Raw genomic sequence first — 54108 nt, 5'->3', positions numbered from 1 at the left:
GGATGGTCTCCTCGACTCCACTGCCCGCGAAGACGTCGAGGTCCGCAGCGGTGACCGTGCCCTCGGCCGGCCAGATCATGCCGTCCATGGACCAGTCGAACTCGAGGAGGTCCTCGCTCGTGGGAATCGCGTCGGCGTCATCGCCGCCGGCGTCGTCTCCGTCGGGGTCGGGCGTCTCGGTCGGATCGGGGGTCGCCGTCTCGGTCGGGACGACGGCTGTGTAGTCCTCGGGGATCGCGAAGTCGAAGGAGAGCGGCTCGAGGAGGGAATCGGCGCCCGCTGCCGCCTGGACGGCACCGTCGGCGTCGGCGAACTGCAGGGCGAACGTCTCGTTCGAGATCGATGAGAGCCGGTCGAGCCACGCGAGGGCGCTCGCCGGGGCCGCGGCGCCGAGGGCGCGGATCGAGGCGATGATCAGAGGGTCGACCGCGAGAGCGACGTCCCGTCCGGCCGCGCCGTCGAGCTGACGCGAGAGGACCCCGCCGGCGGCCGTATAGGTGGCGAGGGAGTCGGCGCTGATCAGTCCGTTCTGTCCCGTGGGCGCTGTGATCGGCATCGCGATCGACAGTTCGATCGTGTTCGTCGGTTCCGCCGCAGCCGCGATGTACGTGTCGTGGGCGGCGATCGACGTTCCGGCGGTCGCGAATGTCGCCGTGATCGGGACGGCGCCGTAGTCGGCCGGCATGGCGAGCCGGTCGTGCGGCACGGTGATGGTCTCGGAGGTGTAGCTCGTGTCGGCCGCGACCGAAGGGACCGTGACGTCGACGAGATCGGTCGGCGTCGGCAGCGGGTCGGTCCCGTCGAGGTGGGCGTGGAGCGTCGCACTCGAACCGATCGTGGACGATCCGGCTGCGATCCGCACCCGGCCGGAGGCGAGGTCGGCTCCTGTCGTATTGTCCACCGTGATCGTCAGGCGGAGCGGCTCGTCGTCGTCGACCGCCGCGGACTCCGTGTCGATCTGGATAGAGAGCGTCGGCGCCGTCGCCTCGTCGCCCGTCGCCGAACGAACAACGCCCCCTGTCGTACCCGCGACATCGACCGCGAACGCCGGTGCGGCGGAGAGGGGCAACGCCAGGACGAGAGCCGTCACGGGGAGGGAGCGCAAGAGGCTCTTCAGAAGGCGTGAGTTCATGGGTTGATGCAGCGCCGTTCTCTCCGGCCTGATCCTGAGATTCTACGGGCTGGTCCGAGTCACACCTGGGAGGAACGCGGGTGGAGGCGGACCCGGGGTCGTCAGGAGGCGGATCCGCGGGGTTCGTCGTCGAGCTGGAAGCGGCCGAGCATCGTCCAGGCGGTGCGGGTGAGAGCCGGGTAGGCGATGCCGATGGAACGGATGATGTCGGCGTCGATGCGTTCGAGCGCACGCCTGTGCTCGTCGGCATCCGAGCGGGTCGAGCGGGCCGCGAGCCGAGCCAGGACGTACTCGGCGGTGAGGCCGCGATCGTCGAGGGCGTCGTCGCGGAGGGAGAGGACGACGAGTTCGTCGACGGTGGGCATGTCGGGGAGGAAGTCCCACGGATCCTCGCCCTGTCGGCTGCGGTGTTCGATGAGGACGTCAAGCTCGTCGCGCGCGAACTCGCGCAAGCGCGCGAGATCCTGCTCGACCATCGTGTCCCTTCCGTCCCACGGCGTCGTCCGTCTCGCCGTTCGAGCGATCAACGATACTCCGGAGAGGCTGGAAGATGGCCGTCTCAGCGCACGCTGTGCAGCGCTCGCTCGGGTGCCGCCGTCTCCGGCAGCGGCTGCCGCAGACGGCGCCGACGTCGCCCGATGTGGGCGACGCCGACGATGACGGATCCCACCAGGACGGCAGCGACCGAACCGGCGGAGTTCGCCAGGAGGTCGTCGACGTCGCAGCGACGACCGAGCGATGGCACGACGTCCTGCACCCACTCGATCGCGGCCGAGAGGACGGGCCCCGCGAGGAGGACCACCACGGGGCGCCGCGTCGCGACGACGGCGAAGAGCATCGGGACGAAGAAGAGGGCGACGTTCGGGACGTCGTCGAGAGGGGCGTCCGGTCGTGTGGCGCAGCCGTCGCCCGGAAGACCGCGCACCGGGCTCAAGGTCAGGCCGGCGATCACGACGACGCCACCGACGGCGAGCACGGTCGCGAGAGTCCTCTCCGTCCGGGCGCCCCCGGCGAGGACGGCCGCGAGGAGGACGGAGGCGACGGACGCGAGGACGAGCAGCTGGCGGACGCCCTCGCCGTCGGCGGCTGACACGATCGAGATCATGGGGTCTCCTTTCAGGCGACTCGGTCCATCCTGCGATCGATGCCCGGAGGCGTCTTCATCCGTGCGATTGAATGAGGGGGTGAAAACCGCCCTCATCGACCTGTTGCGATCCGACCTCCAGACGGGCGGCTACACGACGGACGCCGTGGCCGAGCGACTCGGACTCGAGGCCGAGGAGGCGCTCGGACGCGAGCACACCGTGCCCGCCGCGCGTGTGCTCGACGATCGGAGGCGGCACGGGAGGCGCGACTCCCTCGACGTGCTCGTCGACCTCTTCCTCCTCGCCCGCGGGGTCGACCGGGGCGATGTGGATGCGGCGTTCCCGTCGCTCGGGCCGGAGGGCGCGCGCGAGCTCGGCCTGCTCACGGCCACCCACGTGTCCGAGGTCGAGGTGTGGACCGCCACTCTCGACGTGCACCCCTACGCCTTCTCCGACGACCACGGCGACGGACACTGGTGGATCCTCTCCGACCTCGGAGAGCGCGCGCTCGGCGGAGCGCTGCCCGAGGACCACGTGCTGGGCGTCGGAGGCGCGTCCCTCACGCTCGCCGGGATCACGGTCCCGACCCGGGTCGGGACGGTCCTCGACCTCGGGACGGGCTGCGGCATCCAGGCGCTCCACGCATCACGGTCCGCCGACCGTGTGATCGCGACGGACATCTCGCAGCGCGCCGTGGATCTCGCGCGCGCCAACGCGCGGCTCAACGGGATCGACACGATCGAGGTACGGCTCGGGAACCTCTTCGAACCCGTCGCCGGTGAGCGGTTCGACCGCATCGTCACGAACCCGCCGTTCGTCATCACACCGCGCACGGACGGCGTTCCGCTGTACGACTACCGGGACGGCGGAATGGTGGGCGATGCCCTCGTGGAGGCGGTCGTGCGCGGGTGCGCCGAGCACCTGCTGCCGGGCGGGACCGCTCAGATGCTCGGCAACTGGGAGTACACGCGCGCCTCCGACGGGCTCTCGCGCATCGGCGGCTGGGTCGACGGCCTCGGTCTCGACGCCTGGGTCGTAGAGCGCGAGCACCTCGACCCCGCGTTCTACGCCGAGACGTGGATCCGCGACGGCGGCACGCGCCCGGGGATGGCGGAGTTCGACGCGCTCTCGGGCGCGTGGCTCGACGACTTCGAGGACCGCGGCGTCACCGGGGTGGGCTTCGGCTTCGTGACCCTGCATCGGCCGGCAGCCGACCGCGACCCGGTCGTGCGCCTCGAACGGGCGACCGGGACCCTCGAGACCGCCGGCCTCGGTTCCCACATCGCCCGCTGCGTCGCGACCGTCGACTGGGCGGCCGGGCTGAGCGACGACGAGCTCGCATCGCACGCGCTCGTCGTCGCACCCGACGTGACGGTGGAGCATCATCTCCTTCCGGGCCACGACGAGCCCACCGCGATCCTGCTCCGACAGGGCCAGGGCTTCCGCCGCGCGATCTCCGCCGGCACGGGACTCGCTGCGCTGGTGGGGGCGAGCGACGGGACCCTCGGCGTGGGCGCGATCCTCGCCGCGATCGCTCACCTGCTCGAGGTCGACGCCGATGCGCTCGCCGCGGAGACGATCCCCGACGTGCGCCGCCTCCTCGCGGACGGCATCCTTCTCCCGGCCTGATCCCGTCCCGGCTCGCCGCCATCGGGACCGGCCATGGTCCAGTCCGCCTAGGTTGGACGTGGTGCCCACGGAAGGAACCACACATGAGCATGGAAAGCGCGGCGTGGAGCTCGCTGTACAAGATCTCCTCCGCCAGGGATGGCAAACACGGCATCTCCCGTGAGTCCGTGCGGCGGATCTTCTCGTTCGCGGTGCCCTACCGGTCCAAGCTGCTGATCTTCATCACCCTCTCGGTCGTCGGGGCCTTCCTCGCCGTCGCGACGCCGGTCCTCGCCGGACAGGTGGTCGACGTCATCGTCGCGCGGGGCGAGGTCTCCACGATCGTGTGGCTCGCCGTCGTCATCGCGCTCGTCGCTGTGGCGGACGCCGCCGTGTCGCTCGTGACGCGCTGGTACTCGGCGCGGATCGGCGAAGGCGTGATCCTGGACCTGCGCACCGCCGTCTTCAACCACGTGCAGAGGATGCCGATCGCGTTCTTCACCCGCACGCGGACCGGTGCCCTCGTGAGCCGACTCAACAACGATGTGATCGGAGCCCAGCAGGCCTTCAGCGGCACGCTCTCCGGCGTCGTCACGAACCTCGTGGCCCTGATCCTCACCCTGATCGTCATGCTCAGCACGTCCTGGCTCGTGACGGTTCTCGCCGTGATCATGCTCCCCCTCTTCCTGGTGCCCGCGCGCCGCATGGGCCGCCGCCTCGCCGCGTTGCGCCGGGAGGCCGCCGACCACAACTCCGCCATGAGCACGCAGATGACCGAGCGCTTCTCGGCCCCCGGCGCCACCCTCGTCAAGCTGTTCGGTCGGCCCGACGAGGAGGCCGAGGAGTTCCGCGTGCGTGCCGCTCGCGTGCGAGACATCGGGGTGCGGACCGCGATGCTGCAGTTCGTCTTCTTCACCGCGCTGATGCTCGTCTCCGCCCTCGCCCTCGCACTCGTCTACGGGCTCGGGGGATTCCTCGCGCTCGCCGGCCAGCTGGACACCGGCGAGGTCGTCACCCTGGCGCTGCTCCTCACGCGCCTCTACGCGCCGCTGACGAGCCTCGCGAACGCACGCGTGGAGATCATGAGCGCAGTGGTCAGCTTCGAGCGCGTCTTCGAAGTGCTGGATCTCGAGCCGCTCATCCAGGAGAAGCCCGACGCCGCCGTCGTCCCCGCGGGGCCGGCTGCCGTGGAGTTCGACGACGTCCGCTTCGCCTACCCGTCGGCCGACAAGGTGTCCCTCGCCTCCCTCGAGGAGGTCGCGACGCTCGACACCCGCGGCGGCGAGGAGGTGCTGCACGGCGTGTCCTTCCGGATCGAGCCGGGGCAGACCGTCGCCCTCGTGGGTACGTCCGGTGCCGGCAAGTCGACGATCGCGCAGCTGCTCTCACGCCTGTACGACGTGGACAGCGGCTCCGTGCGCCTCGCGGGAACGGACGTCCGTGACGTCACGTTCGCGTCCATGCGGCACACACTCGGGATGGTCACGCAGGACGGCCACCTGTTCCACGAGACGATCCTCTCGAATCTGCGCCTCGCCCGGCCGGAGGCGACCGAGGACGAGGTCTGGGACGCCGTCCGGCGTGCGCGGCTCGAGCCGCTCATCCGTTCCCTGCCCGATCAGCTCGACACCATGGTCGGGGAACGCGGCTACCGGCTGTCGGGCGGCGAGCGCCAGCGCATGACCATCGCGCGGCTGCTGCTCGCCCAGCCGCGCGTCGTCATCCTCGATGAGGCGACGGCTGCGCTGGACTCGACGTCGGAGGCGGCCGTGCAGGCCGCGCTCAGCGAGGCGCTCGAGGGGCGGACGGCGATGGTGATCGCACACCGCCTCTCCACGATCCGCAGTGCCGACATGATCCTCGTCATCGAGGACGGCTCCATCGTGGAGCGCGGCACGCACGACGAACTGCTCGCCGCGGGAGGACGGTACGAGGAACTCCATCGCACCCAGTTCGCCGTGCAGAAGGCCGTCGCCGCCGACGAGGAAGCCCTGAGCGGAACCTAGCCGCGAACGCGAGGATGACTCGCGATGGGTGCCGCTGATGCGCTCACCCGGGGTGAAACATGAGAGTTGTCCAGAAGTTCAACGGGATTTCTCCCCACCGACCGGGGCCGCGGGGGTAACGTGATCCCCCGAACGGCATCCCCGACAGAACGGAATCCCTGTGGACTCCCGCGTGGCCGAGTACCCTCGGCCGGATCATTTCATCCTCCACATCAGTGACACGCACCTGCTCGCCGGCTCGCGCGGGCTCTACGACTCGGTCGACAGCACCGAGCACCTCCGCAACCTCTTCGCGGAGTTCGAGGCGTCCGGTGGACGCCCCGAGGCCATCGTCTTCACCGGTGATCTCGCCGACAAGGGCGAGCCCGAGGCGTACGAGGCCCTGCGAGCCATCGTCGAGCCCGTGGCCGAGCGCCTCGGCTGCGAGATCATCTGGGTGATGGGCAACCACGACGACCGGGCGGCCTTCCGCTCGAAGCTCTTCGGCGAGGTGCCGACGATGCGTCCCGTCGACCGCGTGTACGACGTGAACGGTCTGCGCATCATCACGCTCGACTCGAGCGTCCCCGGCTTCCACCACGGCGAGGTATCGCCGGAGCAGCTCGACTGGCTCGCCGAGGAGCTGTCCGAGGCCGCGCCCCACGGCACGATTCTCGCGATGCACCACCCGCCCGTGCCGAGCGTGCTCGACCTCGCCGTCAGCGTGGAGCTGCGCGACCAGTCCGGACTCGCCGAGGTGCTCGAGGGCACCGACGTGCGTTCGATCATCGCCGGGCACCTGCACTACTCGTCCACGGCGACCTTCGCGGGGATCCCCGTGTCCGTCGCCTCGGCCACGTGCTACACGCAGGACCTCAACGTGCCGATCGGTGGAACGCGCCCGCGCGACGGCGCCCGTGCCTTCAACCTCGTGCACGTGTACGAGAACACGGTGCTCCACTCCGTGGTGCCGCTCGGCTCGTTCGTGACGCTCGACGACGTCGCCCCCGAGGAGAGCGCCCGCCGCCTCGCGGCCGCTCAGATCAGCATCCGCGACGCCGCACGCGCTGCCGTGGTCCCCATCGAGGAGCCCCTCACGATCCCCGTGCGCGAGCCGGCTCGCGCCGGCGTCGCCTGACCTGCTGAGGCCGTCGGTTCGAGCGTCGCGCGACCCGTGTGAGGGACGCGAGGCGCTCGAACTGTCCACTTCGGCGGAGTCGCGATAACGTCGAGCGGTGTGCCCCGGGTGGTCCGTCGGCATCGACAGACGCAAGGGAGCACCGATGGCCGCGAACGGCACCGACGCACGACCGATCTCCGGCGAGCAGTTCACGATCGAGGCGGACGGGTACGTCGCCCGCATCGCGAGCGTCGGCGCCACCCTGCGGGTGCTCACCGTCGACGGCCGAGACCTCGTCGTGCCGTTCGACGCCGACGAGGTCCGTCCGGCCTTCCGCGGCGCGACTCTCGCTCCGTGGCCCAACCGTGTGACGGACGGGCGCTACAGCTTCGGCGACGAGGACCTCCTCCTGTCGCTCACCGAGCCCGAGCGAGGACACGCGCTCCACGGCCTCGCCGCCTGGCTCGACTTCTCGCCCGTGAGCGTCGACGCGTCGAGCGTCGAGCTGAGCGCGACCATCGAGGCCGAGTCCGGCTACCCGTTCCGCGTGCGGATCGATGTGACCTACCGGGTGAGCGCCGACGGGCTCGAGACGATCGTGACAGCGACGAACGTCGGACCGACCCGTGCCCCCGTGGGTCTCGGTCCGCACCCCTACCTCGTCGCCGGCCCCGGGCTCGTGGACGATTGGGACCTGGAGCTGCCCGCGTCCCGCGTGCTCACGGTCGAGGGAGAGCGGATGATCCCCGGTCCCGTCGTGGGCGTCGAGGAGATCCCGGGATTCGACTTCCGGGCGACCCGCCGCATCGGCGACACCGCGATCGACCACGCATTCGCCGACCTCACCCGTTCGGCGGCGGACGGCGATGCCGTGGTGCGCGTGACGACCGACGACGGCTCCGGCGTGGGGATGCGCTGGGGAACCGCATGCCCGTGGGTGCAGGTGCACACGGCCGATAAGCCGGGTCTGCCGGTGCACCGCATCGGTCTCGCCGTCGAGCCGATGACCTGTCCGCCTGACGCATTCAACTCGGGCGTCGACCTCGACGTCGTCGAGCCGGGCGAGGCGCTCACGGCGTCGTGGCACATCTTCGGGATCGACGCGCGCTGACCGGGCCGTGAGTCTGCACTCCCCGACCTGACGCGGCGGCTAGGGTTCGGGATCATGACCCACCTTCCCGAGGATCTCGACTTTCCGGTCGTCGACGGACACAACGACCTCCCGTGGGAGTGCCGCGTGCGGCGAGGGTCGAGCATCGAGGGGGTCGACGGCGTCGAGTCGACCCTGCACACCGATCTGCCGAAGCTCCGCGCGGGGGGCGTCGTCGGCCAGTTCTGGTCCGTGTACGTCCACATCGACGAGCCCGACCCCGTGCTCACGACCCTGCAGCAGATCGACCTCGTCCACCGGCTGGTCGCGCGGTACCCGGACGACCTCGCGATCGCCCGGACGGCGAACGACGTGCGGGACGCCATCCGGACCGGTCGGATCGGCTCGCTTCTCGGAGCCGAAGGCGGACACTCGATCGGGAACGACCTCGCGATCCTGCGGACGTTCGCACGTCTCGGGGTGCGGTACATGACGCTCACGCACAACGCCGACACCCCGTGGGCGGACTCCGCGGTGGGCCTCCACACCCACGGCGGGCTCAACGACCGCGGCCGCGAGGTCGTCGCGGAGATGGAGCGCATCGGCATGCTCGTCGACCTCTCCCACGTGAGTGCCGAGACGATGTCGGACGTGCTCGACGTCGCGACCGCTCCGGTGATCTTCAGTCATTCGTCCGTCGCGGCCCTCAACGACCACCCGCGGAACGTCCCGGACGACATCCTGGGACGCGTCGGTGGCAACGGCGGTGTCGTGATGATCACGTTCGTCCCGATGTTCATCTCCGCCGAGTACGCGCAGTGGCACGACGCGGGCGAGGTGGGACCGGCACCTGAGGTGACGGTCGCCCACATCGCCGATCACGTGGAGCATGCGCGCGACGTGGCCGGGATCGATCACATCGGTCTCGGCGGCGACTACGACGGGACGCCGAGCTTCCCCGGCGACGTCAGCGATGTGTCGCAGTACCCCGTCCTCGCTCGGGAGCTGCGGAACCGCGGATGGTCGGCCCAGGATCTCCGGGCGCTCGCCGGCGCCAACATCCTCCGTGTGCTCGAGGAGACCGACGCCCGCTTCGCCGTGAACTGAGGACCCCCGCCGCCCGGAGCGGATCACCGCCGCCTGGTGGGCCGGGATTCTGATCGACCACGAAAAAGGTCGTGTGCCGGACATGTCGGTAGTGAAGTCACCAGACGATGGAGGAATCATGACCCGCGACGTGTTCGACGACCTGCTCGACCGCTCTGCCCCCGCATCACGCCCGCCTGCGGCGGACGACCTGGACGCCATGATCGCCGAGGCGCGCCAGCCGGCTCCGCACGGCTTCCGCCCGCGCATCCTCGTCGCGTCCGGCCTCGCGGCCGTCATCGCCTTCGGCGGTGTGGGGGTCGCCGCTGCGACCGACGGATTCTCGTGGGCGCCATGGGCGCAGGACCCCATCGGTGCTGTGCACTTCACGATGACGAACGGGCTCGATTGCGAGCTGCGCTGGTCCGAGTACACCGGCGGCGACGATCCGGAGTTCGTCAGTGAGGTGAACAGTGTGTTGGAGGACTGGTACCGGTCCACCGATGTGGTGGCGGAGGTCGAGCCGTCCGTTCCCGGGAAGCTCGACGCCCTCGGTCCGATCGAACTGCAGCCGGGCGAGACCCTCGACACGCTGCCGCCCGGTGAAGCCGAGAACCGGGCGTGGGCACTCGAATGGTCGGCCTGGGACCTCGCGATCAGCGATGCGGAGTGGCGGGAGCTGGAGAGGCACGGCATCCGACCGGGCGACGCGCGTCTCGCGGGAACCGAACGCAACGGGCAGATCCAGTGCTTCGATGAGAACCGTGACCCGTTCGTGCCCGGGGCCGGATCGTGAAACGATCGCACGCTCGGATCACGGCAGCGCTGAGGGAGTCGGCGGCGGACATCCTCTCCTACCTGCAGCGACGTGTCGGTCCGGATGAGGCTCCCGATCTCCTCGGAGAGACGATGGTCGTCGCGTGGCGGCGGGTCGACGACCTCCCGGAGGATCCGGAACAGGCCCGGATGTGGCTCTTCGGTGTCGCTCGTACGACGCTCCTCAATCACGCTCGCGGAGAACGGCGCCGCTGGGCGCTGGCCGACCGGATCAGGGGGGCCTCGGCGACGGTCGTCGTCGCCCCGCCCGCGGACGATGGTGCCGAGGTGCGCGATGCGATCGCCCGTCTCGACGCGGAGCTCGGCGAACTCGTCAGGCTCGTCCACTGGGAGCGGATGACGATCACGCAGGCGGCCGGACTCCTCGGTGTCTCGGACTCGACCGCGCGCACGCGCTACGCGCGGGCGAAGGAGCAGCTCCGTGCGGCGCTGCGGGTCTCGGCCGGATGAGGCGCTACGAGCGTCGCCGGTGTCCGGGCGGTGGTCGCGACTTCGTCCGCGCCCGGTGACGAGCGCTCAGCCGCCGGAACGCAGCCCGGCCGACACGGGCAGGTAGCGGGCGATCGCGTCGAGTTGCGCCTCGAGTGCGCGGTCGTGGCGGTCGGTGGCGTGGAAGACGTCGTCCGCGATGTGCTCGGCGACCCACGCGATCTCCACGTTCGCCTGCACGGTGAGGAGAGCGAGGTTCGAGAGCACGGGCTCGAGAGCGGTGACGGCCCGGGACCCGCCGGAGAGACCGCCGTAGCTCACCAGGCCGACGGGCTTGTGGGCCCACTCGGCGTTCAGGTAGTCGAGTGCGTTCTTGAGCGGCGCCGTGAAGCTGTGGTTGTACTCGGGCGTCACGAAGACGAACGCGTCGGCCGACGCGACGCGCGAGCTCCACGCGTGGGTGTGGTCGTGCTCGTACGCGCGCAGCTTCGGGTGGTGCGGCTCGTCGAGGAACGGGAGGGCGAGGTCGCGGAGGTCGACGACGTCGAGCGCGAACCGATCGTCGGCGCCGGCGCGATCCGCGACCCAGGCGCCGACGGCCCGTCCGGCGGCGATCGGGCGGGTGGTTGCGATCACGACGAGGAGGGTCGGTCGGTCTCCGGTCATCGTCCGGCTCCGTTCATCGCGGGGGCCACACGATGGGCGGGGAGCGATTCCCAGCGTGCCCAGTCGGCGCTGATCTCGCCGGCCGTGCGCAGAAGCTTCGGCAGGTGTTCGTCCACGAGGGTCTCCATGCTCGTCTCGAAGGCGTGGGCGTTGATGTTGACGGCGGCGACCACATCGCCTGCGCTGTTGCGGATCGGGGCGGCGATGGAGCGGATCGCGGGTGCCAGCTGCTGGTCCGTCGCGGCCCAGCCGCGGGCGCGGACGTCGCGGAGCGTCTCCTCGAGCTCCGCGCGGTCGGGGCGCCAGGTGGCCGCGACCTCGGAGCGCGACGCTGTCGCGAGCACCGCGTCGAGGTCCGCCGGCGGGACGGCCGCGAGGAGGACCTTGCCGAGCGAGGTGGCAGCGGCAGGGAAGCGGGTGCCGATGGAGACGGAGAGGGCGACGAGCTTCGGCACGGCCACCCGGGCGACATACACGATGTCGCTTCCGTCGAGCTGGGCGACCGAGCAGGACTCGTTCGTCTCGGAGACGAGGTCGACGAGGTGGGGACGCGTCAGCTCCCAGATGCTGCTGCTCGAGACGTAGGCGAGGCCGAGATCGAGCACGCGAGGCGTGAGGGAGAACACGCCGTCGTCGGCGCGCACATAGCCGAGGTCGGCGAGCGTCAGGAGGATCCGCCGAGCCGTCGGGCGGGCGAGCCCCGCCGCCGTCGCCACCTCGCTGAGGGAGAGCGCTCGTGGTGCCGATCCGAACGCGGTGATCACGTCGATCCCCCGCGCGATGGCCTCGATGAACTCGGGATTGCGGTCCGGCATCGGATCTCCCTTCGAATCGGTCAGGTGTCCGTTCGCCGACTGTACACCGACTGTGCCCTCGATGTCGGTCTGGATTTCCCTCTTGACGAAGCCGTCCGATGAGCGTTCACTGGTGCCACGTCCGAAAACGGACAGTTGTCCGCACGATGGAGTGAGCCGATGACGACACCATCAGATCCGCCGAACGGCCCGACGTCCGCCGGTCCCCTGAGCGGTCTGCTCGTCGCCGACTTCTCCCGTGTGCTCGCCGGCCCGTATGCCACCCAGCTGCTGGCCGACATGGGCGCGACTGTCGTGAAGGTCGAGGCGCCCACCGGTGACGAGACGCGCGGGTGGGCGCCGCCCGAGCGTGACGGGGTGTCGACCTACTACCTCGGCATCAACCGCAACAAGCGCGACATCGTGCTCGACTTCCGCGACGCCGACGACCGGCGGAACGCCCAGGAGCTCGCCCGACGCGCCGACATCGTGATCGAGAACTTCAAGCCGGGAGGGCTCGCGAAGTTCGGGCTCGACTACGACTCCGTCGCGGAGACCAACCCGGCCGTCGTCTACGCGTCGATCAGCGGCTTCGGTTCGGCGGGAGGAGCGAGCCTTCCCGGCTACGACCTCATCGTGCAGGCGGCGTCCGGCCTCATGAGCCTCACGGGCGACCCCGACGGTCCGGCATACCGGAGCGGGGTGTCGGTCTTCGACATCATGACCGGGATGCAGGCCACTGTCGGCATCCTCGCGGCGCTGCGGCACCGGTCGGAGACGGGCGACGGTCAGCACGTCGAGGTCAACCTGCTCTCGACGGCCCTCTCGGCCATGGCCAACCACAGCTCGACCTTCGTCGCCGGCGGGGTCGTCCCCTTCCGCATGGGCAACGCCCACCCGAGCCTCTTCCCGTACGAACCCCTCCCGGCGAGCGACGGCGAGATCGTGATCGTGGCGGCGAACACACCCCAGTTCCGCGCCCTCGCCTCGGCCCTCGGGCGACCGGATCTCGCGGACGACGAGCGCTTCGCCTCCACGGAGGACCGCAACCGCAACCGCGCCGCGCTCCGCCCGCTCCTCGTGGAGGCTCTCGCCGCGCGCACCGTGCAGGAGTGGTTCGAGGTGCTGACCGACGCCGGTGTCGCCTGCGGGCCGATCAACACGATCGACGGAGGGGTGGCGCTCGCCGCATCGCTCGGTCTCGACCCCGTGGTCTCCGTGGGAACGGGCGACGAGGCGATCCCCATGATCCGCAACCCGATCACCTTCTCGCGCACCCCCGTGCAGTACACGAGCCCGCCGCCCACGCTCGGGCAGCACCAGGACGAGATCCGCGAATGGCTGGAGACACGATGACGCAGTTCCCCACCGGGATCGGCACGAGCGACGCCGACCACATCTCCCTCCTGGGACACGACCTCGCGGGTGAGCTGCTCGGCTCGCTCACGTTCGGCGAGCTCGCCTACTGGCTCGCCACGAAGCGTCGACCGACGCCGTCTCAGCTCCGCGTGTTCGACGCCGTGCTCGTCTCGCTCGCCGACCACGGCTTCACGCCGACGGCCATCGCCGCGCGACTCACCCTCTACAGCGCGCCGGACTCGCTGCAGGGCGCGATCGCGGCCGGTCTGCTCGGCGGCGGCTCGCGCTTCCTCGGCGTCACCGAGGACACCGGGACGTTCCTCCACGCCTCCGTCGCCGACCTCGGCGACACCGCCGGCTGGGACGACGCCGCGTGGGACGAGCTCGCCACGAGCACGCTCACCGCGGCGCGCGGCGCCGGGAAGCGGATCCCCGGCCTCGGGCATCCCGTGCACAAGGTCACCGACCCGCGCACCGCCGTGATGTTCGCCATCGCCGACGAGGAGGGCCTCAAGGGTCCGCACCTGCGGCTCTTCGAGGCCATCGGTCGCGTGCATCCGGAGATCATCGGGCGCACCCTCCCCCTCAACGGCGCGGGAGTCGCGGGTGCGGCGCTCGCCGACGCCGGGCTGCCGCTCGCGCTCCTCCGCGGCTTCGCTCTCCTCGCGCGCACGGCCGGCCTGATCGGCCACCTCGCCGAGGAGCTCGAGGACCCGATCGGTCCCGACGTCTACGCGACCGTCGACCGCAATGCCGTCTACACCTCGAACGCCCTCGAACAGAAGGAGTGAGCATGGCCACCCTGAGCGCCGTCCTCGCCACGACCCACCACCCGTTCTACCTCAAGGCCACGACGGCACCTCCCGAGGAACGGATGCCCCAGGCGGACGAGTGGAAGAGGAAGGTGGAGGCATACCGCGAGACCCTCACGGCCGCCGAACCCGACATCCTCGTGATGGTCGGCGCCGACCACTTCCACCAGTTCTTCTCGGACAACTACCCGACCTTCCTCATCGGGAAGCAGCCGAAATACGACGCGACCTTCTACAACGAGGAGCGCGAGTTCGGCCTGCCGACGTTCCTCCTCGACGGTCACGAGGAACTCTCAGGCTTCATGCTGAAGGGGCTCATCGATCGCGGCTTCGACTTCTCCGTGAGCCACGAGCTGAAGATCGACCACTCGATCATCTGTCCCATCATCACGACGCGGCCACAGGCCGACCTGCCCATCGTGCCGATCTACACGAACATCTTCGCTCCGCCGCTCCCGAGTCCGAAGCGGTTCTGGGACCTCGGTCGCGCGATTCGCGAGATCATCGACGAGTTCCCGTCGGACAAGCGCATCGCCGCGGTGGGCAGCGGGCACCTCTCCCTCGAGCTCGGCGGTCCGCGTCAGTTCGGCGAGACGGGGCCGGACCCCGAGTTCGACCGCCAGGCGATCGAATGGCTGCGCACGGGCGACATCGACGCGATCCTCGCGAACGTCACCCACGAGAGCATGGCCGGATCGGGCAACGCGACCCACGGCTTCATGGACCTCATCCTCATGATGGGCATCGCCGGTGCCGAGCCGGCCGCCTACGTCGACAACCTCGACCTCTTCCACACGATGGAGGCCTACGTCACCTGGTATCCGAACGGAGACCCGCGATGAGCATCTACTACGTGAACAAGTTCCTCTACCAGGTGGATCGCGACCCCGAGCTGCTCGCCGCGTACAAGGCGGAGCCCGCCGCGCTGCTCGACCGGTGGGAGCGCGACTACGGCCAGTGGCTCAACCGCGTCGAGCGCACCACGTGGCTCGAGTTCACGGAGCGGGAGCGCGCGGCGATCGTCGAGCACGACTACGTGACACTCTTCGAGCTCGGCGCGCACTTCTTCCTGACCCTCACGATCTTCATCGCGATCTACGACGAGGACTACGCGGCGCGCACGGGACCGCTCTCGTTCCAGCGCGAGTACGCCCAGAAGCTCTCGCACTGGATGGGCAAGGACTACCCGACCGTCGCCCTCTGAGGCGAATCCGCCACTTCCCTTCGACAGGCACTCCCCTTCGACAGGCTCAGGGACCGGAGATCCGGTTCTCGAGGCTGGAACATCCCACGACATCCCCACGGCAAAGGAGCCGAACCCATGAGCGACACCAGCACACCCCGTCCCCGTGCGGGTCAACCGATCGTCTTCCGGAACGGCACGGTCCTCACGATGGACGATCGCCACACGGTCCACCAGAGGGGCGACATCCTCGTCATCGACGACCGCATCGAGGCCGTCGGGCCGCAGCTCGAGGTGCCGGAGGGCACGTTCGAGATCGACGCGGCCGGTGGCATCGTGATGCCCGGCATGATCGACACCCACCGCCACATGTGGCAGACCGCGATGCGGGGTTACGGTGCCGACTGGACGCTCACGCAGTACTTCGTCTGGTACTACCTCGAGCACGGCTCGCACTTCCGGCCGCAGGACGTGTGGGCCGGCAACGCCCTCTCCGCACTGGACGCCCTCGACGCCGGTGTGACGACCACGGTCGACTGGTCGCACGGTCTCCGCACCGTCGACCACGCCGAGGCCGCGCTCGAGGCCCTCGAGTCGTCGGCCGGTCGCTTCGTGCTCGCGTACGGCAACATCTTCGCCGGACCGTGGGAGTGGACGCACGCCGCCGATGTGCGACGGTTCCTCGAACGCCGGAACACGTCGTCCGACATGCTCGGGTTCCAGCTCGCGTTCGACGTGACCGGGGATCCCGCGTTCCCCGAGCGGGCGGCCTTCGAGGCCGCCGACGAGCTCGGGCTCGCCGTCACGACGCACGCCGGGGTGTGGGGCGCCACGAACGACTCCGGCATCAAGCTCATGTACGAGAACGGATTCATGCACGAGGACACCGTGTACGTGCACGCCGCCACCCTGAACGACGAGTCGTACCAGATGATCGCGGCCACGGGCGGTTCCGTGTCCATCTCGACGGAGAGCGAGCAGAGCTGCGGCCAGGGCTACCCGCCCGCGTGGGTGCTCCGATCGCACGCGATCCCCGTGTCGATGTCCGTCGACACGAGCGTGTGGTTCAGCAGCGATCTCTTCGCCGCCATGCGGGCGACCCTGGGTGCCGACCGCTCGCTCGAGCACATGAAGGCGCATGAGATCGGCGAGACGGTGACGCACGCCCACCTGCGCGCCGAGCACGTCGTCGACTGGGCCACCAGAGGTGGGGCGAAGGCCCTCGGGAAGGACCACCTCGTGGGCAGCCTCGAGCCGGGGAAGAAGGCCGACATCGTCCTGCTCAAGAACGACGCGTCGCCCACGATGTTCCCGATCGTGAACCCCTACGGTCACGTGTCGCTGCAGGCCAACCGCGGCGACGTGCACACGGTGCTCGTGAACGGCGCGCTCGCGAAGTTCGAGCACGCGCTCGTGGGCGACGGCATCGCGAAGGCGCGCTCCGCGGTGGAGGACACCGTCTCCTACCTGCAGTCGACGCTCGGCGACGAGGTGTGGAGGCAGGGCATGAACCCGGAGATCCCGGAGACGAAGATCCTCGACAACCCATACCAGTACACGGACTTCCGCACCGCGGCGACCCACGCCGCCGTCCCCGACGTCTGATCAGTCGCCTCGCCCTGCCCCTCCCGGTCCCGCCCGACGAAATGGAGGGGCGGCCGGGCGGGTAGCGTCGTGGGTATGACCTCCGGATCCCCCACTCGCGTGGCCGCCTACGACTGCGGCACCAACTCCCTGCGACTGCTCATCGCCGACGTGATCGACGGTCGGCTCGTCGACGTGGTCCGGGACCTCGACGTCGTGCGGCTCGGACAGGGAGTGGACCGGACGGGACGTTTCGACGACGAGGCGCTCGAGCGCACGTTCGCCTCGGCCGAGCGGTTCGCCGCCCTGTGCCGCGAGCACGGGGTTCCCGGCGACCGGGTGCGATTCGCGGCGACCTCTGCAACGCGCGACGCCTCCAACCGTGAGGAGTTCATCCGCCGGATCACGGAGATCGTGGGCGTGGCCCCCGAGGTCATCACGGGCGACGAGGAGGCCGCGCTGTCGTTCCGCGGTGCTGCCAGCACCGCGCCGGAGCGCGACGGCCTCACCCTCGTCGTCGACCTCGGCGGCGGCTCGACCGAGCTCGTCCTCGGCGGAGACGAGCTCGAGTCCGCGTTCTCGATGGACATCGGGTCGGTGCGGATGACGGAGCGGCACGTGCACTCCGACCCGCCCACTCTCGACGAGGTCGAGGCGGTGCGAAGCGACGTGCGGGCGGCGCTCGCCGAGGCGCTGAAGACGGTCGACGTGTCGCGGACCGCCACGATCGTGGGCGTCGCCGGAACGATCACGACGGTCACCGCCCGCGCGCTGGGCCTCGAGCGCTACGACTCCGACGCGATCGACGGGTCCGAGCTGAGCCTCGAGGCCGTGCTCACGGCGTGCGACGAGCTCTCGGTGATGCCGCGGGCCGAGCGGGCGTCACTCGCCTACATCCACCCGGGACGCGTCGACGTGATCCCCGCCGGCGCGATGATCTGGGCTGAGGTGCTCCGACGCGTCCGCACCGAGGGCGCGGCGGTGGGAGCGGGCATCGGCTCCGTCACGACGAGCGAGCACGACATCCTCGACGGCCTCGCGCTGTCGCTGGCCTGATCGGTCCCTCCCCGCAAACGGATCCCGCGGTGGCGCCGCCGCCGCGCCCTCCCAGCGCTCGACGCTAGGCGGAGGTCGACGCCGAGTCCGAGACGGACGCCTCGTACTCCTTCTCCCACGGGGCGACGACCGGGAAGTAGCGCTCGAGGAACTCCGTCACGGCCTTGGTGCGCTTCTCCACCGAGATCTCCGGCTTGCTGCCGTCGTTGAGGCAGAACATGTCCTGATCGCGGCGCTTCAAGAGCTTCTTCATCTGGCGCAGCGCGCTCTTGAGCGTCGTCTCCACGTAGAGCACGTTCGCGTTCGTCTGCACGACCGCGTACCCGCGCATGAGCGCGTAGTAGTGGTAGAGCGAGTTCGTCACCGAGATGTCGGTCGCCGACCGGAACTGGCTGTGCGAGGTGCGCTGGAAGTCCTCGGGGAAGTCCGCCTCGAGCTCCTGCATCACGCTCTTGCGCAAGGGTGCGGCGCAGTGCTCGAGGTGACGCGTGGTGACCTTGCCGAAGCGCTCGCGCAACAGCCGGCGGTTCACGCGGGCCGCGTTCTCGAAGCCGCTGCGCGCGGGGTTCGAGTCGCCGAGACCGATGCGCGTCTTCGCCTCCACGAACTTCGTGATGCCGCCGGGGGAGAAGAAGAGGTTCGGCTGCACGGGGCGACCGAAGAACATGTCGTCGTTCGAGTACAGGAAGTGCTCGGCGATGCCCGGGATCTTGTGGAGCTGGCTCTCCACAGCGTGCGAGTTGTGCGTGGGCAGGGCGTCCATGTCGTCGAAGAACGCCTCGCTCGGCATGATCGTGACGCGCGAGTGGTCGTCGAGCCACTCGGGCTTCGGCGAGTCGGTGGCGATGTAGATGTTCCGCACCCACGGAGCGAACATGTACACGCTGCGGAGCGCGTACTTCAGCTCGTCGATCTGGCGGAAGCGCGCCTCCGAGTCGTCGCCGTCGCCGACGACGTAGCTCTTCATGCGCTTCGCGCGCTGACGCTGGAACTCGACGGAGGAGCCGTCGACCCACGAGAAGACGAGGTCGATGTCGAAGGTCACGTCGCTCGCGAGCTCCGCGAACATGCTCTCGAGGGTCGGCCACGACTGCCCGTAGACGATGACCTCCTCCTCGACGGCCTCGGACCGCGGAAGGGTGCGGCGCATGAGCGCGTTCTCGGTGGGGGCGGTGATGACGTCGTCGCCGAAGCGCCACAGCTCGAGCTGGAAGGCGGTGTCCGGTCCGTAGCGGAGGCGCCCGATGGGCTCGATGCGGGGACGGTACACGCGGAAGATCGCGTGGGACGAGTCGGCGGTGAGCTCGCCGTCGGCGATGAGGACCGGGCGTCCGTCGGACTCCAGGGCGTCGTCGTGCTGCGCAGCGGGAACGTAGGGGGCCGAGTAGAAGGGCTCCTCGGCGAACGCCTCGGCGAGGGCGCGCTCGATCGCCTTCCGCCGCTTGATGTCGACCGCGAGCACCGGGCGGTCGTTGTCGCCGCGCACGAGGAGGAAGTCGATCCCGGCGGCGTCGAGCACGGCGCGCACGGCGATGAGGTCCTCCACCATCGACTCGTGCGGAGTGAGGTGACCCGCGACGAGGGCGTACTCGCCCTTCCGCCGCACGATGCCCTCGCGTTCGAAGCGAGGGCGGCGACTACCGGTGGACACGAGGACGAGATCGGGCGTCTCGACGAGCTGCGGTCCCGGCGCGTCGGCGTCGTCGCCGCGTACCGCGTGGAAGCTCGTCGTCGGGGTACCGTTCTCGTCGGTCGTGTCTCTCGTCATCCGTGTCGCTTTCTGGTGCTGGGGATCCGGCGTCAGTGTAGGGACGCCGTGAGTCGATCGCGTTTCGCCCGGGTCGCGGGCGGGGCGGTGTGGACGGGTGCGCCGTGCGGTGCGGTCACGGGTCGCCGACGGCGACGTGCACAGTCCTCTCTTGTCAGTATGCGCCCAGTCGGCCGGATGGGCCTATTCAGCCCCGATCCGAGCCGCCGGACGCCGCCCGTGTACGTGGTCCACCTGCTCCACAACGGGGGGCGCGACCTCTCCCCTACTGGGGTCAGAGCAGCACTCCCCGGGTCCACCGGCGCGCACCTAGGCTCTAATCGGCCGGAACGGCCGACGCCCTGAGGAGCCCCGATGACCGAGACGAGCACCGCGCCGGAGCGCGCCGTGCCCGGCCTCGAGGCCCTCCGGCGGATGGAGCGCCGACGGCCGGGCCAGGAGAGCATCGCCCGGACCGCCGCCGTGCGGGCCGGGTCCTCGTCTCCCTCCGTCGTGCATCGGATGCTGGGGGGTTCGCCCGTCGGGTCCGCGGAACGGGCGGCCTTCGACGCCGCACGGGGCGAACGCATCGTCGGCCGCGAACTCGACGCGCTGCCGAACCGGTGGATCGTGCTGCACTCCCTCCCCTCGCCCGGGACGAGCGGGGATCTCGATCACGTGATCGTCGGGCCGGGAGGGGTGTTCGCGGTGACGACCCGATTCGTCGCGGGTGCCGATGTGATCGTGGGCGACGACGACCTGGTCACGAGCGGAAGACGCATGCCGTTCGCCCGATCGGCCGTCTCGGCGGCGCGGCGCGTGGCGCAGCTCGCCGGGCGTTCCCTCCCGCCGGGTGTGGCCGTGCGGGGCGTCGTCGTCGTCGCGGGGGCGCGCACGGTCCGTCGCGGATCACGGCACCGCGTGGTCGACGTCCGCGAGGCCGCCGCCGTGAGGGAATGGCTCGAATCGCACCCGCCCGTGCTCGACGACGATGCGGTCGAGGGGGTGGCCGTGCAGATCGCGCAATCGTACGAGGCCACGGCCGGCGCTCTTCCACGCGGCGTCACGGCCTCCACCGTGACGAGCGCCGCGATCTTCGCCCGTCTCGAGCGGGAGAGCGCCGTGGCGCGGCGGATCCGCGTTCTCTGGCGCGCCGTCGGAGTGGCGGTGCTCACCGGAGCCCTGTGGGTGTCCTTCACGCAATTGCCCGCGTGGCTCGCCCTGCACCTCGGTTGAGGCGGGGCGATCGACTCGGGCGTCTGTCAGGCCGACTCGGCTATCGTTTCCTGGATGGTCGCGCCACAGGGGCGGGACGGAGGAGGACGCAGAGCGGATGACCGATTCACCGGCCTCCGCGTCGCCGTACGAAGTCCTCGGCGTGAGTCCCTCCGCGAGCCCCGACGAACTGCGGAAGGCGTATCGCCGCCGTTTGCGTGAAACGCACCCGGACACGGGCGGCGACGCTCTCGAGTTCACCGCGGTGCAGCGGGCGTGGGAGCGGGTCGGCGAGGCGTCAGCGCGCGCCGCCTACGACCGCGGCGAGAGCAGCCACACCGAGTCGACGGCGGAGGGCGCCGGATGGTCGGCGCCGTCGCACCGCACGCGCGCGGACAACTCCCGGCCCCGCGCGCGGTCGTACGGACACCCAGGCGGTGCGGCGCGCGAGGCGTACCTGCGGCTCATCCGCGAGTGGGCGGGTCGCGGGGCCGAGCCGGAGGACCCGTACGATCCCGCGCTCGTCCGTCGCGCCCCGATCGAGATCCGGAGGGCCCTCGCCGAGGCGATCGCGGAGGAGGCCACCGCTCGACAGGTCTCGGCGCTCGGGATGGCGTTCACCGTCTGGCACGACGTGGCCGTAGGTGGCGGAGAGCGCAAGATCGATCACGTGGTGCTCGGACCCACCGGTCTCTACGCGATCTGCTCAGAGGACTTCGGTGTGCCCGTGCGCGTGTCTCGTGGTGAGCTCGTACCGGTGGGTGCCGCGACGTCTGAGCAGCCCGTGCGTTCCCTGGTTCGCGCGTCGCGCGAGCTCGGTCGGTCCGCGCGGGTCAAGGTCACCGGGGTGGTCGTGGTCGTGCCGGACGAAGCGTTCGACGAGGGACTCGCGGAGATCGACCGCATGCGGAAGCCGGCGGCCTTCGTCGTGACCCGTTCGCGGCTCCCGCAGCTGCTGCGCACCGGGCCGTCCGGCGTGGAGCCGATCGGCGGCAACGAGCTCTTCGACGTCCGGACCCGACTTCAGGCGGTCGTCCGCTTCGAGGTCTGACGCCGCGACGCTCGTCACGCCGGGCGGTCCGCCACCTCTCCCTCACCACGCGGGCGCAGCCGCGGATCGGGCAGGCGACCGGCCAGGATCTCGCGCTGGTAGACGCGCACGACGGCGAGGGGGACGTCGAGCTGGTGTGCGATACCGAGCGGTGAGAGGCCGGATCGTTCGGCCGCGGCGTACTCGCGCTCGTCGATCAGCATGCTGGCGCACTCCCGTTCGGCCCGACGCTCGGCCGACGGATCGGAGCCGCGGTCGCGGTACTTCGCGTGCACGTACTCGTGGTGCAGGGTCTCCCGTTCGAGTGGCCCCGTGAGTCCCGAGCGGATGAGGATGCGTCGCTCGTCGTCGAGATAGGCGCCGAGCCGACCGGGCGGCAGGTCGGCGCGGTACTCGACCCGGACGCCGAGCCGGCCGATCAGGTCGTGGATGTCGACGTCTCGCGAATCCGGTGATGCATACACCGGCCGGGTCGTGTCGGGCGCGGCACTCGTGTGCCCGCTGGTCGTGTGTTCGCCGCACTCGTGCCCGCGCATGTTCCCCCGTCCGGTGTCCCGGACGTGCGCCCGGGCTCAGTCGTGCTGGTGCTCGGTCTCCTGCTGCGCTTCGAAACCCGGACGATCGAGCGCGGCGAGTGGGAGGCCGTCCGCATCAGTATCGACGTGACCCCTGACATCGGTCAGTGCTCGCCCGGACGCGCGCACGGCCCGTTCGGCCCGGCCGAGAACCGCGCCCGGCGTGGTGCCGAGGGCGGCGGCGAGCTCCGCGACGTCGTTGAGGTTGAGGGGCAGCTCGCCCCGCAACCTCTTGTAGTAGTAGTTCCGCGAGATCGTCAGCTTCTCCAGGAGGGCGGCGTGCGTGAGACCCCGCTTCGTGCGGAGCGCGTCGAACTCACGCGCGACCTCGTACGCGAACGCGGCGGCGACGCCGATTTCCACTCTCCCCATGGATTCAGAGTACCGGTGCGGACCCCTCGTCCACAGGAATCCGCCCGAGACCTGGGGATGCGTATCTTTATGGGTACTCTAGTGGTATGGCGCAGACGGGGAGCACGTGGTCGGAGGCGGTCGCGGCGACGATCCGTGCGGAGCTGGCGAGGCGGCGGATCCGCGCAGCCGCTCTCATGGAGGTGCTCGGGCTCGGGCGCACCGCCACGTACGACCGGGTCAACGGGATCGTGCCCTTCGACACCCGCGAGATTCTCCTGGTGGCCGCCTTCCTCGACATGACCGCTGAAGAGCTCGTCCGCGAGGCCGACCGCTCGACCCGCTGACCCCCGCGCCCGCGCACGCCCCCGCATGAGGGAGAGCGTTCGCGCCGATGCGCGGCGCTTCACCGCCACGCGTCGGCGCAAACGCTCTACGTGGCGGGGTGGAGGGCGGCGGGGTGGCCGCTACGCTGGGTCCGGTGACCGAGGGACGAGCAGACGTGCACGACGACGCGGCCGGGGACGACGCGGCCGAGAAGGACGAGGTCGCGCTCACGATCGCGGCTCTCGGCGCCGCCGTGAAGGTGGAGCGCCAGCGGCAGGGGCTCACGGTGCAGAGTCTGAGCGCCAAGTCGGGCGTGAGCTTCGGCCTCATCAGCCAGCTCGAGCGCGGACTCGGGAACCCGTCGCTCCAGTCCCTCCACCGGCTGGCGTCGGCACTCGGGGTGCCGCTCCCGAAGCTCCTGAGTGGCGCGGACGGCGATTCGATGGTGGTGCGCGCCGACGAGCGGGCGCTCCTCCCGGTGCCGACGGATCAGCCGGAGCATCAGCGCGTGCGCCGCGAACTTCTCACTCCGCGACTCAGCAGCAACCTGCAGCTCATCCGGTCGACGCTGCCCGCCGGCTTCACGAACGAGGGCCAGCCGTTCCGTCACCTGGGCACGGAGAGTGTGACCGTGGAGCGGGGCGTGCTCGTGGTGGTGCACGGAGAACGCCGAGTGACGCTCACGGAGGGCGATACGATCACGTACGGGTGCTCCACTCCCCACTGGTGGGCGAACGGCCACCCCGCCGAGACGGTCGTGCTCGGCGCGGTCAGCCCCTTCGAGGGGTGACGGCCGGGGCCCCGTCGTGGGCCGCCCGCAGGTCGAGGAGGCGGGCCAGCTCGGAGAGCGGGTCGACGGAGTCGTCCGCTCGCAGGTCCACGACCAGATCGGCGGGAAGACCGGCGTCGCGATCGATCGCGGCGATCGCGACGGCGGCGCTCTGGCGGCCGCGTCTGTCGCCTCCTGCGCGTTCTGCGGCGATGAGTCCGGACAGGATGCGCTCGGCGAAGACGATCTCGGGCGCAGCGCCGTCGCCCCGGGGTGCAGCGGCGCGGAATCCGTCGGAGAGCGCCTCGACGACGTCCTCGCCCGTGAGGACGTTGCCGATCGCGACGTGGTCGTCGCCCCGACGCTCCCCCGCCCATGCGCCGCACTCGGCGCCCGTCCGGCTCGCGATGCGGCCCTCGATGTCGATGACAGCCACCTGGCGGAGCGCGTGGCCGTCGTCCCACTCGGGGACGGCGTCGATCGCCTCGTCGACGCTCGCCCCGTCGCGGATCGCGTCGAGCACGCGGCGGCGCAGCGCCCGGTTCGTCCACGCCTGGCTCGCGACGGCTCCCACGGCCGGGTCGATGGCGAGCACGGAGTTGCCGACGGCGAGGGACAGGCTCGCCGTGCCCGCTCCGAGCAGCCCGGACGAGCGGTCGATGGCCAGCAGTGTGAAGGTCACTCGAGCTCCGTTCCCCCGGCTCGCGGCCGATATCGTGCAGGACGATCCGCGCGAGGCCGCCGTGTGACGATTGTGTTTCGCCTGCCGGATCGGCTTGTCGCGTCGCCTCATACTGCCACATACTGATGCAATCATCATCAAAGTGATCGAACCGGAGCTGATATGAGAAGACGCACAGCCCTCGTCGGAGCCTCGCTCGCCGGGGTCCTCGCCGTGACCGGATGCTCGACGGGACAGTCCGTCGACGTCGGCGCCGACGGGTCCGACGAGATCCTCACCGCCGCCATCGCGGGAGAGCCCGACCAGCTCGACCCCCACAAGACCACCTCCTACTTCTCCTTCGAGGTGCTCGAGAACATCTACGACACCCTCGTCGAGCCCGACGAGAACCTCGAGATGCAGCCGGCGCTCGCCGAATCGTGGGAACTCTCGGACGACCAGCTCACATGGACGTTCACCCTCCGCGAGGGCGTCACGTTCCACGACGGCTCCGACTTCACCGCCGATGACGTCGTCTACTCGTACGACCGCATCATCGACGAGGAGCTCTCCAACGCCTGGAAGTTCTCGGCCGTCGAATCGGTCGAGGCCGTCGACGACTACACCGTCGACATCACGGTGACGCAGCCCACCCCGAACCTCCTGTCGAGCATCGGCGGGTTCAAGGGCATGGCGATCGTCGAGAAGGAGAACGTCGAGAGCGGCGACATCACGACCGACCCGATCGGCACCGGTCCCTTCTCCATGGAGGAGTACACGAGCGGCGACCACATCACGCTCGCGGCCAACCCCGACTACTGGGGCGGGGCACCCGAGATCGGCGGCATCGAGTTCCAGTTCATCTCCGAGGGCTCGACGGCGATCGCCGCGCTGAAGAGCGGAGAGGTCGACTGGACCGACTCCATCCCCACCCAGCAGGTCGAGTCGCTGAGCGGCGACGAGGCGGTGACCATGGGTCAGAGCCCGAGCAACGACTACTGGTACCTCGCCCTCAATGAGGACCGCGAGCCGTGGAACGACGTGCGCGTGCGTCAGGCGATCGCCTACGCGATCGACCGCGACGCGATCGTGCAGGCCACGAGCTACGGGACCGCCACGGCCAACCAGCTCGCGATCCCCGAGGAGAGCGTCTGGTACACCGAGTACGACACGTACTCGACGGACCTCGACGAGGCGCAGGCGCTCCTCGACGAGGCCGGCTTCGAGGGCGGCACGCTCGACCTCCTCGTGACGAGCGACTACCCGGAGACGGTCACGGCCGCGCAGATCATCGCCGACAACCTGGAGCCGCTCGGCATCACCGTCGAGATCCGCACGCCGGACTTCGCGACGTGGCTCGACGAGCAGAACACCGGCAACTTCGACATGCTCATGATGGGCTGGCTCGGGAACATCGACCCGGACGACTTCTACTACTCCCAGCACCACACGGACGGTGGGAGCAACGCCCAGGGCTACTCGAACCCCGAGGTGGACGAGCTGCTCGACGCGGCCCGCGTGGAGACCGACCAGGACGCCCGCAAGGACCTCTACGCGCAGGCGGCGACGATCATCGCGGACGAGGCGAGCTACATCTACCTCTACAACCCGTCGGTGATCCAGGCGTGGAACCCCGAGCTCTCCGGCTACGAGGCGCGCAGCGACCGGGCCATCCGGTTCCGCGACGTCTCGTTCGGCGGCTGAGCCGCACCCGCCGGCACCCGGAGGAGCACGAGCGCCCATGACAACGACCGACACACGCCGCAGAGAGGACGGGACGAGGATGCCGTCCTTCCTGACGAGCCCCACCCTGCGATTCGTCGCTCGGCGCCTGCTCTACTCGGCGGTCGTGCTGTTCGGCGTCATCATCGTCGTGTTCTCGATCGTGCACCTCGTGCCGGGGGATCCCGTGCGGATCGCCCTCGGCACGAGGTACACGCCCGAGGCATACGAGGCGCTGCGTGCGGCGTCTGGCCTCGACCGGCCGCTGTGGGAGCAGTTCTTCTCCTACCTCGGCAATGCCGTGACGGGGAACCTGGGGGTGAGCTTCCGCAACGGCGACCCCGTGACGGTCGCGCTCCTCGAGCGCCTCCCCGCCACGGTGTCGCTCGCCGTCGTGGGGCTCGTGATCGCTCTCCTCATCTCCGTTCCGGCCGGCATCTGGTCGGCGCTCCACGAGGGCAAGCTGAGCGACGGGATCGTGCGGGTCGTCAGCCAGTTCGGCGTCTCCGTTCCCGACTTCTGGATGGGCATGCTGCTCATCACCCTGTTCTCGTCGGTGCTCGGCTGGCTTCCGTCGTCGGGATACGTGCCGCTCTCGGAGGATCCGGTGCAGTGGCTGCGGCGGGTTATCCTGCCGGCGCTCGCCGTGGGGCTCGTGGCTGGCGCGATCATGACCCGCTACATCCGTTCGGCGGTCCTCGAGGTGGCGGCCCAGGGCTACGTGCGCACCGCGCGCTCGAAGGGGCTCGCACCGCGGATCGTGACCTTCCGGCACATCGTGAAGAACGCGCTCATCCCGGTGCTCACGATCGCGGGCATCCAGCTCGCGACGATCCTCGGCGGTGTCATCGTGGTCGAGGTGGTGTTCGCGTGGCCCGGCCTCGGCCGCCTCGTCTACGACGCGGTGTCGGCACGCGACTACCCGCTCATCCAGGGCTCGGTGCTGCTCATCGCCGTGATGTTCCTCGTCGTCAACCTCGTCGTCGACGTCCTCTACGCTCTCATCGACCCGAGGATCCGGCTCTCATGACTCTCGATCAGGTCCCCGCCGCTGCGCCGACCGCCGCGGCGCCCGCGTCCGGGCGCGTTCCCGCGTGGCGACTCCTCGCCTCGAACCCCGTCACGGTCGTGAGCTTTCTGGTGCTCGCGGCGATCGTCGTGATCGCACTCCTCTCACCCGTGCTCGCGCCCTACGGCATCAACGCGATCGACGTGCAGAACGCGCTGCAGCCGCCGTCGGCCGCGCACTGGTTCGGCACGGACGACCTCGGGCGCGACATCCTCTCCCGTGTGATCGTGGCTGCGACGGTCTCGCTGCAGGTGGCCGTGGTGTCGGTGGCTTTCGCGTTCGTCGTGGGTGTGACCGTCGGCCTCGTCTCCGGGTACCGCGGCGGCTGGCTCGACACGGTGCTCATGCGCGTCGTCGACGTGATGTTCGCCTTCCCCGTGCTGCTGCTCGCCCTCGCGATCGTCGCGATCCTCGGGCCGGGACTGCCGACCACGATGCTCGCCATCGGCGTCGTGTACACGCCGATCTTCGCGCGTGTGGCGCGTGCGAGCGCCCTCTCGGTGAGCGTCGAGCCGTTCGTGCAGGTGTCGAAGACCATGGGCACCGGCAACGGCTTCATCCTCTTCCGACACGTCCTCCCGAACATGACCGGGCCGATCATCGTGCAGACGTCGCTCTCCCTCGCCTTCGCGATCCTGTCGGAGGCGGCGCTGTCGTTTCTCGGCCTCGGCGTGCAGCCCCCGCAACCGTCGTGGGGGCGCATGCTCTTCGACGCGCAGGGCTTCCTCGGACAGGCCTGGTGGATGAGCGTGTTCCCCGGCATCGCGATCTTCGTCACGGTGCTCGCGTTCAACCTCGTGGGAGACGGACTGCGTGACGTGCTCGACCCGAAGCAACGCTCGCTCATGGAATCGAGGAGGCGCCGATGACCGCGAAGGTGCTCGACGTGCGCGACCTGCGGGTCGCGATCGGACGTCGCGAGATCGTGCACGGGATCGACTTCTCCGTCTCTGCAGGCGAGACGCTCGGGCTCGTGGGCGAGTCGGGGTCCGGCAAGTCGATGACGGTCCTGGCCGCGACCGGGCTGCTCGACGCGCCCGGTTCGCGCGTGTCGGGATCGAGCGTGCTCGGGGCGACCGACCCGCGCGAGCGCTCGGCCGGCACCGACCGCATCGAGCTCGTGGGGGCCGCGCCGCGTGCGCTCCGACGCGTGCACGGCGACGCGATCGGCTTCATCTTCCAGGACCCGAGCACGTCGCTCAATCCGCTCCTCACCGTCGGACGCCAGATCGAGGAACCCCTCGAGGCGCACCGTGCGCTCACCCGGCGGGCCGCGCGGTCGCGCGCGCTCGAGCTGCTCGAGGCCGTCGGGATCCCGTCTCCGTCCGACCGCGTCGAGTCGTACCCGCATCAGCTGTCGGGTGGCCAGCGGCAGCGCGTCATGATCGCCGTCGCGCTCGCGTGCGACCCGGCGCTCCTCGTGGCGGACGAGCCGACGACCGCTCTCGACGTGACGACGCAGGCGCAGATCATCGCACTGGTCCAGGCACTGCAGCGCGACCGCGGTACCGCCGTGGTGTGGATCAGCCACGACCTCGGTGTGATCGGGCAGGTGGCCGACGAGGTCGTCGTGCTGCAGAACGGGTCGCCCGTGGAGCGGCGTCCGATCCTCGACCTCGTGGATCGTCCTGAGCACCCGTACACACGCGAACTGCTCGCGGCGCGGCCGCTCCTCGGCCGCACCCCGCCGCCGCCGGCGGTCGAGAGGGCCGACGTGCTCCTCGACGTCCGTTCGCTCGACGTGCGGTTCCCCGTCTCGACGCCGGCGGGGAAGACCGTCGTGCACGCCGTCGACGACGTCTCGTTCTCGCTGCGCCGCGGGCGGACGCTGGGGCTCGTGGGCGAGTCCGGCTCGGGCAAGTCGACGGTCGCGAACGTGGTCACGGGGCTCGTCGCGCCGACGGGCGGCACCGCGACGCTCGATGGCGCGGATGTCCTGGGCGTGCGCGGCCGGGATGCGCGACAGCTCCGTCGCCGCATCGCGATGGTGTTCCAGGACCCGTTCTCGTCGCTCGACCCGCGCACGCCGGTGGGCGCGGCCGTCGCCGAGCCGTTGAGGGTGCACCGCCTCGCGGGCGATCGTCGGGGACGCGCGGCGCGCGTCGCCGAGCTCTTCGACCTCGTCGATCTGCCGGCCGACTTCACGTCTCGGTACCCGCACGAGTTGTCCGGAGGTCAGCGCCAGCGGGTGTCGATCGCCCGGGCGCTCGCGCTCGAGCCGGAGGTCGTCATCCTCGACGAGTCGACCGCGTCGCTCGACGTGTCGATCCAGGCGCGCGTACTCGATCTGCTCACGCGACTGCAGGCGGAGCTCGGTCTCACGTACCTGTTCATCGCGCACGACCTCGCGATCGTGCAGCAGATGAGCCACGACGTTCTCGTGCTCCAGGGCGGTCGCACGGTGGAGCACCGCCCCGCCGCCGACCTCTTCGCCGCCCCGGCCGAGGACTACACCCGCCGCCTCCTCGCGGCGATCCCCCCGGAGCGCCCCCGCACCCCCGCCCGCCCCCGCCCCTGACCCCCACACCCCACCCACCCACCCGTTCTCCACCTGCAGCTTTTGAGCGTGATGACACCGCTGTATCGGTGCGATCACGCTCAAAAGCTGCATGTGGGGGGTGTGGGAGGGGCGAAACGGGGTACCGCGGGTCGGGGGCCCGCGCAACGGGGGACGGAGTACAGGCGGGAGACGTAACGTCGGAGTATGGACACTCCCGACACCCGCAGGCTCGCGCTCGTCACCGGCTCGACCGGTTACATCGGTGGTCGACTCGCCCCGCGACTTCTCGAGGCGGGCTACCGCGTCCGGGTGCTCGCCCGGAACCCCGACCGCCTGCGCGACGTGCCGTGGGCGGGCGACGTGGAGATCGTGCGGGGTGACCTCCTCGACGCCTCCACCCTCGACGCGGCCTTCGCCGACGTTGACGTGGCGTACTACCTCGTGCACTCGATGACCGGATCGCACGGGAAGGCCGGGTTCGAGGACTCCGAGCGTCGCTCCGCCGAGAACGTGGCGCGCGTCGCCAAGCGCTCAGACGTCTCCCGCCTCGTCTACCTCGGCGGCCTCCACCCGGACGACGTGAAGCTCTCCCGCCACCTGCAGTCGCGCACGGAGGTGGGCGAGATCCTCCTCGCCTCGGGCGTGCCCACCGCCGTGCTCCAGGCGGGCGTCGTGATCGGTTCGGGTTCCGCGTCGTTCGAGATGGTCCGCCACCTCACCGAGGTGCTGCCGTACATGCCGGCGCCGCGCTGGGTGCGGAACAAGATCCAGCCGATCGCGGTCCGCGACGTGATGCACTACCTGATCGGGGCGGCCGATCTACCCGCCGACGTGAACCGGGCGTTCGACATCGGCGGACCCGACGTTCTGCGATACGGCCAGATGATGAACGGCTACGCCGTGGAGGCTGGGCTGCCGCAGCGACCGATCGCGCCTCTGCCCGTGCTCACTCCGCGGCTCGCCTCCCACTGGGTGAACCTCGTGACGCCGATCCCGCGCAGCCTCGCGATGCCTCTCGTCGAATCGCTGCAGCACGAGTGCGTGGTGCGCGAGCACGACATCGACGCCTACATCCCGGAACCCGATGGCGGGCTCACGGGCTACCGCCGCGCGGTACAGCTCGCGCTCACGAAGGTGCGCGACGGCGCCGTGGAGACGAGCTGGCAGGATGCCTCCGTCGCGGACGCCCCGAGCGACCCGCTGCCGAGCGACCCGGACTGGTCCGGACACACGGTCTTCACCGACGACCGCACGCGCGAGACGGAGGCGTCGCCCGACAAGGTGTGGACCGTGATCGAGGCGATCGGCGGCGAGAACGGCTGGTACTCCTTCCCCCTCGCCTGGGCCGTGCGCGGCTGGATGGACAAGCTCGTGGGCGGGGTCGGCCTGCGCCGCGGCCGCCGTCACCCCACCCGGCTCAACATCGGCGAGGCCCTCGACTGGTGGCGCGTGGAGAAGCTCGACCGCGGCCGCTTCCTGCGCCTCCGCGCCGAGATGAAGGTGCCGGGGCTCGCGTGGCTCGAGATGAGCGTGGAGCCGACCGCGACGGGCTCGAGCTACCGGCAGCGTGCCGTGTTCTTCCCCCACGGTCTCACCGGCCGGCTCTACTGGTTCGCGATCCTGCCGTTCCACGGCGTGATCTTCGCCGGAATGGCGCGGCGCATCACGGCGGAGGCCGCTCGCCACGACGGCTGATGGCGCTCGGTAGGCTCCTCGGCATGAGAGAGGACTGGATCGAGCACCGTCGTGGTCGCGACGGTGAGCTCCTCGGTTGGATGCGGCCGGACGGAGAGGGCTTCGTCGTGGTCGACCTGCTCGGCCGTGATCGGACGGCGCCCGTCGACTGGCTGGAGGCCGAAGAAGTCCTCGACGAGCTCGGGATCGGTTACCTCGCCGAGCCGTTCGAGATGAGACTCGAGGGCGACGCGTGGTTGCGGGTGCGCCTCGCGGAGGTGTCGGCGCACCGGATCCGCGTGAAGAAGGACGACTGGGGAGACATGACCGCTCCCCAGGTGTTCTATTCGCTGCCGTTCCCTCCCGGCGACGCGCTGCGTCCACTCAGCGGCTGATCCGCTCCTCCGAGGTCCGCCGACGACGCAGGAGACGAGCGAGCCCGCGGGGATGCGCGGGGACCGAGCGATGCTCGGCCGTCCATGCGCGTCCGTCCCACCACTGCTCGTGGCTCGCCCTCGACGGCGACGGATACCACCCCGGCGCAGGAGCCCGGGGCGTCGAGGCCTGTGGCTGGTCGGGCACCGCTGTCATCACGACGACCTGGTCGCCACCGCTTCCCTCGGCCGCTGCTCTCGCCGCGCGACGCGTCGACGGCCGATCGAGGGCGGGCGCCGCGGGTTCGTCACCGGTCCTCGCGTAGCCCGCGACCGCGAAGTCCGACACGTCGACGTCCGGGGACGGTTGATACGGACCGTCGATGGCGATGCGCCCGTCGGCCGGCTGACCGTCCCGCGACCAGTTCTCGAACCAGGCGAGCGCGTACGCCTCGTGGCCGCGGAGGCCGGTGAGGGTCTCGGCCGCCAGTCGTATCCCCTCACGCTCGAGGCCGCCGTCCACGCCGAGCGCGCTCTGGAAGCGGGCGAAGTCGAGCATGTGTTCCCCACCCCCGTGCCAGCGTCGTTCATCGATATCGACGAGCGGAGTCTTCGCCGATCCGGTGGATCGAAGCCCGCCTCACCATTCTGGACGGAGTCCGCCCCTGCTGTCATCCGGAGGACGGGATGTCGGGCGCCAGGTCCGGAATCGCACCTGGGCGAAACCTGAGATCTCGTCAGATAGCGGTGCACAAGGGCTGCACGACGCCCCCCGAATAGGGTACAGATGGAGGCGGGGGTTTGCTCCGCAGCCCGATATCGGGCGTGCCGGGGCGCCGCAGAGCGTTAGGAGGCTCGAATGATCTCGCTCATCAACGACGAGGCGACCTGGCTGTGCGTCATGAAGGCGGACCGGATTCTGGGCATCCTGCCCACGCGACAGATCGCGTACCTCGGCGACGACTTCCCCTGGGCCGTCACGGATGAGGATGTCGGGGTCGCCCGCACGCATCTACTCGGTCCGCGCCTGCATGCCATCGAGCTCGGCCGGCAGCTCGCGCTCCTGTCGGAATCCGAGACCGCGGCTCTGAGCGACACGGCATGATCCGCCACGGCGGCCCTGACTTCTCGACGTCCTCCTTTTCGACGTCGTCCCTCTGACGCTGTCATCACCCTCCGGAAACGGCGCGGACGATGTGTCCCCTCTCCGGGGGTGACACCCGGACGGGGGCTACACCGGGAGTTTGCTTTCGCGTTGTATTGGATTTACCCGAATAGAAAGTACTGAATTGATTACCCGAATCGATGAAGTAGCCTCGCCGTCGCGTCCGCTGACCGATCGCCGACGAGCCGTGCGAGATGCGCAACTGACCCCCCGACCGTCTGCGGCGGTGATAGAGCTCCGCTGAACACCCTTCTCGGAGGATCGAACCCGAGATCGATCCCACCGTTGCACCACGCCCCTCCTCCGCCCCCGCAGGCCTTCCCGACCTGACTTCTTCCCGATATCCGGGGGCACGACGGCGCAATCGCGCGGTCCAAGATCGTGATCCGAATTTCTCGACGTACCCGCGTCATGATTCACGTCGATCGCGCTCTTCTGTAGTGAACCCGAAAGAAAGCCCTAGCAAATGATCACCCGAATCGACGAAGACACCATCTGGGAAACGGTCCAGAAAGCCGACCGTCTCCTCAACCGCCTTCCCGCGGAGCAGATCGCCTACCTCGGCGACGGCTTCCCGTGGGCCGTCACCGAGGACGACGTGGTCATCGCGCGCCGCAGCCTCAAGGGAGCACGCGTCGGAGCCATCCAGCTCGGCTTCGAGATCGCGCAGCTCGCTGCTCGTGAAGGCGCCGTTCGCGAGGACATCGCGCGCGGAGCCTGACCCTCGTGCGTGCCGACCGGCTGGGGGGCAGGTCGGCACGCGTGTCTCCCACGGGTGCGTCCGTGTGAGGCACCGCCGCCAGAGCTCGACCTGTGCAGTCCTGCTCCCGCCGGCCTGACGACGACCGCCGTGCACCGCCCGTCCCGGGCACCGTGCGGCGGTCGTCGTCGTATCTGCGCGACGTCGCGGACGACAGGCCGGGCCCAGCGGTGCGCGGGCTCCGTCCACCCCTGGAGCCGCACCGGTCGCTGTGCGAGCCTGGATGCATGACGGACCCAGACGAGAACACCTCCGGACAGACGGAGGGCACCGCCCCCATCGCGAGCGAGGTCGGCGCCGACGTCGATCGGGCGCCGATCGCGGACGTGGGCTCGCCCGTCTTCGAGGGGGTCGAGGCCTACCGGCCCGATGAGGTGTTCCGCGGCGCCTCCACCTACTCCGGTGACGACGTGTACACGGGGGAGCCGGCTATCGGCGTCGCGGACGCGTACGAGGGCACGAGCGCCTACGGTGTCGCGGGCGCCTACGAGCCGGAGGGCTCCTACGCCCCGGCGGTCACCCCGGTGGCGGCGGAGGACATCGTGCCGGCGGGAGCCGAACCGTCGGAGAGCGGCGAGCCGGCCCGTGTCGACCCGATCGGCGTCTACGTGCCGGAGGGCGTCCCCGCGGCGGACCTCCCGCAGCGCGAGATCGCCGATGCCGAGTCGGCGTCAACGGATGTCTCCGCCGCGCAGGCTGATGCGCTTCCCGGCTCGGCCGTCGAACCGGAGACGGGCGAGCCCGTCACACCGATCGATGCGACCTCCGGCCCGAGCGCTGTGCGCTTCGACGACTGAGCGGCGCCTCGAGACAATGCGCGAACGTCGGCGGTCGCTTCTACACTGAGCCACATGGTGAGCTTCGCGGACAAGCCCATCCTCGACCTCACGATCGAGCAGTGGGAGCAGTACCTGGCCGGTTCGCCCGACGACAGCGGGGTGCGGCTCAAGCTGCGCAAGAAGAGCTCGTCAGCTCCGGGCATCACGTGGTCGGAGGCGCTCGACGTGGCGCTCTGCTACGGATGGATCGACGGCCAAGCCGGTCGGTTCGACGACGACTACACGCTCAGCGCATTCACCCCGCGGCGGAAGAGCAGTCCGTGGTCGCAGATCAACCGCGAGCACGTCGCCCGTCTCATCGCCGAGGGACGCATGCAGCCGTCGGGTCTCGCCGAGGTGGAGCGGGCGCAGGCCGACGGACGGTGGGATGCCGCGTATCGGCAGAAGGACGCGGCGCCGTCGCCTGAGCTCCAGGCCGCGCTCGACGCGAACCCGGAGGCGGCGGCTTTCATCGCCGGCCTCACCGCTGTGCAGCGCTTCCAGATCTACTTCCGGATCGGCAACATCAAGACGCCGTCCGTCCGCGCGGCGCGCATCGCCGACGTCGTGGAGAAGGCGGCGCGCGGCGAGCGGCACTACCGCTGAGCAGTGCTCGCAGCTACAGCGACGCCGAACGGAACGTGAAGCGGCCGCCCAGCAGCGTGGCCGAGACGGGCATCCGCCGGAAGACGTCGTCGGGAGCGGAGAGCGGGTCGACGTCCACGAGCACGAGGTCGGCGACGTCGCCCTCCCGCACGTCGGTGCGTCCCCGGGCTGAGGCCGCGAGGGCGTCCCGGCGCGAGATGGACTGTTCGGGGTGCCACGGCGCGCGACCGTCGTCGCGCGCACGGGCCGTTGCCGCTGACATGGTGACCCACGGGTCGAGCGGGGCGACCGGGGCGTCCGAGCCGAAAGCGAGCCGCGCACCCGCCTCGAGCAGGGAGCGCAGCGGGAAGGCGCGGTTCGTCTGGCCCGGCCAGTTCAGCTCGGCGGCGTCCCGGTCGTCGAGGGCGTGTTCCGGCTGAACGCTCGCGGTCACACCGAGGGCTCCGAATCGTGCCACCTCCTCCGGTCGGAGGAACTGCGCGTGTTCGACCCGGCCCACGACGCCGGCCCGCTCGTAGGCGTCGAGGGCCACCCGGTTCGCGGCGTCGCCGATCGCGTGCACCGCCGGTGCGAAGCCGGCGTCCTTCGCTCGCGTCAGCAGGGCGACGAGCTCGTCCTCCGAGACGGTGAGCATGCCCCGACCGCCGTGCGGATACTCGTCGACGCAATACGCCGTGCGGGTGTTGAGGGAGCCGTCGATGAGCACCTTGAGCGGGCCGACGGTGAGGAGTCCCGCCGACAGCTCGGACAGCGGTGCCCCGGTGTACAGGCCCTCCGCGACGGCGAGGTCGAGGTGCTCGGCGTACACGCCCACGTCCACGCGGAGCGTGCGGAAGCCGCCACCGAATCGACGCAGCCACACGTCGCGGTTCCACGCCATCTCGAGGTCGACCACGCCGACGACTCCCCGAGCCGCCGCAACGTCGGCTGCCTCAGAGACCCACTGGTCGACGAGGGCGTCTGGCAGGTCCGCGAGGGCCTGGGTCACGCGGAACGCCTCGTCCTCACGCAGCAGTCCGTCGGCTCCCACCGACACACCGAAACGGGACGCGGCGAGCGAGTTGATCCACACGCAGTGGAGGTCGTGGCTCACGAGTGCGGTCGGCCGGCTGCCCGTGACCGCGTCGATCGCGGCGAGGGACGGCTCGTCAGCCCACACGGCATCGCGGAACCCGACGCCCACGAGAGTGTCGTCGGGTGCCGCGGTGTCCGTGCCGAAGCCGGCGACGATCTCGAGTGTGGCGCGCGCCGAGTCGGCCGACGACAGGTCGACGCGCTTCGCCGTGAGGGCCCACGTCGTCACGTGGGTGTGCTCGTCCCAGAGTCCCGGGAGGAGGTAGCGGCCGTCGGCGCGGATCTCCGCGACGTCGTCCCCGGCTGCGGGAGCGGAGGCCGTGGCGGATGCTGTGATGCTCCGGACGAGGCCGTCCCGGATGTGGACATCGACGGGATCGGTCTCGCCGGGGCGACGGACGGAGCGCAAGACGAGGGAGGTCATCGAGGGACACACTAGCGAAACGGCGGGGTCTTGTCGGACGGATGGCGCGCGAGGACCGAGGCCCCGGTTCGTGACACCCCAATTGTCGGATTGTCACCCGTTCGGAGCGCACCTGAATGGGGACGCGCGTTGCGGCGGGAGCCGACCTATCGTGAGGAGTACTCCTTTCACCCGAGAGAGGTATCACCATGGACTCACCCGCGTCCGCTCTTCTTCTGTCCGTCCCTGTCGTGACGGGGACGATCGCCGTCGTCACGGCCGTCTCCCTGCTGCTCGGGGTGCGCTACGGCCGCCGGCTGAAGCGATCACCTCTCGTGGCCGACCCCTCGTCCGCTGTCGGCTCCGCTTCCGCGCTCGGCTCCGCCGTCCTGTCCGAACATCGCCAGGAGCCCGATTCGAGCGCAGCGCTCGAACCCATCATCGGCGCGGTGAGCGCCGAAGCCGTGCGCCGCATCGTGGACCCCGCCCTGCCGACCGTCGGCCAGTCCCACCCATGGCGGCCGGCCGGGTCGCGGGTCTGGTCGAAGGCCGAGAGCGACGGACTGATCGCCCTCTTCCACCTGGGCACCGATCTCTCCGCGCTCGCGGCGGAGATGGGCCTCGGCGAACGCGTGCTCGTGGAGGAGCTCGCCCGCCGGATCTTCGGCGCGGTCGATCCCGTCGTCGACCCCACCATGCCTCGGACCGGCGCCGCCTGGAGCGCAGCCGACCGTGCAGCCATCGAGTCCGTCGGCCGCGGCGACGCCCGCCTGTCCGACACGGCACAACGCCTCGGTCGCGACCAGCTCGACGTCGTCCAGGAGCTCATCCGCGGCGGCCGCAGCCTCTCTCACGCCGAGACGGTGAGGTGATCGGCGTGGAGTTCACAGCGCACACCATGGAAACCCTCTCCGCTCTTGTGTTCCTGGGGGTCGGCGTGATGGTCGTGATGGTCGCCATCTATGTCACGCAGCGATTCGAGCGCCGATCCGCCGCCGCGCACTCCGACGACGTCGACGAGTCCAACGAGCGACGCGCGGTGCCCGACGAGTTCGACGACGTCCGGTCGCGAGCGATCGACGATCCGGACCTGCCCGCCCGGCCTGTTCCGGTCGTGGCCTCGCTGTTCGTCGTCGACGACGTGCACACCGCGACGCAGGACATCGAGCCGTGGCGCGAGGTCCCGGCTCGCGACCTGGGCGAGACCGTCGGCCACCGTCGCGCAGCCTCTCGAGCATGGACGCAGCAGGAGAGCGACGGTCTCGTCCGCCTCTTCCGCCGGGGCTTCCAGCTCGACGAGCTCGCAGCCGACCTGAACCTCGAGCCGTGCGCCGTGGTGGAGGAGCTCGCTCGTCGGGCCTTCGGCGCCGTGGAGCCCGTCGCCGATCCGCGCGCTCGCCGCTTCGGACAGGACTGGACGGCCGCCGAGTTGCTCGCCCTCCACTCCGCCTCGGCATCCGGGCTGAGGGTCGCCGACATCGCACGCCAGCTGGGTCGCGACCAGCTCTCGACCGTGTTCCGCCTGCTCGAGTTCGCCGCGGATGCGCGTGCCAGGCTCGACGGTTCCGGTCACCGGTCCGACGAGATCGCGGAACTCGAGGAGGCCGCGGAATCCGCGGGGCTCCTCTCCTCTACGGACGGGCGGAAAGCCCGCGTCCGGGAGGTCGCGCTGCACGGCTGAGCCCGTGCGCGGGGTCGTGGGCCGCAGGCTGAGGGGGACAGGCGGCCCGCACCTCAGCGCTGCGGTCTCGCGATCCGCGTGACCCTGATCCGGGTCACGCTGGATGCACGTGCCCGCGCACGACCGACGCCCCACGGGAGTGCGTCGGCGCCGGTAGACGTCACCCCCACACCCCGCTTTCTCGCCGAAGGATCAGCATGTCCACTTCCACCACCGGCACCTGCGCCATCTGCCGCCAGACCGTGGACGTCGCCGATGGGCGCGTCGTCGACCACCGCCGCCAGGGCACGATGTGCCGCGGGTCGGGCCTCGCACCTCGCGTCGCGACCCCCGCCAAGCGGACCGCGAAGCGCTCCACCTCCTCCACGTCGACGCCGCGCGAGCCCGCGACCCCGCGGGTGAAGAAGCCGGTGCAGGCGCCGCTGAACCTCTCCGACGCCTCGTCGATGCGGTGCCCCGTGTGCCGCGAGCTCGTCGGGACCTCGTCGCTCGCAGGGCTCACGCTCCTCGCGACGCACACCGTGCGCGGCATGCAGTGCGCGGGCGGCGGGCGCCAGGTGGGACGCCGGACCGTCGCGGCCACGTGCCCCACGTGCGGCGAGACGCACGACGCCCAGATCAACGAGTCCGGCGGCCGCATGACGCGCCACACCGCGGGCGGCTCACCGTGCGGCGGCTCGGGTGCCCCCCTCGACGAGGACGAGCTCGGCCGCGTCTACGCCGCGGAGGCCGCGGCCCGCTGACGACGGCTCCGCGCTACCGTGGGACATGGACATCGAGGCGGACGCCCCATCTGCTGAACAGGCGGACGCGTATGACGCGGCCGAGAAGGTGCGGGCGTGGTCGGCGCTCGTCGGCGCCGAGCTCGCCGCACTCGCCGGAGCCCTCGTGCTCGCGGCCTCGACGTCGATCGCAGCGCTCGATGCCACCCCCCTCGAGCGGCTCGGGACGGCGCTCGCCACCTTCGCTCTCGCCGGCGTATTGCCCCTCCCTCTGTTGCTCCTCGTCCAGCTCGTGGTCGACGAGCGGATGCGGCGCAGGGCGATTCCGTTCGGGCTCGTCGCGCTCGCGCGCGGTGTCACCTTCGCGGTATTGGCCGGCGCGCTCCTCGGCCTCTTCGGCGTCATCTCCGGGCAGATCGCGGCAGCACCGAGCCTGATGTGGGCGGGTGCGGCCGCGGGACTGTGGGTCGGCTCGATCGGCACCGTGCTCGGTCTGGCCCTCGAACGGTCCCGCGGTGCGCGGATAATGTCCACCGCTGTCGTCCTCGCGGCGATCATCGTCGGTTTCGTCGCACTCGTCATGCTTGCAGCGGCGACCTGACGACGATACGGCTGCGCACAGCCCTGACGGGGGACACGAGTGGCCGCGGGCCGGGACGTCGCTATTCGTCCCCGTCCTCTGACGATCCGTCGGGCGGCTTCATCGCTCGCGAGACGACAGGACGCAGAACTCGTTGCCGTCCGGGTCCGCGAGGACGGTCCAGCTGACGTCGTCGCCCTGACCGACGTCGACGCGACGTGCACCCAAGCCGATGAGGCGGTCGATCTCGGCATCGCGGTCGTCGTCGATGTGCGGGGCGAGGTCGAGGTGCAGCCGGTTCTTCGTCGTCTTCGGGCGGTCGACGGGCACGAAGACGAGTCCGGGCGGCACCTGCTCGAACCGCAGTGCGGCTCCGTCCTCCTCGGCCCACGGTGGGATGACAACCACCTCGTCGTCGTCCTCGAACATGATCGTCCATGAGAGCGCCTCGGCCCACCAGGCGGCCAACGCCCGATGATCCGTGGACTCGACCACGGTCGTGTACCACCTCAGTGCCATCGCGTCCTCCTCGTCGATGGCCGAGACATTACCCCCGGCCCCCGACGCTCGGAAAGGAGTCGGCGCGGAGAGCATCGCGGGCCGGCTGTCAACGCCCCCGCGATCCGGGCGGCGTCGGAGGTCGCGGTCGTAGGCTGCCGACATCCCGGCCGTCGACGTCCCTCAGGGGCGCCTGCGGATCGACCGATCGAAAGGATCCACCGTGACCGACACGACAGACGGCACTGCGAAGGTCGCCGAACTCCTCAAGGACTTCCGCTTCGCGATGCTCACGACCATCGACGAGCAGGGCAAGCTCGTCGCCCACCCCCTCACCGTGCAGGAGCGCGAGTTCGACGGCGACCTCTGGTTCATCATCGGCCGGCACGCCTCCGCCGTGACGCACCTCGACATCAACCCGAGCGCCGGCGTCTCCCTCTCGTCGAACGACTCCTGGGTGTCGCTCTCCGGGACCGCCGCGGTCGTCGAGGACACGGCGAAGCTCACGGACCTGTGGAACCCGATGGTCGAGGCGTGGTTCCCGGACGGCCCCACCGATCCGAACGTGACGCTCCTCAAGTTCTCCGCCGACAGCGCCGAATACTGGGACAGCCCCGGCGGAAAGGTCGCATCCGTCCTGAGCTTCGTGAAGTCGAAGGTGACGGGCGAGCCGCTCGAGGGCGACAACGGCAAGGTCGAGCTCTAGCCGTACGAGGCCCCTCCTCAGGCCCGGTGACCGCGATCCGCGGTCCCGGGCCTGACTGCGTCCGCCGACATCCCCGTCCGTGAGCTCCCCGCGCATGGCGACCACCGGCTGAGGTGGTCGCGACAGGCGAAGACGATCAGGCGAGCTTGCCTGCGCACGCGCCGTCTGGGCCGACGGCGGTCGAGAGCTTCGACGTGATCGTGCGGAGTTGCTCGACCTCTGCTGGGGTGAGGCGGTCGAAGATCAGTTCACGAACCTGGGCGACGTGGCCGGGTGCCGTCGCAACGACCTTGTCCCAGCCGGCGTCCGTCAGGGTCGCGAGAGTGCTTCGTCCGTCGTCCGGGTCGGGTCGGCGTTCCACCCACCCCTGATCCGAGAGGCGGTTCACGACCTTCGACAGCCGCGAGAGGGTGCTGTTCGCGAAGAGGGCCAGATCGCGGAGTCGCAGCGAGCGGTCGTCCTGCATGGAGAGCCCAGACAGCACGAGGTACTCGAACATGCTGAGGCCCGCGTCGCGCTCGAGTTGGAGGTCGAGGGCCGCCGGCATCCACATGACCGTGGAGACGAAGGGGATCCAGGCGCGTTCCTCGTCATCGGTGAGCCACCGCACGTCGTCGCCGTCCATCAATCCATCGTAGAGGGATTCACTTGACATGGAAAGCAATTGACTCCATCCTGATACTTGCCGCGGAAAGTAACGCGGTGTGGCGCGGGTCTTCCCGCGCGCTCGACGCACCTTCTCAGGAGTCCTCATGGTCATCGCCTTCTACGCCATCGCCGGCCTCGCCGCGCTTCTCTTCCTCGGTGCCGGAGGAATGAAGCTCGCGCGGCCGAAGGCTGCTCTCAAGGAGAACGGCATGGGCTGGGTGGACGACTTCTCCTCGACGTCCATCAAGCTCATCGCGCTCGCCGAGGTGCTCGGCGCGATCGGCCTGATCCTGCCCGTCGTCACCGGGATCGCCCCGATCCTCTCGCCCATCGCGGGCATCGGCCTGGCCGTCATCATGGTGGGAGCCGTCGTGGTCCACGCCCGTCGCTCGGAGCCGATCGTTCCGCCGCTCGTGCTCGCGGCGCTCGCGGTGGCTGCGGCCGTGCTCGGGTTCCTCGTCATCGGCTGACGGGGGTGGCCCCAGAGCGGACGACGTCGGCGTGGACGAGGGGGAGCTGTCGGTCGGTCAGTGGCCGGAGGCGGCGAGGCAGCCGCCGTCCGCGATGAGGCCGCCGGCCTCCACCGTCACGGCGCCGTCCGGCGCGACGAAGCCGGTGAGGCAGCCGCCGCCCGCGAACGCGCCGAACAGGACACCCGTGCCGTTGTCCATCGTCTGGATCGACGACTCGTCGAGCCCGATGTCAGCGAGCGCTGCGACCACATCCTCGACGGTCGCTGGGGGCGTGAGGGCCTCGAGAGCGCGCCTGGCCGGCTCGACGAGAGCATCGAGCTCCACCTGGGTCTCCGGGTCCACCGGGAGCTCCTCGCGGTAGCGTTCGTTCTCCGCCATCGCCGTGTCGGGATCGTAGACCGCGCAGTCGCGCTCCGAATCGGGCACGTCCTCGAGGCTCGGGCACGCGGCCGTCGGTGTCGCGCTCGCGGACGGGCTCCCCGCGGCCCCAGGGGATCCGCCTGATCCGCAGCCGGTGAGCAGGATGGTCGTGGCGAGCAGCGCTGCGATGCCGAGGTGCCGTCGCGTCATCGCAGGGCCTCGCGGAGCATCCAGGCGGCCTCGTCGCCGTCGATCTCCTCGCGGTCGAAGAGGATCCGGATCGCCTCGAGGACGGTGTGGCGTGACGACCGGGCGATCACCGGGTCGCGATCGGCGAGGGCGGCGCGGAGGTGGGCGGGTGCCTGTTCCTTCACCGCGTCGTAGAGCGCGTCGATGCGGGCCTCGACATCGTCGTAGAAGTCGTCTTCCGAGGTGCGTTCCGGCGGTGACTGCTCCGCACTCGCGACGAGCTCGGCCAGCGTGGGTGCGCGCAGGGTCGTGACCGTGAAGACGACGGCGGTCAGGACGAGGACGCCGACACCGCCGAACGTGAGCAGGCCGTGCTCATCCATGTCGCGGGAGAGGACGAGGCGGATGATGAGGGCGATCGGTGCGATGACCATGGCCGCGAGCGGGAAGAGGAGCATGCCGCGGGACTCCTTCTGCCCTTTCGTCCGTCCGCTCTGCACGGCGAGGACGCGCACCACGGCGATGAGGGCGGCGCCGGCGGCGACGGCCGCGCTGAGGTCGAGGGACTCCGTGCCGCGCAACGGCATGATGGCGAAGCCGCCTGCGATGTAGGCGAACACGTCCCAGAAACCGTCGAACTTCCGGCGGATCCACGGGCGGGTGTCCGGCGCGTCCAACTCGTCGAGTCGTTCCATCTCCTTGCGCTGCCGTGCCCGCCACGCGCGCATGGTGTCGAGGGCTTCGCGAGTGGCCGGTTCGGACACCTCGTACTCGATGGCCGCGAGGACGTCGGCCGGCGTCTCGTCGGTGCGGTCCAGCTTCCGGGCGTAGCGCTGGACCTTCGACGCGGCCGGCTCGGGGGCCGCCGACAGTCCGCCGACGGGCGTCGCTTCGGGCACCTCCGCGAGGATGCTCTGCCAGGTGCGCGGGGGTGCGTCGTCGAGTCGTTCGGTCACGTCGTGAGCCTAGGCGTGAGAAGGACCGGGGCGCTCGACCCCGTTGGAGGGGAGGCGCGGCGCGACCCGGCCCGTGACGTAGAGCGTTTGCGACGATATGCGGCGCTCTACCGCCTCGAATCGGCGCAAACACTCGACGGGACGGTGGTCAGGAGGGGCTGGGGTTCGCGTCCGGGTCGGGGCTGCCCCAGGCGTTGCGGACGAGGCGTTCGAGCACGGCGAGGTCGATGCGGTCGAGGCGCTTGATGTAGACGCAGCCGACTCCCGTGGTGTGCTGTCCGAGATCGGTGAGAAGCGGGTCCGCCGGGCCGTAGCCGTCGTGGATCCCGTAGATCGTGAGCGCCGCCTTCCGTGGCGAGAAGCCCATGACGAACCACTCGTTGGTGCCCGTCGTATTCGTGTATGGGCGGGAACCGAAACCCACCATCGACGCGCCCCACATGACCGCCGGTTCGCCCGTGACGCTTTCCATCAGGTTGCGGATGGCGTGGCCCTCCGCGCGACGACGCTCGTCGGGGACGGCATCGAGGAACGCGGTGACGTCCTCGTCGGTGGGCTGTGTCGCGATCGCCATGCCCGTCAGGCTAGTCCCGCCGGTCGCCCGCGGCCAGGCGCGAGGAGGACGTGGCCGCGAGGCTCACTGCGATCGCCTGGAGGCCCATCTCCGCGATCGCGAGCACCTCCTCGGACGTGCCGCCGTCGCGGGCGCGCATCGCCATCCCGGAGTGAACGGCCATGACGTAGCCCGCAAGTTCTTCCGGGTGGGTGTCGGGCGGGACGTCGCAGTCCGCGATGCCCTGCTCGATCCGTTCCGCGAGGCGGCGGCGGAGTATCGCGCGTTCCGACGCGAGGCGGGGCTCGATGGCGACGAAGCAGCCCGCCGGCGTGCCGGAGGCGGTGTGCGCTTCGCCCGAGATGTAGAGCATCTCCCGGATCGCGTCGAACGCGGTCGGCTGCGTGAGGGCCTTCTCGAACCCGACCATCATCGCGTCGACGTAGCAGTCGACGGCGGCGTGGAAGAGATGGTCCTTGTCGCCGAACGCTGCATACATGCTCGGTGGGGTGATGCCCATCGCCTCGGTGAGCTTCGCGACGGTCGTGGCCTCGTAGCCGTCGCGCCAGAACTGCTCCATGGCCACGACGACGGCCGTGTTGCGATCGAAGCTCCTGGGTCTGCCGGCCATGTGCCCATTCTATAACGATCACTAGGAAATGTGTTACGGTCGCCTTTCATTACCTAGTGATCGCTACAGAAAGGCATCCACCATGCAGATCAAGGACTCGGTCGTTCTCGTCACCGGCGCGAATCGTGGCATCGGAGCGGAGTTCGTGCGCCAACTCGCGGAGCGCGGTGCGGCGAAGATCTATGCGACCGCTCGCGACGCGTCGACGATCACCGCGGACGGTGTGGAGGCCGTCGCGCTCGACGTCACCGACGCGGAGCGGGTGCAGGCGGTCGCCGCATTCGCCACCGATGTCGACATCGTGATCAACAACGCCGGGGTGTCGCTCGGCGCGGATGTGCTCGGCGGCGATCTCGACACGGTGCGGCGCGAGTTCGAGACGAACGTCTTCGGTCCGCTCAACGTCACGCGCGCGTTCGCTCCGATCCTGGGTGCCAACGGGGGCGGCGCGATCCTGAACGTCATCTCGGCCCTGTCGTGGTTCGCGGCCGAGGGCAGCACGTCGTACTCGATGTCGAAGGCCGCCGCATGGAGCCTCACGGAGGGCACCCGTGTGGAGCTCGCCGGCCAGGGAACGCAGGTCGTGGGTCTCCACATGGCTCTCGTCGACACCGACATGACCGCGGGATTCGATGCGCCGAAGAGCACTCCAGCCGCCATCGTCACCGCGGCCCTCGACGGACTCGAGGCGGGCGCCCTCGAAGTCCTCGGCGACGATGTCACCGTCGGCGTGAAGGCGCAGCTGCACCTCGACCCCGCCGAGCGGTACGCGCTCCTCGCGGGCTGACTCCCCACGTCGTCACTTTGAGCGCTTTGCGTCGCCTGTATGGGATGCAGAGCGCTCGAAGTGGCGCCGTGGAGGGCTCCATCTGTCCCTGAGGATCAGGCGCCGGCTCGATCTCCACGCGGACTGGCATCATCGAGGCATGGGCTCACCGCGGATCCGACTCGTGCTGACGAGTCCCGATGAGATGCCCACGCTGCGGCGGTTGTTCGACGATCCGTCGTTCCATGGGTGGGGTGGCGCGTCTCCGTTGTCGGACCGCGAGCTCGCCGCGAAGTACGCCGGTGACCGGCTTCCCGAGGTGGAGACCTTCATCGTCGAGGTCGACGCTTCCCCAGCGGGTCTCGCGATCCTCCACGACGACGGCGACCGTGTGGGTGGAATGGACCTGATCCTGCTGCCGAGCACGCGGCGGCGCGGCATCGGCCGTGCGGTGGTGGCGCTCCTCGTCGAACGCGCTCGTGATGTGCGCGGATGGATGAGGCTGACCGTCGACCCCGACCTCTCGAACGAGGCCGGCATCCGGTTCTGGGAGGCCGCGGGGTTCAGGCCCCTCCGTGAGGAGCCCGCGTCAGAGGGGCGCGAGGCGTTCCTGCTGATGGAGATGGTGATCGCCGAGGTTGGTGGCCCAGAACGCTAGCGGTACGGCCACGACCACACCGAGCGCGGCGAAGGAGAGCGCACTCTCGCCAGACAAGGAGGCGACCGGCGACCCGCCGCTCGCGACCTGGGTGGAGCTGACGAACCCGAGGATCACGGCGGCCGCAACGATCGTGAGCAGCGTCGGCAGCGTGCGGAGTGCACGGGAGGGGATCCGCTCCGTCGCGAACGCGACGCATCCCATCACGAGCGCGATCGGTACCGCCGCGGGAAGGCTGATGACGGCCATGGGGATGAAGGCCACAGCCAGGGCCGAAAGAGCGGCGTTCACGAAACCGACTGCGCCGGGTTCGGGTGTCGCACGTCCGTCCGCGATCGCGTCGGCGACGGCCCACGCCCCCTGCGCGAACATGCATGTCACGAGGACGGCGACGAAGAGACGGAGGAACCCGGAGCGCGGAGCGAGCTGCCTCGGGTCCTCCGCTGTATTCGTCATGCGTCCAACTGAATCACTCGAGCGAGCCGTCTTCGATCCCCTTGTTCGTGTGGTGCGGTCGTCAACCCACCCGATGTATCGGACCCAGCTCGACGATCTGGATATTCAGCAGATGGAGGACGACGGGTGCGGTGAAGAGGAGGCCGAGGGTGACGCCCACTGACACGATCACGATGAATCGCCACCGCGACTCCCGCAATGGTGTGGGGAACGAGGAGTACCCTGCCAACGCGGTCAGTTGCCGCGCGGCCCCGGTTCGTCGTCCCACGGGACCGGTGTCGTCTTGCCCGTCTCCCAGTCGCGGCGCAGGATGGCGTAGGCGACAGACGCAACCGGGTCGCCGCCGGCGACCGGCCAGCCGTCGCGGTAGTGCGCCTCCTTCACCCAGCCGGCGCGGAGGAACGTGCGGCGCATCGGGATGTTGTCCTCGCGGGTCTGGCCCTCGAAGCGGTTCACCGCGGGGAAGCGCTCGAACACCTCCCGCGTGAGAGCCTGCAGCGTGGGCACACCGAGGCCGCGGCCTCGAGCGTCGTTCGCCAGGCGGAGGTCGAAGAGGGGCGCGTCGTCCTCGAGGTCCTCGAGCGTGGCGACCCCGACGCGTCGGCCGTCCGCGACCACCCAGTACGCCGCGTGCTCGGGGGCGTCGAAGGACCCCGAGGCGATCCGGGAACGGACGTCGTCCGCGGTGGGGCGGGTCGTCATGTGGAACGGATACTCGTGCGCGCTGATGAAGTCGACGAGGGCGTCGTCGTCGGCGGGGCGCTGGACGGGGTGGAGAGTGACCTCGGGGGGCATGGGTCCAGTCTTCCAAAGGCGTGCGTAACTCGCCGTGGTTGGTCCTGCACCGGCGGGCCCCGTCGTCACGATTTCGCCCGGGGCCTGTCGGCGTGGTCACGCTACGGATGGACCACGTGGACGGGCCCGAGTACAGCAATCACTTCCGCGTCTGGGAGTGTGCGGAGATGTCCCGTGCCGCGAACATCCGCGTAGTTGGTCGACTCCAGGGCACGGCACCCCACGAGCACGTCGGGTGCCGTGCCTGTCAATGCGCCGTCTGCACCGGGCCCTGCTCGATGAATTCGAGGTCGAGTGGGTCGAGCAGAAAGGGTGCGGTGAAGAGAAGTCCCAGGAGGAAGCCCATCAGCAGAACGGTGATGAGCCGCCAGCGAGACCGGCGCAGGGGAGTCGCGACCGCGAGGCCTGCGAGGAGGAATGGGAGGAAGGGGAGGAACGCGCCGCTCACCACCACGAGGGAGATGGCTCCGAAGAACCACGCGTCGATGGCGGTGAAGAGCCCTGGCGCACGCGCCCCGTATCTCTTCGGGGGTTCCTCGGTCATGTCACCCGTCTCCTTCGTGTTCACCGCTGTGGTCCTCATCATCCGCCGACCTGCCAGAGCGTGACCTTGCCGGTGGCGGACGTCTTGTTGTGCAACCCGATGTTCAGGGTCACGGGACTTCCCTTGAATACGGCGCTCGCGTCGAAGCGGTAGTAGGCGTCAGCCGACGTGCGCGGTCCGGGCTTCGGGCATGAGATGGGTTCCACCGACCAGCCGATCGCGAGCCCGCCCTCGGAATGGCAGGTATGACTCCCCTTGAAGCCGCGGTAGGACGCGTTCCAGGCGTGGTGCCCATCCCAGTAGGTGCGGCCGGTGTGCTTCTCCGTGAGCCCGCCGACCCAGTAACTGTGGGTCCAGTCGCGGTAGTAGATGCCGCCGTTTGCCGCCGTCCGCCTCAATACATCGGTCTCGGCGACCGTCAGCCTCTGCTCTTTCCCGATGGATGCGACCTCGCTGGCGGTGACTTTCTGCGCGGTCGTCTCGGTCACACGGACGGTACCCGAGCAGAGGGACTCACCCTCCGCCCGATCCGAACCGGTCTGCGCCGCTACCTTTCGCACCTGTTCCAGGCAGGAGGCCGATGTGACGGTCCCCGTGTACGTCGTGATCTCTCCGGTGGGAGCGGCCGAGGCACCGCCTGTGGTGCTGACCACGATGGCGCAGGCCAGAGCAGCGGCGCCGATCCCAACGCTCGTCCATCGATGGTGTGTCATGTTTAGCCCCTTCGTTCGTTGTGGGGAGACAGTAGGACGACCTGGAGAACCCATGAGAAAGATATCCATATAGGTATCATTTCGACTATTTCGATCAGGGGTTCTGCGGTCGGCGCCTCAAGCGACCGAATCGCGCGGCCCAGGGATGCGGGCCACGCTTGACCTCAAGCGCGCTCCAGGTTGGAGGATGGCCTCATGAGCGACATCCGACTCCCCGACGTCGGCACGACCGTGCCCGACGGCGGCCTCTCCATCGGCGACACCGCCACCGTGCTCGGCCTCCCCGTGGAGACCCTCCGCTACTACGACCGCGCCGGGCTCCTCCTCGACCCGACGCCGCGCGACGCCGGTGGACGGCGGCGGTACGGCACCGCAGATCTCGCATGGATCGCCGGCCTCGTGATGCTGCGCGAGACGGGGATGAGCATCGCCGACATCCGCGTGATCGCGGAGCTGTCGCGCACGCCCGGGACGGAGGCGGAACGGCTCGTGCTGTTCCGCGAGCACCGGAAGCGGGTGCTGGAGAAGATCGCCCAGACACAGCGGCACCTCGCCGCCATCGACGCGAAGATCGCCGCCTACGAGGCGGCCGTGGAAGGAACGAACGAATGAAGCAACGGACACTCGGCGACGGCCTCACCGTCTCGGCCATCGGCCTCGGCGCCATGGGGATGAACGCGTTCTACGGTCCGAGCGACGAGAAGGAGTCGATCGCGACGCTCCGGCACGCGCTCGACATCGGCGTGACGTTCATCGACACCGCCGAGGCGTATGGCCCGTTCGAGAACGAGAAGCTCATCGGCCGGGCGCTCGGCGACCGCCGCGACGAAGTGACGATCGCGACGAAGGCCTCGAGCGAGACCGACGACGACGGCACCGTGCACGGCCGCAACGGCACCCCCGAGTACATCCGGCGGGCGGCGGACCGGTCGCTGCGTCACCTGGGCGTCGACGTGATCGACCTCTACTACCTGCACCGCGCCGACCCGGCCGTGCCGATTGAGGAGAGCGTGGGGGCGCTCCGCGACCTGGTGCTGGCCGGCAAGGTGCGCCACATCGGGCTGTCCGAAGTGGCGGCACCCACGATCCGCCGCGCGCATGCCGTGCATCCGCTCGCGGCGGTGCAGTCCGAGTTCTCCCTGTTCGCGCGCGACGTGCTCCACAACGACGAGAAGGCCACGATGGACGAACTCGGCATCGGCCTCGTCGCGTTCTCGCCGCTCGGCCGCGGAGTGCTGACGGAGGGCGTCCGCAGCCTCGACGACCTCGCCCCCGACGACGCGCGCCGCGGCCTGCCGCGCTTCCAGCCCGACGCATTCGCCGCGAACCAGCGACTCGTGTCGCGGGTGGAGGAGATTGCCGCGGAACGCGGCGCGACCGTGCCGCAGATCGCGCTCGCCTGGCTGATGGCGGAAGGCGCGGTGCCGATCCCGGGAACGCGGCGACGCTCCCGCCTCGACGAGAACGCGGCCGCTGCGGGGATCGAGCTGAGCGCGGAGGAGCGTGCGCGGCTGGTGGACGCGGTGCCGGCGGGGGAGGTCGTGGGGTCGCGGGATGGGATCGGTGCGGGGGTGGGGGTGGATCGGTAGGAGTGGGTGACTCGACCGCCCGGCTGTCGACGCCTGACCCTCGAAAAAGGACTATCCGGCACTAAAAGTGAGGATTACTCTCCTCACATGCCCGATGACGAGCCCCAGCCGGTGTTCCCTGTAGACACTGTGCCGCCGAAGCCTCCGCTTCCGCCGACCGCAGGTCGGACCTCTGCCCCTCGCAAAGACACGCGCACGACCGTCGGATCTCGGGTCCGTGAATTCGTGACGCTGCCGATCGCGGCTATTGCCGTCGGTGCGCTCGTCCTCGGAGTTATCGGTGGCGTCCTCGTCCGCCCGCCAGCGACCGCCTCCGAGGAATATCGCGCATTGGTCAAGACGAGCTCTCAAACGGCAGCTGAGCTCACGAAGCTGAACGAGGACTTCGATGAGCTCGAAGATGATTACGACAAGGCGAAGGACGATTACGACGCCATCTCGGATCGAGAGAATGACATCGCCACCGGCGAGGTTGCGCTCGATGAGCGGGAGGCCGGCCTCGATCAACGTGAGAAGGATCTCGACGCACGCGAAGATGAGATCGACGGTAAGGAGGCCGATAAAGACGCAAAGTCCTTCGGAGGCGGTATCCAGATCGTCGGCGAGACCGTAAGTGCGGGCACATATAGGACCACCGAGATCACGAGTGGCCTCTGCTACTACGCATGGCTTGCCTCGACGGCGGCCGACGCCGACATCATCGACAACAACATCGTCGAAGAGGGCACAGCAACGGTGACTCTGACGAGTGGCCAGGTATTCGAGAGTTCGGGCTGCGGAACCTGGAATCTCGTGGGCTGAACTCTCCCGGTATACCTCGCCGCTCCGAAACAGGCCACCACCGCGTTTTCTAGACGAGAGACGTGTTCTGTTCGAGAGGAAGGCGTTCCCGCAGATACTCCCGTAGCGCCGGGTCGCAGACGTACACAAACGTTCCCCGCATTCCGCGGGTGAGCAGCACGGAGTAGATGTTGCGGACATATCGCAGCAAGTCGTCGTCGGTGTACACGATGCCGAGGCGCGGGTTGTTCTCCTTGCCCTTCTTGTCGCGGTAGCTCGCTCGGTCGAAAACGATTCTCTTGAGGTCGATGTCGTATCGAAGATCGGGCCCGATGATCACGCCCGCGTAGTTGAGGTCATACCCCTGTACGGTGTGGATGGATCCGACTTCATCGACTGCGCCCTCCGAATTGATCCAGTCCTTATCGGTCTGGTTCCAGCGGAGCTGAACACCGTCGAGTTCGATGTCGTACGCGGTGCGGTCCGTCTTGGTTTTCCAGTCCCACGCGAATCCTGCGACAAGGCGGGCGAGGCCGACCTCATCATCGAGCCGACGGATCTCCGCATGCATCTCTCCGATGTCGTCGAAGAACCGGAGGTCGTAGGAGCCGAACGAGCGCGTGCCACGACTGGGCGTATTGCCGGCAAGCAGATCGCGGACATATGCGATGTAGTCCTCGCCGCCCTGCACTCTCATCTGTGACGTGAGCGGATAGTGGCGATAGGCTGCCGCGGCGCCTTCAATGAGTCGTCGAATAGTCGACGCCGGAAGGTCGGCCGGTCGAACGCTTTGATGCTCATCGAGAAGCAGAATCCTGTGTCGACTGCGCGCGATGACCCAGTCGAGCTGGGTGAACGAGTCCTCGTCGTGACCGAAAAGTGCGATGTTGATGTCGGAGAAGAAACGATTCTGTGCGGGGGAGGACTGATTGGCTCGCTGGTTGAGGCGGTGCGCTTCATCCACGACGACGAGGTCGTAGACCTGATTCCGACGTCCAAGTTGGATGGGTGAAAGCACCTCGACTTGCTGGAGCCCGGGTGTCTTGCGAAAGACTTTCTGGACTGACCGCCGGAGAGACTGCTGAGGCACGACCATCGCGATCGCGACCCCCTCGAGAAGAGCTCGGTTCTCGACGACGAAGAATTCGGAGAACATCGAGTCCGGATCCGGCTCGTCCGTGTCACGGCTCTCGGCGATGTCCTGCAGGAGTTTCAGCAGATAAATCCCGACCACTGTTTTGCCTGTGCCCGCGCTTCCCTGAACAACGATCGTCCCTCCGTTCGGGGATTCGGGCGACGCGAAGTCATCCAGGAGCCCTTCTACGATGTCCTCGACCGCGATGGCCTGATCCTCGGTGAGGGACTTGTACGGCGAGAGCTTGAAGAGATCGGAGTTCTCGATCTCCGGGATGGAACGGGAGAACAGGTTCTCCTCGCGAAGCCTCTCGAAGATCTCCTCGAACGTCTGGCGGTACGCGACCCGGTCGTAGTAATCGGCGTCCACAATGCCGCTGTTGCGATTGAGGACTTGGTACTCGCCATCGCCGGAAAGCCACCTGATCAGGTGCGACTCGAGATCGAGGCAAACGGATTTATTGAAGGTCTCATCGATGACAACTCGCATCGTATGCAAGCCGCTCTTCGCGGCCGCTTCGCGGTGCTGCTTCATCCGCTTGGTCACGTCGCGGGACTCGCCTACATATACGCGCCGGTCATCATTCAATGCGTAGACGACGGGCCAGTTTCCGAAACGACCGCCGAGGGCGGTCCACTGCGCGATCCCGTCTCGACTGAACCGCGCGTGCTCGATCCTAAAGTCGGTCATATTTGTCGCTTCGGCCCCTGGCCTTCTCAGCCGGGTACTTCGCCCGAGTGAGCGAGAGCTTATCGAGGATGAGCTGACCGGGTTCGGCTCCGATTCGGTCAGCGAGCAGGAAGCAGTAGGTCAGCACGTCGGCGAGTTCCTCACGGACCTTCGCCTCGTCCGCGTCCTCGCTCCACTGAAAGAGCTCCAGCAGCTCCGCGGCCTCGATCGAGATGCTCTTCGCGAGATTTGCCGGGGTATGGAACTGAGCCCAATCGCGCTCGTCAACAAAGGCTCGGAGCTGGGGAAGTGGATCCTCAGTGGACATACGGCAACCGTAGCTGCGCGAAGGTCCGATCAAGGAGACGCCGTGCAGGTGTGCGTGTTCCGTCACAGAGGCGCCGACCCAACGATCAACTCAGAGAGGACCGTTCGATTCCCGAATGCCGCACGTCTGGCGGGCCGGTGATCGGCGCAACTCTTACGTCTGAGTTCAGGGTTGCGAGAGCGGTGCATGGGTAACACTCGCGGCGCTCTCCAAATTCCAGCCAGTCGCCCCGCTTGTCCCTCGAACTGGGACCTGAGCGCGCCTCACGAAGACTGCCACGATGGGGTTCCCCCCGAGTCGACAGAGATGTCGGCACCCCATCCGAAAGCCCCCCATGAACCCGAATCCTGCACCGGGCTGGTACCAGCGTCCGGAAGACCCTTCTCGCGTCGAATACTGGGATGGAGCGGCGTGGCATGTTCGCCCGCCCGTCACCGCGTCGGCCTCACCGACCACCGCCCCGCTAACGACCCATATCGCCACCGCGCCCGCCGCGCCCGCCGCGAACACCACGCGACCCTTCGTCACCTGGCTGCGCACTCCCGCCGGACTGATCACCGCGATCATCGTCGGAATCGTCGTGCTCGCGGTGCTGCTGTCATCTCCCGCCGGGGCGGCCCTCGCGATCCTGGCGTCCTTCGCTCTCGTCGCGCTCGCGATCATCGGCCTCGTGCGGCGCTCGCGCGCAGGCAAGGCGTCGGGGTCGCTGAAGGCTCCGATCGCGGCTCTCTCCATGGCCTTCGTCCTCTTCGTGAGCGGCACGGCGTCCGCCGGTACTCACGCCGGTAGTTCGAACGACGCCGGCGACGCCGACTCGAGCGTGAGCGCGCTCGTCGATGAGACCGCCGAGCCGACCCGGTCAGCGACGCCGACCCCGACCCCCACGCCAACCATCGAGGTGACCGTCGAGAAGGTGGAAGTGACGGAACCGATCCCCTACACGAGCTCGAACGTCGATGACCCAGGTATGGAGAAGGGCACCACTCGCGTC

General features: G+C 69.5%; 62 protein-coding genes (2 of these 62 running past the window's edge). 39 read left to right on the top strand and 23 right to left on the bottom strand.

Translation table 11 applies throughout. The features are described from left to right. From CLV49_RS07770 to CLV49_RS07760, 3 genes are all read right to left on the bottom strand, one after another. Positions 1-1132, bottom strand: partial view of a DUF6049 family protein gene (locus tag CLV49_RS07770; protein WP_106563029.1) — the 5' end (the start) only. Its footprint begins 1133 nt before the window's first position; the window shows 1132 of its 2265 coding nt (coding positions 1-1132); its start codon is at positions 1130-1132; its stop codon lies off the left edge, out of view. A gap of 101 nt (positions 1133-1233) precedes the next feature. Then, the gene (locus CLV49_RS07765) at positions 1234-1608 is read right to left on the bottom strand and encodes a hypothetical protein (RefSeq protein WP_106563028.1); all 375 of its coding nucleotides are present in this window, start codon (positions 1606-1608) and stop codon (positions 1234-1236) included. A gap of 83 nt (positions 1609-1691) precedes the next feature. Continuing rightward, a complete protein-coding gene (locus CLV49_RS07760) occupies positions 1692-2237 on the bottom strand; it encodes a VanZ family protein (protein ID WP_158261930.1) in 546 nt (181 codons plus the stop codon). A gap of 79 nt (positions 2238-2316) precedes the next feature. Here CLV49_RS07760 and CLV49_RS07755 point away from each other — a divergent pair, with 79 nt between their 5' ends. From CLV49_RS07755 to CLV49_RS07725, 7 genes are all read left to right on the top strand, one after another. After that, positions 2317-3846 (top strand): DUF7059 domain-containing protein, encoded by a 1530-nt coding sequence (locus CLV49_RS07755; protein WP_243696645.1) that lies wholly within the window; start codon positions 2317-2319, stop codon positions 3844-3846. Positions 3847-3929: 83 nt separating this feature from the next. Next, entirely contained in the window at positions 3930-5831 is a 1902-nt protein-coding gene (locus CLV49_RS07750) for an ABC transporter ATP-binding protein (RefSeq protein ID WP_106563026.1), read from the top strand. 160 nt (positions 5832-5991) lie between these two features. Continuing rightward, a complete protein-coding gene (locus CLV49_RS07745; protein ID WP_106563025.1) occupies positions 5992-6948 on the top strand; it encodes a phosphodiesterase in 957 nt (318 codons plus the stop codon). Between the two features lie 145 nt (positions 6949-7093). Next, the gene (locus CLV49_RS07740; protein ID WP_106563024.1) at positions 7094-8041 is read left to right on the top strand and encodes an aldose 1-epimerase family protein; all 948 of its coding nucleotides are present in this window, start codon (positions 7094-7096) and stop codon (positions 8039-8041) included. A 54-nt stretch (positions 8042-8095) separates the two neighbouring features. After that, positions 8096-9127, top strand: a complete 1032-nt coding sequence (locus CLV49_RS07735) for a dipeptidase (RefSeq protein WP_106563023.1) — start codon at positions 8096-8098, stop codon at positions 9125-9127. 118 nt (positions 9128-9245) lie between these two features. Next, positions 9246-9902, top strand: a complete 657-nt coding sequence (locus tag CLV49_RS07730; RefSeq protein WP_106563022.1) for a hypothetical protein — start codon at positions 9246-9248, stop codon at positions 9900-9902. Continuing rightward, positions 9899-10393: an RNA polymerase sigma factor gene (locus CLV49_RS07725; RefSeq protein WP_106563021.1), complete on the top strand. Its 495-nt coding sequence runs from the start codon at positions 9899-9901 to the stop codon at positions 10391-10393. The genes CLV49_RS07730 and CLV49_RS07725 overlap by 4 nt, the downstream gene beginning before the upstream one ends. A gap of 66 nt (positions 10394-10459) precedes the next feature. Here the strand turns inward: CLV49_RS07725 and CLV49_RS07720 are convergent, their stop codons facing one another. Together CLV49_RS07720 and CLV49_RS07715 are read right to left on the bottom strand one after the other, a co-directional pair. Further along, positions 10460-11038: an NADPH-dependent FMN reductase gene (locus CLV49_RS07720; protein ID WP_106563020.1), complete on the bottom strand. Its 579-nt coding sequence runs from the start codon at positions 11036-11038 to the stop codon at positions 10460-10462. Then, positions 11035-11853 (bottom strand): IclR family transcriptional regulator domain-containing protein, encoded by an 819-nt coding sequence (locus CLV49_RS07715; RefSeq protein ID WP_106563019.1) that lies wholly within the window; start codon positions 11851-11853, stop codon positions 11035-11037. The genes CLV49_RS07720 and CLV49_RS07715 overlap by 4 nt, the downstream gene beginning before the upstream one ends. A gap of 159 nt (positions 11854-12012) precedes the next feature. Between CLV49_RS07715 and CLV49_RS07710 the strand changes: the two genes are divergently transcribed. The 6 genes from CLV49_RS07710 to CLV49_RS07685 all read left to right on the top strand — a co-directional run bounded on the left by CLV49_RS07710 (position 12013) and on the right by CLV49_RS07685 (position 17826). Then, positions 12013-13188, top strand: coding sequence for a CaiB/BaiF CoA transferase family protein (locus tag CLV49_RS07710; protein ID WP_106563018.1), 1176 nt, complete (start codon positions 12013-12015; stop codon positions 13186-13188). Next, positions 13170-13982, top strand: coding sequence for a citryl-CoA lyase (locus CLV49_RS07705; RefSeq protein WP_106563017.1), 813 nt, complete (start codon positions 13170-13172; stop codon positions 13980-13982). The genes CLV49_RS07710 and CLV49_RS07705 overlap by 19 nt, the downstream gene beginning before the upstream one ends. Positions 13983-13984: 2 nt before the next feature. After that, positions 13985-14845, top strand: coding sequence for a DODA-type extradiol aromatic ring-opening family dioxygenase (locus CLV49_RS07700; RefSeq protein ID WP_106563016.1), 861 nt, complete (start codon positions 13985-13987; stop codon positions 14843-14845). Then, complete coding sequence (locus CLV49_RS07695; RefSeq protein ID WP_106563015.1) at positions 14842-15207, top strand: hypothetical protein; 366 nt, start codon at positions 14842-14844, stop codon at positions 15205-15207. The genes CLV49_RS07700 and CLV49_RS07695 overlap by 4 nt, the downstream gene beginning before the upstream one ends. 117 nt (positions 15208-15324) lie before the next feature. Beyond that, positions 15325-16791, top strand: a complete 1467-nt coding sequence (locus tag CLV49_RS07690; RefSeq protein WP_106563014.1) for an amidohydrolase family protein — start codon at positions 15325-15327, stop codon at positions 16789-16791. A gap of 75 nt (positions 16792-16866) precedes the next feature. After that, positions 16867-17826, top strand: a complete 960-nt coding sequence (locus CLV49_RS07685; RefSeq protein ID WP_106563013.1) for a Ppx/GppA phosphatase family protein — start codon at positions 16867-16869, stop codon at positions 17824-17826. A gap of 64 nt (positions 17827-17890) precedes the next feature. Here CLV49_RS07685 and CLV49_RS07680 read toward each other — a convergent pair whose 3' ends face one another. Continuing rightward, on the bottom strand, positions 17891-19594 hold the full coding sequence (locus tag CLV49_RS07680) for a stealth family protein (protein WP_106563012.1): 1704 nt from the start codon (positions 19592-19594) through the stop codon (positions 17891-17893). A 354-nt stretch (positions 19595-19948) separates the two neighbouring features. Between CLV49_RS07680 and CLV49_RS07675 the strand changes: the two genes are divergently transcribed. Both CLV49_RS07675 and CLV49_RS07670 read left to right on the top strand, forming a co-directional pair. Beyond that, positions 19949-20809, top strand: a complete 861-nt coding sequence (locus CLV49_RS07675; protein ID WP_106563011.1) for a nuclease-related domain-containing protein — start codon at positions 19949-19951, stop codon at positions 20807-20809. Positions 20810-20906: 97 nt separating this feature from the next. Beyond that, positions 20907-21839 carry a J domain-containing protein gene (locus tag CLV49_RS07670; RefSeq protein ID WP_106563010.1) on the top strand — a complete coding sequence of 311 codons (933 nt, stop codon included), beginning with the start codon at positions 20907-20909 and terminating at the stop codon, positions 21837-21839. Between the two features lie 14 nt (positions 21840-21853). Here CLV49_RS07670 and CLV49_RS07665 read toward each other — a convergent pair whose 3' ends face one another. Both CLV49_RS07665 and CLV49_RS07660 read right to left on the bottom strand, forming a co-directional pair. After that, positions 21854-22303, bottom strand: a complete 450-nt coding sequence (locus CLV49_RS07665; protein WP_106563009.1) for an ImmA/IrrE family metallo-endopeptidase — start codon at positions 22301-22303, stop codon at positions 21854-21856. A 108-nt stretch (positions 22304-22411) separates the two neighbouring features. After that, positions 22412-22786: a helix-turn-helix domain-containing protein gene (locus tag CLV49_RS07660; RefSeq protein WP_106563008.1), complete on the bottom strand. Its 375-nt coding sequence runs from the start codon at positions 22784-22786 to the stop codon at positions 22412-22414. An 86-nt stretch (positions 22787-22872) separates the two neighbouring features. Here CLV49_RS07660 and CLV49_RS07655 point away from each other — a divergent pair, with 86 nt between their 5' ends. Together CLV49_RS07655 and CLV49_RS07650 are read left to right on the top strand one after the other, a co-directional pair. After that, the gene (locus tag CLV49_RS07655) at positions 22873-23112 is read left to right on the top strand and encodes a hypothetical protein (RefSeq protein ID WP_106563007.1); all 240 of its coding nucleotides are present in this window, start codon (positions 22873-22875) and stop codon (positions 23110-23112) included. Between the two features lie 134 nt (positions 23113-23246). Next, a complete protein-coding gene (locus tag CLV49_RS07650) occupies positions 23247-23882 on the top strand; it encodes a helix-turn-helix domain-containing protein (RefSeq protein WP_243696646.1) in 636 nt (211 codons plus the stop codon). On the opposite strand, the gene CLV49_RS07645 is transcribed toward CLV49_RS07650, so the two are convergent. Continuing rightward, the gene (locus CLV49_RS07645) at positions 23863-24543 is read right to left on the bottom strand and encodes a DUF1028 domain-containing protein (RefSeq protein ID WP_106563005.1); all 681 of its coding nucleotides are present in this window, start codon (positions 24541-24543) and stop codon (positions 23863-23865) included. The genes CLV49_RS07650 and CLV49_RS07645 overlap by 20 nt on opposite strands. A 162-nt stretch (positions 24544-24705) precedes the next feature. On the opposite strand from CLV49_RS07645, the gene CLV49_RS07640 reads away from it, so the two are divergent. From CLV49_RS07640 to CLV49_RS07615, 6 genes are all read left to right on the top strand, one after another. Continuing rightward, positions 24706-26226 carry an ABC transporter substrate-binding protein gene (locus CLV49_RS07640; protein ID WP_106563004.1) on the top strand — a complete coding sequence of 507 codons (1521 nt, stop codon included), beginning with the start codon at positions 24706-24708 and terminating at the stop codon, positions 26224-26226. 37 nt (positions 26227-26263) lie between these two features. Next, on the top strand, positions 26264-27274 hold the full coding sequence (locus tag CLV49_RS07635) for an ABC transporter permease (protein WP_243696647.1): 1011 nt from the start codon (positions 26264-26266) through the stop codon (positions 27272-27274). Next, positions 27271-28182, top strand: a complete 912-nt coding sequence (locus CLV49_RS07630) for an ABC transporter permease (RefSeq protein ID WP_106563002.1) — start codon at positions 27271-27273, stop codon at positions 28180-28182. The genes CLV49_RS07635 and CLV49_RS07630 overlap by 4 nt, the downstream gene beginning before the upstream one ends. Beyond that, positions 28179-29831: a dipeptide ABC transporter ATP-binding protein gene (locus CLV49_RS07625; RefSeq protein ID WP_106563001.1), complete on the top strand. Its 1653-nt coding sequence runs from the start codon at positions 28179-28181 to the stop codon at positions 29829-29831. The genes CLV49_RS07630 and CLV49_RS07625 overlap by 4 nt, the downstream gene beginning before the upstream one ends. 186 nt (positions 29832-30017) lie before the next feature. Next, positions 30018-31508 (top strand): SDR family oxidoreductase, encoded by a 1491-nt coding sequence (locus tag CLV49_RS07620; RefSeq protein WP_106563000.1) that lies wholly within the window; start codon positions 30018-30020, stop codon positions 31506-31508. 23 nt (positions 31509-31531) lie between these two features. After that, on the top strand, positions 31532-31882 hold the full coding sequence (locus tag CLV49_RS07615; RefSeq protein ID WP_106564960.1) for a hypothetical protein: 351 nt from the start codon (positions 31532-31534) through the stop codon (positions 31880-31882). Here the strand turns inward: CLV49_RS07615 and CLV49_RS18550 are convergent. After that, positions 31872-32420: a DUF2510 domain-containing protein gene (locus tag CLV49_RS18550; RefSeq protein WP_127054390.1), complete on the bottom strand. Its 549-nt coding sequence runs from the start codon at positions 32418-32420 to the stop codon at positions 31872-31874. The two genes, CLV49_RS07615 and CLV49_RS18550, sit on opposite strands and share 11 nt — an antisense overlap. 300 nt (positions 32421-32720) lie before the next feature. Here CLV49_RS18550 and CLV49_RS07605 point away from each other — a divergent pair, with 300 nt between their 5' ends. From CLV49_RS07605 to CLV49_RS07590, 4 genes are all read left to right on the top strand, one after another. Continuing rightward, the gene (locus CLV49_RS07605; RefSeq protein WP_106562999.1) at positions 32721-32966 is read left to right on the top strand and encodes a hypothetical protein; all 246 of its coding nucleotides are present in this window, start codon (positions 32721-32723) and stop codon (positions 32964-32966) included. Between the two features lie 526 nt (positions 32967-33492). Next, positions 33493-33747, top strand: coding sequence for a hypothetical protein (locus CLV49_RS07600; protein ID WP_106562998.1), 255 nt, complete (start codon positions 33493-33495; stop codon positions 33745-33747). A gap of 266 nt (positions 33748-34013) precedes the next feature. Further along, on the top strand, positions 34014-34583 hold the full coding sequence (locus CLV49_RS18310) for a hypothetical protein (protein WP_106562997.1): 570 nt from the start codon (positions 34014-34016) through the stop codon (positions 34581-34583). A gap of 54 nt (positions 34584-34637) precedes the next feature. Then, positions 34638-35210, top strand: coding sequence for a YdeI/OmpD-associated family protein (locus tag CLV49_RS07590; RefSeq protein ID WP_106562996.1), 573 nt, complete (start codon positions 34638-34640; stop codon positions 35208-35210). 13 nt (positions 35211-35223) lie between these two features. Here the strand turns inward: CLV49_RS07590 and CLV49_RS07585 are convergent, their stop codons facing one another. Then, positions 35224-36708 carry an amidohydrolase gene (locus tag CLV49_RS07585; RefSeq protein ID WP_106562995.1) on the bottom strand — a complete coding sequence of 495 codons (1485 nt, stop codon included), beginning with the start codon at positions 36706-36708 and terminating at the stop codon, positions 35224-35226. A 188-nt stretch (positions 36709-36896) separates the two neighbouring features. Here CLV49_RS07585 and CLV49_RS07580 point away from each other — a divergent pair, with 188 nt between their 5' ends. From CLV49_RS07580 to CLV49_RS07565, 4 genes are all read left to right on the top strand, one after another. Beyond that, positions 36897-37559, top strand: coding sequence for a hypothetical protein (locus tag CLV49_RS07580; RefSeq protein ID WP_106562994.1), 663 nt, complete (start codon positions 36897-36899; stop codon positions 37557-37559). A gap of 5 nt (positions 37560-37564) precedes the next feature. Continuing rightward, positions 37565-38368, top strand: a complete 804-nt coding sequence (locus tag CLV49_RS07575) for a hypothetical protein (protein WP_127054392.1) — start codon at positions 37565-37567, stop codon at positions 38366-38368. Positions 38369-38565: 197 nt separating this feature from the next. Beyond that, positions 38566-39111 (top strand): hypothetical protein, encoded by a 546-nt coding sequence (locus tag CLV49_RS07570; protein ID WP_106562992.1) that lies wholly within the window; start codon positions 38566-38568, stop codon positions 39109-39111. Positions 39112-39136: 25 nt separating this feature from the next. After that, on the top strand, positions 39137-39691 hold the full coding sequence (locus CLV49_RS07565) for a hypothetical protein (RefSeq protein ID WP_106562991.1): 555 nt from the start codon (positions 39137-39139) through the stop codon (positions 39689-39691). Between the two features lie 99 nt (positions 39692-39790). On the opposite strand, the gene CLV49_RS07560 is transcribed toward CLV49_RS07565, so the two are convergent. After that, positions 39791-40189 (bottom strand): VOC family protein, encoded by a 399-nt coding sequence (locus tag CLV49_RS07560; protein ID WP_106564958.1) that lies wholly within the window; start codon positions 40187-40189, stop codon positions 39791-39793. 202 nt (positions 40190-40391) lie between these two features. On the opposite strand from CLV49_RS07560, the gene CLV49_RS07555 reads away from it, so the two are divergent. Continuing rightward, the gene (locus CLV49_RS07555; protein ID WP_106562990.1) at positions 40392-40874 is read left to right on the top strand and encodes a pyridoxamine 5'-phosphate oxidase family protein; all 483 of its coding nucleotides are present in this window, start codon (positions 40392-40394) and stop codon (positions 40872-40874) included. A 136-nt stretch (positions 40875-41010) separates the two neighbouring features. Here CLV49_RS07555 and CLV49_RS07550 read toward each other — a convergent pair whose 3' ends face one another. Beyond that, the gene (locus tag CLV49_RS07550) at positions 41011-41499 is read right to left on the bottom strand and encodes a MarR family winged helix-turn-helix transcriptional regulator (RefSeq protein WP_106562989.1); all 489 of its coding nucleotides are present in this window, start codon (positions 41497-41499) and stop codon (positions 41011-41013) included. Between the two features lie 127 nt (positions 41500-41626). Here CLV49_RS07550 and CLV49_RS07545 point away from each other — a divergent pair, with 127 nt between their 5' ends. Continuing rightward, a complete protein-coding gene (locus tag CLV49_RS07545) occupies positions 41627-41992 on the top strand; it encodes a DoxX family protein (RefSeq protein ID WP_106562988.1) in 366 nt (121 codons plus the stop codon). A 57-nt stretch (positions 41993-42049) separates the two neighbouring features. On the opposite strand, the gene CLV49_RS07540 is transcribed toward CLV49_RS07545, so the two are convergent. The 4 genes from CLV49_RS07540 to CLV49_RS07525 all read right to left on the bottom strand — a co-directional run bounded on the left by CLV49_RS07540 (position 42050) and on the right by CLV49_RS07525 (position 44684). After that, entirely contained in the window at positions 42050-42565 is a 516-nt protein-coding gene (locus CLV49_RS07540) for a hypothetical protein (RefSeq protein WP_106562987.1), read from the bottom strand. Then, positions 42562-43500, bottom strand: a complete 939-nt coding sequence (locus CLV49_RS07535; protein WP_106562986.1) for a hypothetical protein — start codon at positions 43498-43500, stop codon at positions 42562-42564. Before CLV49_RS07535 ends, CLV49_RS07540 begins: the two co-directional genes overlap by 4 nt. A 148-nt stretch (positions 43501-43648) precedes the next feature. Continuing rightward, positions 43649-44074, bottom strand: coding sequence for a DUF1801 domain-containing protein (locus CLV49_RS07530; protein WP_106562985.1), 426 nt, complete (start codon positions 44072-44074; stop codon positions 43649-43651). A 10-nt stretch (positions 44075-44084) separates the two neighbouring features. Then, the gene (locus CLV49_RS07525) at positions 44085-44684 is read right to left on the bottom strand and encodes a TetR/AcrR family transcriptional regulator (protein ID WP_106562984.1); all 600 of its coding nucleotides are present in this window, start codon (positions 44682-44684) and stop codon (positions 44085-44087) included. A gap of 82 nt (positions 44685-44766) precedes the next feature. Here CLV49_RS07525 and CLV49_RS07520 point away from each other — a divergent pair, with 82 nt between their 5' ends. Together CLV49_RS07520 and CLV49_RS07515 are read left to right on the top strand one after the other, a co-directional pair. After that, a complete protein-coding gene (locus CLV49_RS07520; RefSeq protein ID WP_106562983.1) occupies positions 44767-45471 on the top strand; it encodes an SDR family oxidoreductase in 705 nt (234 codons plus the stop codon). 139 nt (positions 45472-45610) lie between these two features. Then, positions 45611-46108 (top strand): GNAT family N-acetyltransferase, encoded by a 498-nt coding sequence (locus CLV49_RS07515; protein ID WP_106562982.1) that lies wholly within the window; start codon positions 45611-45613, stop codon positions 46106-46108. Here the strand turns inward: CLV49_RS07515 and CLV49_RS07510 are convergent. The 4 genes from CLV49_RS07510 to CLV49_RS07495 form a co-directional block, all read right to left on the bottom strand. After that, a complete protein-coding gene (locus tag CLV49_RS07510) occupies positions 46040-46564 on the bottom strand; it encodes a hypothetical protein (protein ID WP_106562981.1) in 525 nt (174 codons plus the stop codon). The genes CLV49_RS07515 and CLV49_RS07510 overlap by 69 nt on opposite strands. Before the next feature lie 234 nt (positions 46565-46798). Then, a complete protein-coding gene (locus CLV49_RS07505) occupies positions 46799-47359 on the bottom strand; it encodes a GNAT family N-acetyltransferase (protein WP_106562980.1) in 561 nt (186 codons plus the stop codon). Positions 47360-47606: 247 nt separating this feature from the next. After that, entirely contained in the window at positions 47607-47903 is a 297-nt protein-coding gene (locus CLV49_RS07500; RefSeq protein WP_127054394.1) for a hypothetical protein, read from the bottom strand. A 38-nt stretch (positions 47904-47941) separates the two neighbouring features. Beyond that, positions 47942-48616 carry a hypothetical protein gene (locus CLV49_RS07495; RefSeq protein WP_106562978.1) on the bottom strand — a complete coding sequence of 225 codons (675 nt, stop codon included), beginning with the start codon at positions 48614-48616 and terminating at the stop codon, positions 47942-47944. A 195-nt stretch (positions 48617-48811) separates the two neighbouring features. Here CLV49_RS07495 and CLV49_RS07490 point away from each other — a divergent pair, with 195 nt between their 5' ends. The 3 genes from CLV49_RS07490 (at position 48812) to CLV49_RS07480 (ending at position 51006) form a co-directional block, all read left to right on the top strand. After that, the gene (locus tag CLV49_RS07490; protein ID WP_106562977.1) at positions 48812-49228 is read left to right on the top strand and encodes a MerR family transcriptional regulator; all 417 of its coding nucleotides are present in this window, start codon (positions 48812-48814) and stop codon (positions 49226-49228) included. Continuing rightward, the gene (locus CLV49_RS07485; protein ID WP_106562976.1) at positions 49225-50205 is read left to right on the top strand and encodes an aldo/keto reductase; all 981 of its coding nucleotides are present in this window, start codon (positions 49225-49227) and stop codon (positions 50203-50205) included. The genes CLV49_RS07490 and CLV49_RS07485 overlap by 4 nt, the downstream gene beginning before the upstream one ends. Before the next feature lie 87 nt (positions 50206-50292). Then, positions 50293-51006, top strand: a complete 714-nt coding sequence (locus CLV49_RS07480) for an Rv1352/Rv1906c domain-containing protein (protein WP_127054396.1) — start codon at positions 50293-50295, stop codon at positions 51004-51006. Positions 51007-51055: 49 nt separating this feature from the next. Here CLV49_RS07480 and CLV49_RS07475 read toward each other — a convergent pair whose 3' ends face one another. Together CLV49_RS07475 and CLV49_RS07470 are read right to left on the bottom strand one after the other, a co-directional pair. Next, entirely contained in the window at positions 51056-52810 is a 1755-nt protein-coding gene (locus CLV49_RS07475; RefSeq protein WP_106562974.1) for a DUF2075 domain-containing protein, read from the bottom strand. Further along, a complete protein-coding gene (locus tag CLV49_RS07470) occupies positions 52797-53117 on the bottom strand; it encodes a nucleotide pyrophosphohydrolase (protein WP_106562973.1) in 321 nt (106 codons plus the stop codon). The genes CLV49_RS07475 and CLV49_RS07470 overlap by 14 nt, the downstream gene beginning before the upstream one ends. 334 nt (positions 53118-53451) lie before the next feature. Here CLV49_RS07470 and CLV49_RS18545 point away from each other — a divergent pair, with 334 nt between their 5' ends. Next, positions 53452-54108: the 5' portion of a G5 domain-containing protein gene (locus CLV49_RS18545; protein WP_243696648.1), read on the top strand. It continues 342 nt past the right edge of the window; only the first 657 of its 999 coding nucleotides appear in the window; its start codon is at positions 53452-53454; its stop codon lies beyond the right edge, outside the window.

It is taken from the genome of Labedella gwakjiensis (genome assembly GCF_003014675.1).
In the GTDB taxonomy this organism is placed as follows: Bacteria; Actinomycetota; Actinomycetes; order Actinomycetales; family Microbacteriaceae; genus Labedella; species Labedella gwakjiensis.
The sequence above is the reverse complement of the archived record's forward strand: the minus strand, read 5'-3'. Positions and strand labels throughout refer to the sequence as shown.

Bases quoted from the DNA above. Each gene is read 5' to 3' on its own strand.
- CLV49_RS07765 (WP_106563028.1), bottom strand. From the start codon at position 1,608: ATGGTCGAGCAGGATCTCGCGCGCTTGCGCGAGTTCGCGCGCGACGAG.
- CLV49_RS07760 (WP_158261930.1), bottom strand. From the start codon at position 2,237: ATGATCTCGATCGTGTCAGCCGCCGACGGCGAGGGCGTCCGCCAGCTG.
- CLV49_RS07750 (WP_106563026.1), top strand. From the start codon at position 3,930: ATGAGCATGGAAAGCGCGGCGTGGAGCTCGCTGTACAAGATCTCCTCC.
- CLV49_RS07740 (WP_106563024.1), top strand. From the start codon at position 7,094: ATGGCCGCGAACGGCACCGACGCACGACCGATCTCCGGCGAGCAGTTC.
- CLV49_RS07735 (WP_106563023.1), top strand. From the start codon at position 8,096: ATGACCCACCTTCCCGAGGATCTCGACTTTCCGGTCGTCGACGGACAC.
- CLV49_RS07730 (WP_106563022.1), top strand. From the start codon at position 9,246: ATGACCCGCGACGTGTTCGACGACCTGCTCGACCGCTCTGCCCCCGCA.
- CLV49_RS07720 (WP_106563020.1), bottom strand. From the start codon at position 11,038: ATGACCGGAGACCGACCGACCCTCCTCGTCGTGATCGCAACCACCCGC.
- CLV49_RS07715 (WP_106563019.1), bottom strand. From the start codon at position 11,853: ATGCCGGACCGCAATCCCGAGTTCATCGAGGCCATCGCGCGGGGGATC.
- CLV49_RS07710 (WP_106563018.1), top strand. From the start codon at position 12,013: ATGACGACACCATCAGATCCGCCGAACGGCCCGACGTCCGCCGGTCCC.
- CLV49_RS07705 (WP_106563017.1), top strand. From the start codon at position 13,170: ATGGCTGGAGACACGATGACGCAGTTCCCCACCGGGATCGGCACGAGC.
- CLV49_RS07700 (WP_106563016.1), top strand. From the start codon at position 13,985: ATGGCCACCCTGAGCGCCGTCCTCGCCACGACCCACCACCCGTTCTAC.
- CLV49_RS07695 (WP_106563015.1), top strand. From the start codon at position 14,842: ATGAGCATCTACTACGTGAACAAGTTCCTCTACCAGGTGGATCGCGAC.
- CLV49_RS07690 (WP_106563014.1), top strand. From the start codon at position 15,325: ATGAGCGACACCAGCACACCCCGTCCCCGTGCGGGTCAACCGATCGTC.
- CLV49_RS07685 (WP_106563013.1), top strand. From the start codon at position 16,867: ATGACCTCCGGATCCCCCACTCGCGTGGCCGCCTACGACTGCGGCACC.
- CLV49_RS07680 (WP_106563012.1), bottom strand. From the start codon at position 19,594: ATGACGAGAGACACGACCGACGAGAACGGTACCCCGACGACGAGCTTC.
- CLV49_RS07675 (WP_106563011.1), top strand. From the start codon at position 19,949: ATGACCGAGACGAGCACCGCGCCGGAGCGCGCCGTGCCCGGCCTCGAG.
- CLV49_RS07670 (WP_106563010.1), top strand. From the start codon at position 20,907: ATGACCGATTCACCGGCCTCCGCGTCGCCGTACGAAGTCCTCGGCGTG.
- CLV49_RS07660 (WP_106563008.1), bottom strand. From the start codon at position 22,786: ATGGGGAGAGTGGAAATCGGCGTCGCCGCCGCGTTCGCGTACGAGGTC.
- CLV49_RS07655 (WP_106563007.1), top strand. From the start codon at position 22,873: ATGGCGCAGACGGGGAGCACGTGGTCGGAGGCGGTCGCGGCGACGATC.
- CLV49_RS07640 (WP_106563004.1), top strand. From the start codon at position 24,706: ATGAGAAGACGCACAGCCCTCGTCGGAGCCTCGCTCGCCGGGGTCCTC.
- CLV49_RS07635 (WP_243696647.1), top strand. From the start codon at position 26,264: ATGACAACGACCGACACACGCCGCAGAGAGGACGGGACGAGGATGCCG.
- CLV49_RS07630 (WP_106563002.1), top strand. From the start codon at position 27,271: ATGACTCTCGATCAGGTCCCCGCCGCTGCGCCGACCGCCGCGGCGCCC.
- CLV49_RS07625 (WP_106563001.1), top strand. From the start codon at position 28,179: ATGACCGCGAAGGTGCTCGACGTGCGCGACCTGCGGGTCGCGATCGGA.
- CLV49_RS07620 (WP_106563000.1), top strand. From the start codon at position 30,018: ATGGACACTCCCGACACCCGCAGGCTCGCGCTCGTCACCGGCTCGACC.
- CLV49_RS07615 (WP_106564960.1), top strand. From the start codon at position 31,532: ATGAGAGAGGACTGGATCGAGCACCGTCGTGGTCGCGACGGTGAGCTC.
- CLV49_RS18550 (WP_127054390.1), bottom strand. From the start codon at position 32,420: ATGCTCGACTTCGCCCGCTTCCAGAGCGCGCTCGGCGTGGACGGCGGC.
- CLV49_RS07605 (WP_106562999.1), top strand. From the start codon at position 32,721: ATGATCTCGCTCATCAACGACGAGGCGACCTGGCTGTGCGTCATGAAG.
- CLV49_RS07600 (WP_106562998.1), top strand. From the start codon at position 33,493: ATGATCACCCGAATCGACGAAGACACCATCTGGGAAACGGTCCAGAAA.
- CLV49_RS18310 (WP_106562997.1), top strand. From the start codon at position 34,014: ATGACGGACCCAGACGAGAACACCTCCGGACAGACGGAGGGCACCGCC.
- CLV49_RS07590 (WP_106562996.1), top strand. From the start codon at position 34,638: ATGGTGAGCTTCGCGGACAAGCCCATCCTCGACCTCACGATCGAGCAG.
- CLV49_RS07585 (WP_106562995.1), bottom strand. From the start codon at position 36,708: ATGACCTCCCTCGTCTTGCGCTCCGTCCGTCGCCCCGGCGAGACCGAT.
- CLV49_RS07580 (WP_106562994.1), top strand. From the start codon at position 36,897: ATGGACTCACCCGCGTCCGCTCTTCTTCTGTCCGTCCCTGTCGTGACG.
- CLV49_RS07570 (WP_106562992.1), top strand. From the start codon at position 38,566: ATGTCCACTTCCACCACCGGCACCTGCGCCATCTGCCGCCAGACCGTG.
- CLV49_RS07565 (WP_106562991.1), top strand. From the start codon at position 39,137: ATGGACATCGAGGCGGACGCCCCATCTGCTGAACAGGCGGACGCGTAT.
- CLV49_RS07560 (WP_106564958.1), bottom strand. From the start codon at position 40,189: ATGGCACTGAGGTGGTACACGACCGTGGTCGAGTCCACGGATCATCGG.
- CLV49_RS07550 (WP_106562989.1), bottom strand. From the start codon at position 41,499: ATGGACGGCGACGACGTGCGGTGGCTCACCGATGACGAGGAACGCGCC.
- CLV49_RS07545 (WP_106562988.1), top strand. From the start codon at position 41,627: ATGGTCATCGCCTTCTACGCCATCGCCGGCCTCGCCGCGCTTCTCTTC.
- CLV49_RS07540 (WP_106562987.1), bottom strand. From the start codon at position 42,565: ATGACGCGACGGCACCTCGGCATCGCAGCGCTGCTCGCCACGACCATC.
- CLV49_RS07530 (WP_106562985.1), bottom strand. From the start codon at position 44,074: ATGGCGATCGCGACACAGCCCACCGACGAGGACGTCACCGCGTTCCTC.
- CLV49_RS07525 (WP_106562984.1), bottom strand. From the start codon at position 44,684: ATGGCCGGCAGACCCAGGAGCTTCGATCGCAACACGGCCGTCGTCGTG.
- CLV49_RS07520 (WP_106562983.1), top strand. From the start codon at position 44,767: ATGCAGATCAAGGACTCGGTCGTTCTCGTCACCGGCGCGAATCGTGGC.
- CLV49_RS07515 (WP_106562982.1), top strand. From the start codon at position 45,611: ATGGGCTCACCGCGGATCCGACTCGTGCTGACGAGTCCCGATGAGATG.
- CLV49_RS07510 (WP_106562981.1), bottom strand. From the start codon at position 46,564: ATGACGAATACAGCGGAGGACCCGAGGCAGCTCGCTCCGCGCTCCGGG.
- CLV49_RS07505 (WP_106562980.1), bottom strand. From the start codon at position 47,359: ATGCCCCCCGAGGTCACTCTCCACCCCGTCCAGCGCCCCGCCGACGAC.
- CLV49_RS07500 (WP_127054394.1), bottom strand. From the start codon at position 47,903: ATGACCGAGGAACCCCCGAAGAGATACGGGGCGCGTGCGCCAGGGCTC.
- CLV49_RS07495 (WP_106562978.1), bottom strand. From the start codon at position 48,616: ATGACACACCATCGATGGACGAGCGTTGGGATCGGCGCCGCTGCTCTG.
- CLV49_RS07490 (WP_106562977.1), top strand. From the start codon at position 48,812: ATGAGCGACATCCGACTCCCCGACGTCGGCACGACCGTGCCCGACGGC.
- CLV49_RS07485 (WP_106562976.1), top strand. From the start codon at position 49,225: ATGAAGCAACGGACACTCGGCGACGGCCTCACCGTCTCGGCCATCGGC.
- CLV49_RS07480 (WP_127054396.1), top strand. From the start codon at position 50,293: ATGCCCGATGACGAGCCCCAGCCGGTGTTCCCTGTAGACACTGTGCCG.
- CLV49_RS07475 (WP_106562974.1), bottom strand. From the start codon at position 52,810: ATGACCGACTTTAGGATCGAGCACGCGCGGTTCAGTCGAGACGGGATC.
- CLV49_RS07470 (WP_106562973.1), bottom strand. From the start codon at position 53,117: ATGTCCACTGAGGATCCACTTCCCCAGCTCCGAGCCTTTGTTGACGAG.